The organism is Pseudomonas sp. MYb541 (genome assembly GCF_037479595.1).
GTDB classification, from domain to species: Bacteria; Pseudomonadota; Gammaproteobacteria; order Pseudomonadales; family Pseudomonadaceae; genus Aquipseudomonas; species Aquipseudomonas canadensis.
This window is the reverse complement of sequence record NZ_JBBGYS010000052.1, coordinates 1-45,152: the sequence shown is the minus strand read 5'-3', so window position 1 is coordinate 45,152 and position 45,152 is coordinate 1. Positions and strand designations below refer to the sequence as shown.

The window sequence follows — 45,152 nt, the reverse complement described above, 5'->3', positions numbered from 1 at the left end:
GGATTTTAGAGTGAGTTCACGGTTACCCAGCGTTCTTCTCTGGCCGCCACGCGAATCGCCGTCGCCAACCGCTCCACTTCCCACGCTGCCTCAAAGTCGGTGCCATCTGTACCTTGACCGGCCAGCGCCAGAATCAACTCCTGAACTTCCAGCGTCTTCAACTCGTTGTAGCCCAACTGATGCCCCGCCGCCGGGCTGAACGCCGCATAACCGGGCAGGGCAGGGCCTGCGAGCAAACGCTGGAAACCGTCCTGGCCGACGCGACACACCTGTAATTCATTCAAGCGCTCTTGATCGAATGCCAAGGTGCCATGGGTCCCGCTGATTTCGAAACTCAGGTGGTTTTTGTACCCCTGCTTGAGCCAACTGCTGCTCACCGTTCCACGCGCGCCATTGGCGAAGCGCAGCAGGGCGTGCACCTGGTCATCCACCGCGATGGGTTTCAACTCCGCACTGCCTTTGACGACAGGTCGTCGGGCGTGGACGGTCTGGGTGTCGGCACACACACTCACCACGTCGCCTACCAGATAACGCGCCATCGACAGCAAGTGACTGCCCAGGTCCGCCAGGGCGCCGCCGGCATGCTCGACTTCGCAGCGCCATGACCATGGTGAGGCCGGGTCGGCCATGAAATCTTCGCTGAACTCGCCCTGGAAGCTGATGATCTCGCCCAACTCGCCGCTGGCAATCATCTGCCGCGCCAGCGTGATCATCGGGTTGTGCTGGTAGTTGTAGCCCACCCGCGTCACCACGCCCGCGGTACTGGCGGCGCGGCGCATGGCATCGGCTTGTTCCAGGCTCACGGCCAGGGGTTTTTCGCAGTACACCGCCTTGCCCGCCGCGATGGCCGCCATGGCCATGGGGTAGTGCAAATGGTTGGGTGTGGTGATGGCCACTACGTCGACGTTGGGGTCATTGATCAGCGCCTGCCAATCGCCATGGGCCTGGGCAAATCCCCAGTCCTTGGCGCAGCGTTGCGCGCGCTCGGTGTCGGCGTCGGCCAGTGCTGCCAGCTTGAGGTGTACCGGCAGCTCGAATACCGCGCGGGCGTTATTGAAGGCCAGGGCGTGGGCGCGCCCCATAAAGCCTGTGCCGATCAAGCCGATTCCGAGTTCACGCATCGCCGTGGTCCTTTGGATTATTGTTTTCAGGAGGACTATTAATGGAATAAATATTCCCATATTTCAATAGATAGAATAAAAATTCATTGACGCTGCGGCGATCAGCCCTGCGAATGCAGCTATATTCAGGCGCTGACGAAAGGGGCTCAGTTAACAAAAGATAACGTAGCGCCGATTGTCAGACGATTCGAAAGCCCGATAGGATGGCCCCTGCTTCCTCCAGGCGCTCTAGATTGCAGGTTTCAAGGCCCCGGAAGGCAGCGATAACAATAATAAATGGGAGAAAGGTCTATGAGTGAGCCTGTCATGGGTTGGGTTGTCTGCCGCCCACGCGCCGCACGCAGGGTTGCGATGCTGGCCGCAGCGCTCTCGCTGTTTGGCGCTGTCGTGTTACCGCCAGCCGTCCAGGCCGCCAGCGATACCTCGTTTGCGATTGAATCCCCCAAGGCCGCCAAAGGCCTGATGATCGATGTGGTCCACGCGGGCAAGCGCCTGGTGGCGGTCGGTGATCGCGGGCACATCCTCTATTCCGATGACCAGGGCAGCACCTGGACCCAAGCCAAAGTCCCCACCCGACAGTTGCTCACGGCAGTGTTTTTCGTCGATGACAAGCAGGGCTGGGCGGTGGGCCACGATGCGCAGATTCTTGCCAGTTCCGACGGCGGCGCCACCTGGACCCAGCAGTACCAGGATCTTAAACGCGAAGCCCCGCTGCTCGACGTGTGGTTCAACGATGCCAATCACGGCCTGGCGGTCGGCGCCTACGGTGCGTTGATCGAAACCACCGACGGCGGCAAGACCTGGGAAGACGTCAGCGACCGCCTCGACAACGAAGACCAGTACCACCTCAACGCCATCGCCCACATCAAGGACGCCGGGCTGTTCATCGTCGGCGAGCAGGGCAGCATGTTCCGCTCCAGCGACGACGGCCAGACCTGGGAGAAACTCGAAGGCCCCTACGAGGGCTCGCTGTTCGGCGTGATCGGCACCGCCCAGCCGCAAACCCTGCTGGCCTATGGCTTGCGCGGCAACCTGTACCGTTCCACGGATTTCGGCAGCACCTGGGAGCCCGTCGAACTGAACGCTGCGCGGGGAGCGCTGGAGTTTGGTTTGTCCGGCGCGACCTTGCTGGAGGACGGCTCGATTGTCGTGGTCGGCAACGGCGGCAGCGTGGTGGTCAGCCATGACGACGGCGTGACCTTCAGCGTGTTCAACCGTCCGGATCGGATTTCCCTGTCGTCCGTCACGGCGGCGGGTAATGGCAACTTGATTCTGGCCGGGCAGGGGGGCGTTCGCGTCGCTAAAGCCGATGGCGCCGAACCTACAAAACAATAAGAAGGCGGGGAAAGAATGAGCAGTCATCACAACGATAAAGCGACCTTTCTTGAGCGCCTGATCTTCAACAACCGCCCGGCAGTGATCGTGATCTGCCTGCTGGTGAGTATTTTCCTGTTCTGGCAGGCGACCTTGATTCGCCCGTCCACCAGCTTTGAAAAAATGATTCCGCTCAAGCACCCCTTCATCGAGAAGATGATGGAACATCGCAATGACCTGGCGAATCTGGGCAACACGGTGCGCATCTCGGTGGAGGCCAAGGACGGTGACATCTTCACGAAGGAGTACATGGAGACCCTGCGTCAGATCAACGACGAAGTGTTCTACATCTCCGGCGTCGACCGCTCGGGCCTCAAGTCGCTGTGGAGCCCCAGCGTACGCTGGACCGAAGTGACCGAAGAGGGCTTTGCCGGCGGTGAAGTGATCCCGCAAAGCTACAACGGTTCGCCGGAAAGCCTCGATCAGTTGCGCAACAACGTGCTCAAGTCGGGCCAGGTCGGGCGCCTGGTGGCCAACGATTTCAAATCGAGCATCGTCGACATCCCGCTGCTGGAGTCCTACCCGGACCCGCAGGATCAAGGCAAGTTGCTGGCCCTCGACTACCGCAAGTTCTCCCATGAACTCGAAGACAAAATCCGCACCAAATTTCAGGAGCAGAACCCCAACGTCCAGATCCACATCGTCGGCTTCGCCAAGAAAGTCGGTGACCTGATCGATGGCCTGATCATGGTGGTGCTGTTCTTCGGTGTGGCGTTCGGTATTACCCTGGTCCTGCTGCTGTGGTTCACCAACTGCCTGCGCAGCACCATTGCGGTGTTGAGCACCACCCTGGTGGCGGTGGTCTGGCAACTGGGCCTGATGCATGCCGCTGGTTTCGGGCTGGATCCCTACTCGATGCTGGTGCCGTTCCTGATCTTCGCCATTGGTATTTCCCACGGCGTGCAGAAGATCAACGGTATCGCCCTGCAATCCAGCGAGGCGGACAACGCGCTGACCGCTGCACGCCGCACCTTCCGCCAACTGTTCCTGCCGGGAATGATCGCGATCCTCGCTGACGCGGTGGGCTTCATCACACTGCTGATCATCGACATCGGCGTGATCCGTGAACTGGCCATCGGCGCCTCTATCGGCGTGGCGGTGATCGTGTTCACTAACCTGATCCTGCTGCCGGTGGCGATTTCCTACGTCGGCATCAGCAAGCGCGCCATCGCCAAGAGCAAGAAAGACGCAAACCGCGAACACCCGTTCTGGCGCCTGCTGTCGAAATTCGCCAGCCCGAAAGTCGCACCGGTCTCGATCTTCCTGGCCCTGATCGCCTTTGGGGGTGGTCTCTGGTACAGCCAGAACCTCAAGATCGGCGACCTCGACCAAGGCGCGCCGGAACTGCGCCCGGACTCGCGCTACAACAAAGACAACAACTTCATCATCAGCAACTACTCCACCAGTTCCGACGTGCTGGTGGTGATGGTCAAGACCAAGGCCGAAGGCTGCTCGCGCTATGAAGCCATGGCGCCCATCGACCAGTTGATGTGGAAGATGCAGAACACCGAGGGCGTGCAGTCGGCAATTTCGCTGGTGACCGTGTCCAAGCAAATGATCAAGGGCATGAACGAGGGCAACCTGAAATGGGAAACCCTGTCGCGTAACCCGGATGTGCTGAACAACTCCATCGCCCGTGCCGATGGCTTGTACAACAACAACTGCTCCCTGGCGCCGGTGCTGGTGTTCCTCAACGACCACAAGGCCGAAACCCTCGACCGCGCGGTGCATGCCGTGCAGGACTTCGCCAAGGAGAACAACAAGGACGGCCTGGAGTTCATCCTCGCCGCCGGTAACGCCGGGATCGAGGCGGCCACCAACGAGGTGATCAAGGAGTCAGAACTGACCATCCTGATCCTGGTGTACCTGTGCGTGGCGACCATGTGCATGATCACCTTCCGCTCCTGGGCGGCGACCCTGTGCATCGTGCTGCCACTGGTGCTGACCTCGGTGCTGGGCAACGCGCTGATGGCGTTCATGGGCATCGGCGTCAAGGTGGCGACCTTGCCGGTGGTGGCGCTGGGCGTGGGCATTGGCGTGGACTACGGCATCTACATCTACAGCCGCCTGGAAAGCTTCCTGCGCGCCGGCTTGCCGCTGCAAGAGGCGTACTACCAGACGCTCAAGTCCACCGGCAAGGCCGTGCTGTTTACTGGCCTGTGCCTGGCAATCGGCGTGTGCACCTGGATCTTCTCAGCCATCAAGTTCCAGGCCGACATGGGCCTGATGCTCACCTTCATGCTGCTGTGGAACATGTTCGGTGCGCTGTGGCTGTTGCCGGCACTGGCGCGGTTCCTGATCAAACCCGAGAAGCTCGCGGGGCAGAAGGGCAACTCGCTGTTTGCCCACTGATCCATGAGGCAAGCAGACCTGTCGTGGCGAGCGGGCTCGCCACAGGTTACTTTTCGCCTGCTATCAGGGCTGACTGGCGCGCGGTGTCTGCGCGATAGCCAGGAATATCTTGTCCAAAGGCGGGGTGATCAACACATACAGGATCCGGTTGAGCGGTTCGGCGCTCGGCTCCAACTGCTGGCGTAAATAGGCCTGCACGTGTTCCTTGAGCAAATCCTTCTGCGTGTATTTACGTTGCTCCGGCAATTTCAGATGCGCCCGGGTGTACCGGGCGGGTGGCGCGTCGGCGCTGGCGTAATGGAAGTGGGCATACCACAACACGGTTGGCGGTTTCCTGGCCTTGTCATACACCGCATATTCAGTGAAGAAATCGCCACTGAGCGTCGGGCGTTGCGGGTCGGCCAGGCTTGTCAGGTTGATATCGATTTGTTTGTGCGCCCACAGGTACGTCAGGCTTTCCTGGGTCGGCCATTGGCGCTTGTATGCGTCGCTGCAAAGGCGCTCCGCCAGCCTTGTCATGTCCTTGGCCTGTGCCAGGTATTCATCGATCAGGCCCTGGGCCGAGGGTTTATCGAGGTGGTCGCGCTTGATTTCATCGGCAAGCGCCGTGAGCTTATGGGCGTGCCGGGTGAGCAGTTCATCCCAGTCGCCGGGGCGGGCGTGTTGGCGGGTGAGCGACGAGTCGAGTTTTTTCTGGTCCGCCGTGATGGCTTGCTCAATGCCTTTGCGCTGGTCGATGAGTGCCTGGGCCAGGCCTTTGAGCGTTCTCAGGGATCGGTCCAGCGGTATGGAATCCGACGGCGCGGTGGGCTTTTCGGCAGTCGTTTCCCAGCCATCTTCATGCTGGCTGAACGAGGCAATGTTTTCGCCGGTCAGCGTGTCGGTGAGGGTGATTTGTTCTTCGGCCCCCGGCTTGAACGCGCCGATGAGGTAGGCCTTTTTTCGGGTTTTGAATACACGCTTGGCCGGGTCCTTGGGGCGCAGGGTTTTTGCCAGGGGCAGTTCGACGTCCAGCGCCTCCTGTTTGCGCACCACTGCCTCCAACTCGTTCTGCGCCAAAGCCTGGGCGTACTCAAGCCCCTTCAGCAGACGCTCGGCCTCGGGTCGCAGGCGTTGTGGATTGATGGCTTTCAGGGCACGAATCGCATCCTCATAACGCCGGTACTGGGTAAGGACCGTCTCGTAGACATTACGCTGTTCGACCAGCGGGTATTCAGTGCCGCTACGCACTTCGATGTGGGACACCAGGGCTTCAAAAAAATCGGTCTGCTCCAGACGCTTGATGTAAAAATCTTCCTGAGGCGGCAGCCGTCGATCAACCCCCGCCACGCTGGCGGCAGCGAGATAATTCAGCGCGTTGAGTTTGAGGTTGTCGGCAAAGAAGTTCTGCGGGGACTGGATTTGCGCCAGCCGCTCCTGACGTATCGCACGTCCCGCCACCGAGTCTTGCGCTAGCTGTTCAAGAGTGGCCTCCATGGCAACGGAAATATCGGCCATGTGCAGGCGGATGTTCGCCGATTCAACACTGTTGCGGATGTATTCGTCGTAGACCGACGGGTCGTCAAGCACGTTACTGATAAACATCCTGCTTGCCATTTCTGACATTGGCTCGCCCGCGCTGGAAAAGCGAATGGCGTTCAACCGGGCCAATACCAGTGTGTGAATGTAGAGTTGCTGATCCCAAATGGTTCCCAGGATTTTTGCGCGGTCATGCACATGCACGGCGGCGCCGCCGACTTTCTCCAGTTCCTGGCCCAGCTTGACCATCTCCAGGCGAGGCGGTACTGATTGGGCAAATTGTGCCTCAAGGTTATGCAGCAGAATTTGAAACTCGGTGCGCACCTCCTGGTGCCTGAGTGTTTCCTTGCGATGGCGTATTTCCAGGGCCGGCCGTTGTGCATCCGTGGCGCTTTTCAGGAGGTTCCACACCAACTGCACGGTTTTAAGTTGGTTTTTCAAGGCATCCAGCGCGGGTGACATGCGGTCCATTGACGCCCGGAACGGCGCCATCAACTGGGTTATTTCTGCATACAGTAGGGGCATGCGTTCGAGCACCTCAGCCTTCCTGCGCTGGTTCTCCCCGCGCAAGGCCGCCATCCGTTTGGGCCCGCCGCCGACCAGCTTCAGGCCACGGTCCAGCGTCCAATGGCCTTGGCCGTCGGTTTTCAGCTTGATGCCGGGGTGGTTGGGTTTCTGTGGGTGGATCAGGTAAACGTCGCCGAAGCCCTGAACGATATTGACCCTGAAGAGCAAACCCGCGACCGAGGCGTGCCAGCGGCCATTGATGCTGTACAACCCTTGGTGCACCCCGGTACTGACCGGTGCGGGTGCCGGTGTCGGCCAAACCACACTCACGGCCCGCAGTTTTTCCAACAGTCTTGCCGAGGCGCTGTCGCTGGCCAGGGAGAGATCAAAGTCCAGCAACGTATGACCACCGCCCGGTGGTTCGGCGGGCAGGCCAATGGTACCGCGCGCCACAACGGCCAATGGGTTGGCGGGCGGACGCCTTAAAGGTTGGCGTTCGGGCGCTGCGACGAGCGGTCCCTGATGCACCAGCAGCATGCCGATATTAAGCAGCAAGTCGATCCAGGCCAGCTCCCGTGTCGTGGCGTCTGTGTTTTCCAGCGCCGGCAGGTCATGGCTGAGGCCTTGGGTCAGTTGCAGCAACCAGCCGACCGCCGCCAGTGGCCCGCGCACGGCCATCAACAGTGTGTTGAACCCCAGTTGCATGCCTTCCAGGATCAGCGCCCAGCGGCTTTCGCGGTTGGAGGTGGATTCGCGTTCGGCCTGGTCGAGCAGTTGGCGGGCTTCGCAGCCGAACAGGTATTCCATTAGGCTGCCGTTGCCAAGCGCTTGCAGGACTTCATCAGCGCTTTCGTCGTTGGCCTTCGCCAACTCAGCAGGTTTGGGCACGCTGGGCAATGCGTCGAACTCCGAGCCCATGCCTATGCGTACGTAATGCGGCTGGACAAATCCGCCATTGCTGTAGATCGCTCGAGCACCGTCCGCCAACCAGACCAGCACACTGTCTTGCAGGGCGCCCGGTTGCACAATGGCGGCCAGCAGGTGTTCGCGACTGGCAAACTCCAGCAATGAGTCGCGGTAGGCCGGGCGATAAAGCAGGTGCGGCCCCCGCTGCGTATCGCGTGGTTCGATGATGAACATGTTTTGCACCACATCCGCGGTGGCGCCGGTTTGGCGCACCAAGGCAAGCGGGCGAATGACAACTTCGTCGCCCTCGACGCGGCGCTCCATCGGGTCCGGATTGACCAGCGCATTCACGCAACGAAAGCCACGCGGAGTCAGGCCTGCTTCGCCTTTGATGGCATGCTCCAGCGCCTGGGTTTTCAGGTGAACGGGCCGCTGCTGCTGGAACAGCCGCTGGCGTTTTCGTGCCGTCGCGGTGTCACTCATCAGCTCCCGGCGCAAATAGGCGGGGTAGTTTTTGCCAATGTCGACACGCTGGACCAGTTGTCTGATGTAGTCGGCCGTTAGCCAGGTTTCGAGCGAACGGCCCGTCCGATGGCTGAGAGTCATGCTGCCTCGGGGCGCGCCCGAGAGGTTTTTCAGGGCCAGGTCGACCAGGCTCATGGTGACCGGTTCGATATACCCGCTCTCCAGGGTGCCCACCGCGACATGAAAGGTCAGCAGCAAGTCTTCGGCGCTGTAGGCTGCAGACAGCGCAGCGTCGTTGCATTGACGTTCGTTGCGCAGGGCCGTCGCGCGATCCAGACACAGTTGGTTGTTCAAGTGCTGGGTCGTGTAGCTGTGCAGTGTTTCCAGGCCGTCGAAGTCCGAGTCACCGAGTGCAAGGCGGCTGCTACTGGCCTGTTCGAGCAGGCATTCGCGATAAGTGAGGCGATCGGCTGCGTTGGCACGTCGAAGCCAGTCAGGCAGGGCCGCCTGGATTGGCGTCAGGATGGCCAGGGGAGCAGTGGACGTCTGCTTGAACAAGCGCGCCGGATTCGTGGCAACGGCAAACTGATGCTCCATCGTCGGCACTGTCCACAGGGCCGGGAGGCGAATGGCGGCCAGGTCATCCAGTTGCTGGTTGAAGAGCAGCGCGGCCTGTACCTCAAAGATGTTGCCGTCAGGCTCGTACTGCTGCCAGGTGATCCTGTCGGCATTGAAACCCTCGGCCCATGCGTTGCCGAAGGCATCCAGGTCGGGATAGGACTCGATCCGGCCGTCAAGGCGGCACAACAACACCTGCTCGCGGCAGACCACCAGGAGGTCGTAGGCTTGCACGGTCAGTCGGCTGCTTGCGCGGGTCAAGCGGGTTTGCAGGGTGTAGGCGTGTATCGCGTTTTCGGGCCCGGGGCGCTGGGCGCGGGTTACCCGGTCGGGGTAGCGAGCCAGCGTACCGAGTGTTTTCAACGTGGCGGGTTGGCGAATCGCTGAGTTCAGCAGTTCACCTTGCAGCACCCGGGCCAGCCATTGCCAGCGACTGCCACCGGCGTCGCTGTCCTCGCTCCAATAGGCTGCCAATGCCTCTTGAAAAGCGATAAAAACCAGCGAGGGCAACTCTCGCAGGACAGCTTCGATGATCCGTAGGTCGTAGTCGCGGTGCCCGTTGACCTGATAGATGAGACGGGTGCCGGTGGCGTCGCTCAAGTAGGCGTCCAGGCCATAGCGCATCGAGAGATCGGGAAAGCTGCCGTCGGCCATAAGGCTCAGCGCAACCTCGAATACGGGGAGCAGGTCGCGGCCGCCGCCTTCACGGGGGACGGCCAATCGCAGATCCTGGAGCGGGTAGGTCAGGGGCGGGTATTTTTCCTTGAGGTTATTGGCCAGCAGCTCGGCAGTGACGGTGCGCAGAGTTGGGCGGGTGGCAAACCGGGCCTCTACCGCTTGTCGAGTCGGCTGGGCAGCGGCGGGCGTATTCGGGTCTGGCATAGGTATTCCTTTACGTTGGATAAAGACACGCCCGATCAAGGTAATGCGCTAAGTCGCGGCGATGCGGTAGCCGGTTATGGGTTTAGGCCCTGGCGGCAAACTGGCCTATGATTAGCCCTTTGAAACTGATGAAAGACTGTGATGACTGAGAAATTGCCTGCCGTCCTTGAAACCTCTGACATGCTTGAAATCGACGGGCTGCATGCCTTCGACTTCGTACTCGATGAAGAGGCGCTGCTTATCACTTCCATGGACGGCCGTGTGGAAAAACGCTGGCGCTTCAGCCTGGAGCAAGTGCAGTCCGCCACCTTTGATGAGACCTTGCAAAGCTGGACCCTTACCGGTGATTCGGGCGAGCACCGCCTGATCTGTCTGAGCGCGTTCACCGGCAACAATAACGACGAGGATGAAGCGGATGATGATGCGTAAATTCTGGCCCCTGCTGATGGCGGGCAGTGTTGGTGCGATGTCGGTACAGGCCGCGCCGGCCGACACCTATGAGCTGTTGGTCGGCAGCTACACCGCCGGCAGCAGCGAAGGCATTTATCGCCTGCAATTCGACAGCCGTACCGGCAAGTTCCAAGGCCAGCCGGTGTTGGCGGCCAAGGCGGCCAATCCGTCGTGGCTGACGATCTCCAAGGACCAGAAGCACCTGTTTGTGGTCAACGAGAACGGTCCAGGCCAGAAAGACCCGGTCGGGCGAGTGAGCAGCTACAGCATCGATCCGCAGAATCATCAGCTGACGTTGATCAACCAGGTGCAGAGCCTGGGCAATGAGCCGACCCATTCCAGCGTGGCTGCCGATGGACGCTACCTGTTCGTCGCCAACTATTCGGTGCTGGAAGATCCGGGCGGAAGCCTGGCGGTGCTGCCGGTGGATGCCACGGGCAAGCTGTCGGCTCCGGCGCAACTGAGCGGGCACCCGGCCAGTCGCGTCAACCCTGAGCGCCAGGCGTCCAACCACGTGCATTCGGTGGTGTCGTCGCCGGATGGCAAATACGTGTTTGTGCAGGACCTGGGTGCGGACAAGGTGTTTGCCTACCACTACGACCCTAAGGCCAACCATGAGCTGCCGTTGACCCCGGCCAACCCGGCCTCGGTGCAATTGCCGCCCGGCAGCGGTCCGCGCCACCTGCTGTTCAGTGCGGATGGCAAGCATGCCTGGCTGACCACCGAGATGAGCGCGCAGGTGGCGGTGTTCGATTACAAGGACGGCCAACTGACCCAGACGCAGTTGGTGGACTTCGCCGCCGGGCAACCGGTGGCCGATAAGGCCGGCGCCGCGTTGCATGCCTCCAGCGATGGCAAATTCCTGTACCTGAGCAACCGTGGCACGGCCAATCAACTGCTGGTGTTCAGCATCGACCCGGCCACCGCGCACCTCAAGGAACTGCAACGCCGTTCCGTGGAAGGTGACCATCCGCGCGAGTTCAGCCTGGACCCGAGCGGCAAGTTCTTGCTGATCGCCAACCAGAAAAGCAACGAAATCGTGGTGGTCGAACGCGACCCCAAAACCGGCCTGCTGGGTAAAACCGTGCAGAAATTGCCGATTGATGCGCCCAGCGACCTCAAGTTCCTGGTGCGTCAATAAGCCACAGGCCCCGCCATGCGGGGCCTGAGCCTTTCTATTAATTCCATTAATAGCGGCTACTGTTTCAAAGCATTTCTAAGGCTTAGCCCTCGGGCGTAAGTTTGGTTCCAAGGCCTTCCCCGGCCACTCAACCAAACGAACACAAGGGTTACCGACATGAATCTGAATCTCTTCTCCATCATCGCCGCTTCCGCTGTTTCCGCCACTGTTGCCCTGCCAGCCGCGGCCAGCGTGGAAGTCTCCGGCAAAAAATCCAGCACCAGCGCCTACACCCAGAAATACCTGCAACAAAGCGCCAACTTCTACGCCGCACTGGATCACAAAACCCAGCAATGAGCCTGCAGTGAGCCACGGTCAAATGTGGGAGCTGGCTTGCCTGCGATGAATTCAACTCGGTGTGTCAGTGATACCGAGGTGATGCTATCGCAGGCAAGCCAGCTCCCACATTTGTTTGTGCTGGGCTTAGGCTTTCGCCATTACCGAGATGAATAGCGGTGATTCCAGGAAACGCTGCAGCCAAGCCTGCAACTGGGTATATGGCGATGCGGCAAACCACTCCCGATCCACATGGGCAAACTGTCGCACAAAGGGCGCCAGGGCCATGTCCGCCAGGCTCGGATGATCCGCCAGCAAATAGGCGCGGTCCGCCAGTAAATCTTCCAGCTTCTGCAAGAACACCTCACCGTCGGCCCGATACTGTTCCATTGAGTGTTCCGGGTAGCGTTCGGCGTACTTGTATCGATTCAAGTGATACTTGAAGTCCTGGTCGTTCTCGGCAATCAACGCGAATACGGCCGGGTCGCCTTGCAGCAACCAGTTATCCGGATCGTTCTGCGCCAAGGCCCACTGCATGATCTCCAGGCTTTCTTCAATCACCTGCCCGTCAACGTTCAGCACTGGCACCGTGCCCTTGGGCGACAGCGCCAGCATTTCTGCGGGCTTGGCCTTGAGGCTCACCTCGACGATGCGCACCGGTACGCCCGAGTAGCGCAGGGCCAGCCGCGCCCGCATCGCATAGGGGCAGCGCCGGAACGAATACAGCAGCGCCTCGCTCACTTGACCTCCAACGTGCTCAAGCCATTGCCCTGGCGCTTGACCTGGATCTGCACCGGAATGCGTTCGTGCATTTCCTGCACGTGGGAAATCACCGCAACCTTACGGCCCTGGGCCTGCAAGCCATCCAGCGCGTCCATTGCCAATTGCAGGGATTCCGGGTCGAGGCTGCCGAAGCCCTCATCGATAAACAGTGATTCGATTTTCAATGTGCTGGAGGCCATCGACGCCAGGCCCAGGGCCAGCGCGAGTGAGACCAGGAAGGTTTCGCCGCCGGACAATGAATGCACCGAGCGCAGCTCGTCGCCCATTTCCGTGTCCATCACCAACAGGCCGAGCATGCTGCCGCCGCGCTTGAGGCGATAACGCCGTACCAGTTGGCGCAGTTGCACGTTGGCGTGGTGCACCAGCAGGTCGAGGTTGTAGGCCTGGGCGATCTTGCGGAAAGTATCGCCGGTGGCCGAGCCGATGAGCGCGTTCAGGCGTGCCCAGCGTTGCCACTCGTCATAGGCCTTGGCGATCTGCTCGGCAAAGGCCTGGTTGGCGTCCTGGCGGCGCTGGTCTTCGGACTGGCGCGCGCGCAATTCGGCGCAGTGTTTCTCGCTCTCGGCCAGTTGTTGATTGAGCGTGGCCAAGGTGCTGTCCAGCTCCTCGGCTGCAAGGTTGCCATTGTGCAGGGCCTGATGGTCGGCGAGGCGCTGTTCGCGCTCTTGCAACAACACCTTGGCCTGTTCGACGGCTTTTTCGCTGTGCTGCAACTGTTGGCGCAATTGGCTGACCTGAGCGTCATCGTAGGCCAGCAAGCGGGTGAGGCCAGCGTCGTCGAGTTCCGGATGCAAGGCGCGCCATTCGCTGATACGCGTGACGAGGGCCTGTTGTTCGGCCTGCAACGCCTGTTCACGCTCCTGCTGGGCCTTGAGGTCGGCGGCCAGTTGAATCAGGGCGTTGTGGATTTCTTGCAGGTGTTTGTTGGCGTCGGTTTCGCTTTGGCGTGACTGGGTCACGGCCTGATCCAACTGTTGCTGCCAGTGTTCGGCACTGGTGTGTTCACCGAGCAGCGCGCTGAGTTTTTCCTGGGCCGTCTGTTGGTGGGCAGTCAGTTCGGTGACCTGCTGAATCAGCGCATCAAGCTGATGCTGACGATGTTGCTGGTGGGTCTGTTCCTTCTCGATCGCCTGTTGGCGTTCTTGTTGCTCGGCCAGCTCATCGCGTTGATGGCCCAGTTGCTCCAGGCGCTGGCTGACTTGCTGGTCCAGTTGCATGAAGGTAGCAGCCGGCTCGGCGCGCAGACCATCCAGGATTTCTGCGGGCAACAGGCTGGCGAAGGCGCTCAGTTCCTGGTCGAGGCGTTCACGGTCGCTGGTCAGCTCGCGTTGCTGATCGACCAGCAATTGACGGGCCTGCTGGCTGGCTTCCTGGGCCGCTTGCAGTTGCTGCTGCAAGCGCCCGGCGTTTTGTTGCAGGTTGAGCAGGGCGCTTTGGCGTTGTTCGTCCTGAGTGATGCTTTGGCTCAGTTGGCCCAATTGCTGCTCAAGCCAGGCGCTGCGTTTGGCGGCTTCCTGGGTGAGCAACGACGCGGCCAGCGGGTGCGCATCCAGGCTTGGCTGGAGTGCTTGTTGTTGCGTCGCCAGGTGTTCCTGCTGTTGCAGGTATTCCTTTTGCTGGGCGATCAAACCGCCCACTTCGCCGCGCAACTCGGTGAGTTTTTCCTTGAGGCTGTCCACGGCTTTCTGCGCGGTGGCTTCTTCGTTTTCGTCATGACGACCGAGGCTTTGCAGCAACGCTTCGGGTTGGTGGTACGGGTGTTCGTGGCTGCCGCACACCGGGCAGGGTTGGTCGTCCTGCAACTGCTCGCGCAACTCCTCGACGCTGGCGCTGCGGGCCAGGCGCTGGCGTTCCAGCAGTTGTTTGGTCACGTTCAGTGTCTGTTCGGCAACGGTCAGCTCGGCCTTGGTTTGCAGGCCGGTCTGGTTCAACTGTTCGCGTTGCTGTTGGGCATCGGTGAGCTTTTGCGTCAGGCTGGCGGCGTGTTGGTCCAGCTGTTGCTGGTTGTCCCACAGGCGCGTCAGGTCTTCGAAGGCGCGTTGTTGTTTGCGATTGTCTTGCAGCAGGCTCGCCAGCAATTGGATCTGCTCGGCCACGGCATGAGGTTCGGCACCGGCTTCCTGATACAGCAGGTCCAGGGCTTCGCGTTGCTGAGTGAACTGTTCGGCGGCGCTGGTCGCGCGTTGTTCCAATTGCGGCAGTTCGGCCTGGCCCTTATTCAGGCGATTGCCGATCAGCGTCAGCTGTTGCAGACGGTCGCGGTAGGCGCTCCAGGCATCGCTCAGTGGCGCGAGGACGGCGCTGTGCTCAAGCTCGGTCGCCAGGCGTTGCAGGCGTTCAGCGACATGGCTCTGTTTTTCCAGCAGCCCGGTGAGTTGGGCCTGACCTTCGGTGCAGGCGCTTTCGTGCTGCTGTTTGTCCTCGGTGCGCTTGGCCAGCTCTTTGGTCAAGTGGGCGAGGGTGCTTTGCTCTTCAAACGCCTGTCGCAGCAATGGCACGGCATCAGTTTGGTTTTTCAGGGCCTCAGCCAACGCAGTTTGCGCGCTGGCTTGTTGCTGCTGGGCCTGCTCCTGGCGGGTGTGCAATTGGGCTTGTTGTTGGATATGCGACTGAATCTGCGCGGCCAACGGAGCAAGCACGCTGCCGACTTCTGCCTGACGCGCAAACTGATGACGTTGTGGCGCCAATTGGTCCAGGCGGCCCAGGTCTTCACGTTGCTGGCGCTGGTTATCCCATTCGGCCTGTGCACGCTGCAGTTGTTCGGTGGCGGCGAGTTGGCGTTCCTGCCATTCGCGCAGCTCCTTGAGCCAGGTGTGCTGAAGTTCAAGTTGCTTGAGTTGGGCTTGCTGGGTCTTGAGTTGCTGTTGTGCAGCATCGAACTGCTGATCCAGCTCCACACGTGCCTCGGGGGCCAAAGGCACCACGCCGGTGGCCTGGTCCTGCAACTGCTTGTGCGCATCCCGGGCCTCTTTGGCCTTGTCGAACGCGCGCCGGCCGAGTTGGGTGTACAGGGCCGTGTCGGTGAGCTTTTCCAGTAGTTCGCTGCGCTCGTTGTCGTTGGCCTTGAGGAAGGCGCTGAACTCACTTTGCGCGAGCAATACGGCGCGGGTGAACTGTTCGAAGTTCAGGCCCAGGGCCAGTTCCAGCTGGGTTTTGTACTCGGTTTTCTGGCTGGCCAGTAGTTGGTCGCTGTCCAGGTCAATCAGGCTCTGGCGGCTGTTCTGCAACTTGCCGCTGGCCTTGTCGCGGGCGCGATTGGCTTCCCAGCGCGCGCGATAACGCCGGCCACTCACGCCGACGAAATCCACTTCGGCATAACCGCCGCCGGTGCCACGTCGCAGCAGGGTGCGCGGGTCGCCGATGGAAATGTCGCTGTCGGCATCCGGCATCTTCGCCTGGCCGGTGTCGCCCAGGCGCGGCACGGCGCCAAACAACGCCAGGCACAAGGCATCGAGCAGGGTACTTTTACCGGCGCCGGTCGGCCCGGTAATCGCGAACAATCCGGCACTGGCCAGGGGCTCGGCGGTAAAGTCGATTTCAAACGGGCCAGCCAATGAAGCCAGGTTTTTCAAGCGGATAGCGAGGATCTTCATGGCTGTTCATCCTCCTGTTGCACTTCCTGGAGCAGCACGGCGAAGTCCTTCAAGGTCTGTTCATCCACTTCACTGCCATAATTGTCCTGCCAGGCGCGGCTGAACAGTTCCTGGGGCGTGAGCTGGTCGAGTTCGATCAGGCGGTCGTCGCCTTCGTCTTCACGGCTGCCTTTACCTGCGTATTCAGCGGCGATGCGCACCAGGCGCACGGCCTTGCCTTGCAGGGCGCTTTCGATCTGCTGGCGCAGGTCGGGTTGCGGTTCGTCGAGGCGTACGCGTACTTCCAGCCAAGGGTGGCGCTGGGTTTCGGCCAGCAGGTCGACGTCGGGCAATTCGGCCAGGGCCTTGAGGATATCGGCCAGCGGCGCGGCTTCCAGGCGTTGCAGGTCGACCGAGCGCGGAATCAGCAGCGGTTCGACACTTACCAGGCACTGGCCTTGGAAGGTGACGTCGAGGATCTGGTGCTTGTAGCCGATTTCGGAAAACGACAGCGGAATCGGCGAACCGCTATAGCGAATTCGTTCCTCACCATTGACCTTCTGCGGTTTGTGCAAATGGCCGAGGGCAACGTAAGCGACACTTCGATCAAACAGACTGGCCGGCAGCGCCTCGGCATTGCCGATGATCAGGCTGCGCTCGGAGTCTTCCGACACTGAACCACCGGCCATGTGCGCATGGCTGATAGCAATCAGCGCCTGGCCTTTTTTGCGCTTGGCGTTAGCGGCGGCGATCAACCATTCATGCACCTGGCCGATACCGCGCAGGTAGTCGTCACCCAAGTGCGCACCGGTCACTTCTGCCGGGCGCAGGAACGGCAACGCGAGGCACCAGGCGGCGATCTTGCCTTTGGCGTCCGGCAGGGGGATCAGCAGGCGTTCGGCGTCGAGTTGGCCGTCATCCAGCCACAACACGCGGCCGAGCGCATGAGTGCGCAGGCGGCGCATCAGTGGCGCGGGTAATTCGATACGCGAGCCGGAATCGTGGTTGCCGGCGATCATCACAATGGTCAGCTTGGGGTTCTGTTCGTGGGCGCTGATGATGAAGTCATACAGACGCTCCTGGGCCTTGAGCGGTGGGTTGACCGTGTCGAAGATATCCCCGGCGATGAGCAGTACATCCGGCAGATGGGCTTTCAGTTGGCCCAGCAGCCACTCGAGGAAACAGGCGTGTTCGAAGTCGCGTTCCTGGCCGTGGAGGTTTTGGCCCAGGTGCCAGTCGGAGGTGTGAAACAGACGCAAGGCGAACTCCGTTGAAGAGATGAAAAGGAGGGGAGTTTACCTGTGTGGGAGCTGGCTTGCCTGCGATGGTGGTGTGTCATTCGAAAAATCTGCTGGATGACCCACCGCTATCGCAGGCAAGCCAGCTCCCACAGGGGCTATGCGCTATGCAGGCAGTCCAGCGCACGGTCGGCGAGTGTTTTGGCGCTGTTGATCAAGTGCTGATCACTGCTCATCCCTTGGATGGTGCCCGCTGCGGTCGCGGTCGCGGCTGCGCAGCGACGGAGCGACGGAGCGACACTTTGCCAGTGGAGTAAGCAGGCGCAAGGGCGGTTGATGTTGTACAGTTACTCACTATGATTAACTTTGATTAAGATTGCTGCGTCGTGGCGCATACTTAAAGCCACCAGAGAACTCTACCAATCAGGAGTCGTCCCACATGGCCACCCCCTCTAAAACCAGATCTGTCACCGCGCACGTGCCCGAGCAACTGGCCCAAAAGGTCGATTTGATGGCAGAGCGTCTGGAACGCTCCAGAAACTGGATCGTCAAGCAGGCGCTGTCTGCCTGGATTGACCAGGAAGAAGAGCGTAGTCGTCTGACCCGCGAGGCCTTGGCCGATGTTGACGCTGGCCGCGTGATTGACCACCAGGCAGTCCAGGCCTGGGCTGATAGCCTCAGCGGCGATGCGCCATTGCCGGTGCCGCGCTGATGGAGTTGAAGTGGACGGCCAAAGCGCTTTCCGACCTCGCCCGACTGTATGAGTTTCTAGCATTGGTCAATCAACCCGCCGCTGCGCGAACGGTGCAGCAACTTACCGCTGCGCCCATGACGCTGCTCGCTAACCCTCGTATCGGCGAACGCCTGGAAGAGTTCGAGCCCAGGGATGTGCGCAGGATTCAGATCGGTCATTACGAAATGCGTTACGAGATAGTGGGTTCCACTGTCTATCTGTTGCGCCTGTGGCATACCCGAGAGGATCGGTAGCTTATCGATCAAACGCTGAAGGTCCCCTGTGGGAGCAGGCAAGCCAGCTCCCACAGGGTTTTGTGGTGTTGGTTGGATCCGCGTTACTTGGGATAGAGCGGCGGCAAGCTGGTGGTATCCGCCGCAGGATCGAGCTCACGCTCAGCCATCGGAATCGCCTTCACCGCACGCCACAGGTCTTCACCCAGCCAGAAATGCCCACTCTCGCTGTACAGCGCGCCGTTCAACCCATCCAACGCATCCGACAACGGCACAAACCGCGCCGCCATATCCGCGAGCGTTTCCGGCTGCTGCCGCGCCCAGGCGTCGAGGGCCTGGCGTGTAGCATGCGGGTCGTTGGCCTGGGTGGCGCGCTTGAGGTCGTCGAGCAGCGTGCGCGGGCTCGGGCCGGTTTGTGCGGCGCGCAACACGGCCGGTTGCCGGCGGGCACGCCACCACAAGCCAAAACCCAGCAGGGTCGTGCAGGTAAGGACCAATGTGCTCAGCTGCCACAGCCACAGGCGTTCATCGTCCGGCGCGGTGATGACTGTGGGGGTGGCGGGCGTGTCCACTGCCAGGCTAGGGTTGATCGCAACCTGCACGGTGCGCGCCGGCAGGCTGGTGCGCTCCAAGTGATCTTCATGGGTGTTCCACCACACCACGTCCACGGCGGGCAGTTCCAGGCTGCCGGCGCGGGTGGGCACCAGGGCTTCGCGGTCTTCGCGGCTGCCGATCAGGCCACGGTCGTTGGTCTGGTTGCCGAGTAACGGTTGGTCCGGGTAGCGGCGCAGGCCGTTGATCTCGGTGCTGGGCAGCGCAGGCAGCTGCGCGCTGGACAGGCCTTCGGCCTTGACTGTGAGGCTGCGGGTCAGGGAGTCGCCGACCTGCACATGCTCAGGCTCTGGGTTCCAGTTTTCGCTGAGGGTCAGGCTGCGTGCCGGCAGCCATGGCGTATCGGCGGGGTACAGCGCGGGCTTGGGTTTGACCACCAGCGGCAACTGCGCAGAACTGACGTGGATCAGCTTGCCGGGCTTGGTGCCTTGCAGGGTGTTTTCCTGGGGCGGGCGCGACTCCACCAGTGTCGCGCTGAAGGTCTGCGCCGGGATCGCCAGGGTGCCGCTGTGCTGCGGATAGATCGCGTAGCGGGTTTCGATCACCCCGTGGCGGATGCTGTTGATGACCTTTTCGTAGGTACGCGACTCGCCCAACTGCTCCACGCGCGCATCGGCAATTTGCAAGGGTGTGAGACTGCTGTCGTCATACAGCGACACTGAGTGGTAGACGCGCACGGTCAACAGCGCCTGAGCCTGGACGTAGACGCTGGTCTGGTCGAGGTTGGCCTCGACAAACACCGGCGCGAGCTCGGCGGCGGTGTTCTGGCTGGCGGTTTCGACCACTTGCAGGCTGATCGGCTGGGTCTGGTATTCGCCCACTTGCAGGGGCGGGATGACCACTGTGCCGTTTTCCTTGGGCAACAGGGTGATGATCCAGCGTGTGGTGGCGTGGTTATCGCCGCCCAGGGTGGTGAGTTGGTTGATCTGGCGCGTGCCGCTGACTTCGAACTGCGCATCCAGCGGCGACAGGTCGGGCTTGCCGAACTGCGTGACGTCGCTGGATTCCACCGTCAGTTCCACCGTTTCCCCGGAGTTGACGCGGCTGCGGTCGACGCTGGCGGACAGGTTCGCCGCCTGGGCGTGGCCTGCCGAGAGGGCGAGCAGGAGCAGTAGGGTGGTGCGGCGGCTCATCGAGTCTTGTCCTGATGTTGTTGCTGTTCGTACCAGAATTTGCGGCGCAGCAGTTCGCCGGGGTTGTCCGGGATTTCCTGCAGCCATTGCTCCAGGGCCTGGCGGTGTTCACCGTCGAGACTGGCGTCATTGGGGCGTAGCGGCGGGGTGGTGGTCTGTTCGTCACCCAGTTCGCTGCCCGGCACTTCGTTACCCGTGGTTTGCGGTGTGTTGCCGGGCTGGGTGTCGTCAGTGCCGGCTCCCTGACCTTGGGACGGCGGCTCGCCCCCCGTAGCGTTTTGCCCACTGGCACCCGGTTGCGCAGTTTGGCCGGGTTGGGTGGTTTCGTCATCCTCGTTTTTTGCAGGCTCGGTGGGCTCCGGTTCGGCCTGTTCCTGCATCAGGGCTTCCACCAACGCCTTGTTTTTCAGGGCCGGTTGCAGGTCGGGCTGGGCTTCGAGGGCTTGTTCGTAGGCGTCGATGGCGGCTTCCAACTCACCGGACTTGGCCAGGGCGTTACCTCGATTGTAGTGGGAGTAGGCGTCATTGCCTTCGGCAAACAGCTTGATCGCCTCGGCATAGTTGCCTGCCTCGTAAAGCGCCACGCCTTTCCACTGCGGGTCCTGGAAGTGTTCGGCGGCTTCGGCGGGGCGTTTTTTCTTCAGCAGGTATTGGCCTTGCTGGTCGGGGCGCAACCACAAGTCCTGCAAGCCGAACGCGTAGCTGGGCTGCGGCGCGCTCAACAGCAGCAGCGGCAGGCAGAACAACCAGCCACGCCGCCCGGCGCAGGCGGCGAGCAGCAGCAGGGGCAGGAGCAGCCAGTAACCCTGGTCGGCCCAGGTGTCGAGGTGCAGCAGTTGGCCGTCGTTGCGCAGGGTTTGTGGCGGGTCGAGCACGCCGAGTTGACGCAGGTCCTTGTCGTCCAGGCGCGCAGCGCGGTAGCGGCCGCCCATTTCACTGGCGAAGGCCTTGAGTGTCGGGCTATCGAGGCGTGGGACGAGGATCGCGCCTTGTTCGTCCTTGAGGAATTCGCCGCTCTCCTGGGTCACAGGGGTGCCTTCACGGCTGCCGATGCCCAGAATCGACAGGGTGGGAGCCTGGGCGCTTTGCAGCAACAGGCGGATGCCCTGGCGTTCCTGTTTGGACAGCGAGGAGCCAATCAGCAGCAGGCGACCCTGGCCGAGGCCACCTTGCTTGAGCAGGCCGAGGGCTTTCTCGACGGCCAGGTCGGCGCGATGGCCCGGCTCAGGCATGATCGACGGGCGCAGGGCTTCCAGCAGGTTGCGGCTGGTGGCCAGGTCGTCCGAGAGTGGCACTAGGGTGTGTGCGCTGCCGGCATACACAACGATGGCGGTTTGCGCATCGGTGCGCGCCTGCAACAAGTCGTACAGCTTGCGGCGTGCCTGCTCCAGGCGGTTGGGCGGGCTGTCGGTGGCGAGCATTTCCGGGGTCAGCTCCAGCAACACCACCAACGGGTCGGAAGGCTTCTGGCTGGACTGCTCCACACGCTGCCAGCTCGGGCCGAGCAATGCCAGCACGGCCAGCAGCCAGGCAATGCCCAGCACTATCCACGGTGATTTGCTCTCGCGGCCGTTGCCACCACTGAGCAACACGGCATGGAAGGCCGGCGGCAGGATCATCTGCCAACGCCCGGCGCGTTTTTGCCGGTGCCACAGGTGCCACAGCAGCCAGCCAAGCAACGGCAGCAGCAACAACCACCACGGACGAAACCAGTGCGGCCACAGGTCGATCATCGACGTCTCCGCAAACGCAGGCGCTTGAGGCGCTGACGCCACTCAGGGTGTTGTTGCAGGAATATCCCCTTGCTCGACAGTTTGTTGAACAGCCGTTGCAACGCGTTGTTCGGCCAGCGTTCTTGAATCACCAGCAACATGCTCAGCACCAAGGCCAGGGCCAGTGGCGCGCTGTACAGCGCCAGCGCCGGGCGTGCTTGGGTGGGTTGCTGTTCGACCGGCTCCAGTTGGTCAAGCGTCTCTTTGATCGCTTGCAGCTCTTCACCATCGCGAGCGCGGAAATATTGGCCGCCGGTGGCTTCGGCGATGGCCTTGAGCGCCGGTTCGTCGAGGTCCAGGCTCGGGTTGATGCCCAGAATACCCAAGGAACCGGTTTGCTCCGGGTCGGCACCGATGCCGATTGGATAGATTTTTACGCCTTCTTCAGCCGCCAGGCGCGCGGCGGTCAGCGGGTCGATCTGCCCGGCGTTGTTGGCGCCGTCAGTGACCAGGATCAGCACGCGGCTCTGCGCCGGGCGCAGGCGCAGGCGCTTGAGGGCCAAGCCGATGGCGTCGCCAATCGCGGTGTTCTTGCCGGCAATGCCGATGCGCGCTTCGTCCAGCCAGGTGCGCACGGTGCGACGGTCAAAAGTCAACGGGGCTTGCAGATACGCCTGGCTGCCAAACAGGATCAGGCCGACGCGATCACCTTCGCGCCCCTCAAGGAAATCGCCGAGCAGGTGCTTGACCAGGCTCAAGCGACTCACGTCCTCGTCCTGCCAATTCATATCCGGGAAATCCATGGACCCCGAAACGTCCACTGCCACCAACAGATCACGGCCACTGGCAGCGATTGGCAGCGGTTCGCCGAGCCATTCCGGGCGCGCGGCAGCGGTGAGCAGTAGCAACCACAGCACCACGAACGGTGCTTGCTGGCGCCAGCCAGGCAGGTTGACGCGGGCGCGGCGACGGGCCAGGCCTTCGAGGTCGCTGAGGTAGCTGACTTTCAACGCGGGCTCGCCACTGTCGGCGGCCGGCAGCACGAGGCGCATCAACCACGGCAAGGGCAACAGGGCAAAGATCCACGGCCAGGCGAACTCAAACATGTTTGCGAATCCAGGTGTCGACGGCTTGGGTCAGGCCGGCGATGGCCTTGTCGTCGAGTTTGCATTCGGGTTTATAGGCACCTTCTACCAATACCATCCAGCGCGTGAGGCCGGCAGCGGGGCAGCGGTTGTCGAGGAATGCCAGCCATTTGCGGCCGTTGAGGGTGTGGCTCTGGCTGTAGGGGTAGTCGTTGCGGCACAAGCGCTTGAGCAGGCCATTGAGCTGTTGCAACCAGGCACCGGCGGGCGCGCCATCGTAAGGCTTGGGCATTAACGCAAGCTCTGCCAGGGCGGCGATGCGCAGCGGGTCCAGCGGTTGTTCGGCACGGGCGATGGGGCGGCGGGTCGGCAGAAAGCGGCGCAGTGACCACAGGCCCCAGCCGAGCAGCGGAATCACCAGCAGCAACAGCCACCAACCCGGCGCGGGCGGCCAGAAGCCGATGGCGGGTGGGGCGATCAGCGGTTGCAGTTGGTCAAGGCTGCTCATTGTTTTTTAACCGGGCGTTGCGGGTTGAGGTATTCGCGCAGTTGCTCGACCATTTCGCTCTGGGTGCTCAGGGGCATCAACAGCACGCGCAGTTTCTGCGCGAGCAGCTCCCAGCGCGCAATGCGCGCTTCGGCCTGGGCCTTGTAGGCCTGGCGCAGGTCGAAATTCAGTGTGTCCAGTTCCAGCTGGGCGCCGCGCTCGGCAAAACGCAGCAGCCCGGCGGCAGGCAGGGCGTGGTCGAGTGGATCGGAAATCGGTAGCAGCAACAAATCGCAATGTCTCGACAGCAAGCTCAGCTGTTGCTCGGCGCCTTCGGTCAGCGCACGTTCGTCGCAGATCACAATCACCAGGCTGCCAGGGCGCAACACCTCGCGGCCACGGCGCAGGGCCATGCCGAGGGCGTCGGCTTCGGGGCGGCTTTCGGTGCTCAGGCTCTGGTTGACGCGCACCAAGCGGTTGAGCAGTTGCAGCAGGCTTTGCTTGCTGCGGCGCGGCTTGATTTCATAATGCTCGTTGTCGCCAAACACTAGCCCGCCCACACGGTCGTTATGCCCCAGCGCGGCCCAACCGATCAGGCTGGCGGCCTGGGCGGCCAGCACCGACTTGAACATCTGCCCCGAGCCGAAAAACAGCCGGCAGCTTTGCTCCACCATGATGAAGATCGGCCGCTCGCGTTCTTCATGGAACAGCTTGGTGTGCGGCTCCTGAGTGCGTGCGGTGACGCGCCAGTCGATGGTGCGCACATCGTCGCCGGCCTGGTACACGCGCACCTGGTCGAAGTCCACGCCACGCCCGCGCAGCTTGGAGTGGTGCAGGCCGATCAATGGGCTGCGCTGGCTCGGCGTGGAAAACAGCTGCACTTCGCGCACGCGATGGCGCATCTCGATCAATTCGCTGAGCGTGGCGCGGATCCCATCACCGGCGTTCATGGGTTTCAAGCGACGGCAACGACGTCGAGAATGCGCTGCACCACACGGTCCTGGTCAATGCCAGCGGCTTCGGCCTCGAACGACAGGATGATGCGATGGCGCAGCACGTCGAACAGTACCGCCTGGATATCTTCCGGGCTGACGAAGTCGCGACCGGCCAGCCAGGCATGGGCGCGGGCACAGCGGTCAAGGGCGATGGAGCCGCGTGGGCTGGCGCCGTAGGCGATCCACTCGGCCATTTCCGGATCGAACTTGGCCGGGGTGCGCGTGGCCATCACCAGTTGCACCAGGTATTCCTCCACGGCGTCGGCCATGTACAGGCCGAGGATTTCCTTGCGCGCGGCGAAGATCGCCTGCTGGCTGACACGCCGCTCTGGCTTGGTTTCGCCGTTGAGCGCTTCGCCACGGGCTTGTTGCAGGATGCGTCGCTCGACGGCGGCGTCCGGGAAGCCGATTTTCACATGCATCAGGAAACGGTCGAGCTGGGCTTCGGGCAGCGGGTAGGTGCCTTCCTGCTCGATGGGGTTTTGCGTGGCCATCACCAGGAACAGCGGCGACAGGTCGTAAGTGCTGCGACCGACGCTGACCTGACGCTCGGCCATGGCCTCCAGCAAGGCTGACTGCACCTTGGCCGGGGCGCGGTTGATTTCATCCGCCAACACCAGGTTGTGGAAGATCGGCCCTTGCTGGAACACGAAACTGCCGGTTTCCGGGCGATAGATCTCGGTGCCGGTGATGTCGGCGGGCAGCAGGTCGGGGGTGAACTGGATGCGATGGAACTGCGCTTCGATGCCTTCGGCCAACTCTTTGATGGCCTTGGTCTTGGCCAGGCCTGGCGCACCTTCCACCAGCATATGGCCGTCGGCGAGCAAGGCGATCAGCAAGCGATCGATGAGTTTTTCCTGGCCGAGAATCTGCGTAGAAAGAAAGGTTCGCAGCGCAAGCAGCGCTTCACGATGTTCCATCGATGACGGTTCCTGGAGAGATGAGTCGGGGCATCGTGAAAAATGCCAAGGCCTGGGGCGTCTACTTTAATGCATCGAGGGGGGCGGCGACTAACGGAGTAACGGGTATTTTTGGCAATACTTGTAGGATTTTCGTGTGTAACGCACAAACAGAGGCACGCGTACTTTCTGTTGCGAACACCGTTACTGTGGGAGATGGCTTGCCTGCGATGGCATCGCCCTGGTCTGACTGATAGACCGAGTCGCCCGCATCGCAGGCAAGCCAGCTCCCACATTTGATCGTTGGTGCGGTTTAAATCCGGGTGAAGGTGCCGGTACCGTTGAGAATGTTCTGCAAGGTCTCTTCAACCTCGTCCAGGTCGGAGGCGGCTGTGGCGTGGGTGATCTCCAGCTGGTCCTTGCCGCCCAGGGCATCGGCATCACCTGCGGACAGTTCAACCAGCAGGGTCGTGGCGCCCAGGGTGACTTTCAGCCCGTCGAGGGTCGACGGTTCGTAATCCCAGGTCAGTTCCACTTCGTCCTCATCAGGGTAGCGGGTCAGCATGAACATCTCGCCGTTCTTGCCGTGGCAGCAGAGCATCGCCATGTTGTCTTCTTCGTCATCGCACGGGGTGACCATCAGGGCGTCGGTTTTCAGCTGCAGCATGGGGAATCCTGTCTGGGGTAGGGCGTAATGCGGGCAATTGTGCCATTGCGGCGAATTTTGTGCTGCATCCTGTGTCAGACCCAGTGCATGACCTGACGGGCACTATCAGTCACTTCTGGTACTCGCAGGCCGTTCAAAAGCCAGTTTTTTGGCCGGAAAATGCGGGTTGCCCAAGTCGCAACCCCACGCCTGCTTACCGATGACCGAATATGTCGCAGCGTCGCAAGCAGCGGGCTTCCCACACTCGTTAAGCTGCGCAACGGATGTGCCCTGTGCCGGGAACCTGACCTGCCCGTCGTACCGTCGCCTGGCAAGGCGTATGTCCAATGGAAGTTGTATGTGACCTGACTGTCTTGTCCAGCTTCACTCACCTGTCACCCTGATTCGCTAGTGTGCTTATATCAGTACCAGCGAACAGCGCTGACGGTCTCCCCGCAAGGGGATAACACGCGACGCTTCCATCAATAACAAGCCCAAGCGGAGTACCACAGATGGCGTTCTTCACCGCAGCCAGCAAGGCCGACTTCCAGCATCAACTGCAAGCGGCACTGGCGCAGCACATCAGTGAACAGGCACTGCCACAAGTGGCGCTGTTCGCTGAACAATTTTTCGGCATCATTTCCCTGGACGAACTGACCCAGCGTCGCCTTTCCGACCTGGCCGGTTGCACTCTTTCTGCGTGGCGCCTGCTTGAGCGCTTTGACCATACCCAACCGCAAGTGCGGGTCTACAACCCCGATTACGAACGTCATGGCTGGCAGTCGACCCACACTGCGGTCGAAGTGCTGCACCATGACCTGCCATTCCTGGTGGACTCGGTCCGTACCGAGCTGAACCGCCGCGGCTACAGCATCCACACCTTGCAGACCACCGTGCTCAGCGTACGCCGTGGCGCCAAGGGCGAGCTGCTAGAAATCCTGCCAAAAGGCACCCAGGGCGAAGGCATCCTGCAAGAATCGCTGATGTACCTGGAAATCGACCGCTGCGCCAACGCCGCCGAACTGAACGTGCTGAGCAAAGAGCTGGAGCAGGTGCTGGGCGAAGTACGCGTGGCCGTGGCTGATTTCGAACCGATGAAAGCCAAGGTCCAGGACCTGCTGGCCGGTATCGACGCCAGCCAGTTCAGCATCGACGGCGAAGAGAAGGCCGAGATCAAGAACTTCCTGGAATGGCTGGTGGGCAACCACTTCACCTTCCTCGGCTATGAAGAATTCGTGGTACGTGACGAGGCAGATGGCGGTCATATCGAATATGACGCCGATTCGTTCCTCGGCCTGACCAAACTGCTGCGCGCCGGCCTCACCGCCGACGACCTGCGCATCGAAGACTACGCCGTGGCCTACCTGCGTGAGCCGACCGTGCTGTCGTTCGCCAAGGCCGCGCACCCGAGCCGCGTGCACCGCCCGGCGTATCCGGACTACGTGTCGATCCGTGAGATCAGCGCCGACGGCACAGTGATCAAGGAACACCGCTTCATGGGCCTGTACACCTCCTCGGTGTATGGCGAAAGCGTGCGGGTCATTCCGTACATCCGTCGCAAGGTCGCGGAAATCGAACGCCGCTCCGGTTTCCAGCCCAAGGCTCACCTGGGCAAGGAGCTTGCCCAGGTCGTCGAAGTGCTGCCCCGTGATGATCTGTTCCAGACCCCGGTCGACGAACTGTTCAGCACCGTGATGTCGATCGTGCAGATCCAGGAACGCAACAAGATCCGCGTGTTCCTGCGCAAAGACCCGTACGGTCGTTTCTGCTACTGCCTGGCCTACGTGCCACGCGACATCTATTCCACCGAAGTGCGCCAGAAGATCCAGCAAGTGCTGATGGATCGCCTGAAGGCTTCGGACTGCGAGTTCTGGACCTTCTTCTCCGAGTCCGTGCTGGCCCGTGTGCAGTTGATCCTGCGCGTCGACCCGAAGAACCGCCTGGACATCGACCCGCTGCAACTGGAAAAAGAAGTGGTACAGGCTTGCCGCAGCTGGCAGGACGATTATTCCAGCCTGGTGGTGGAAAGCTTCGGCGAGGCCCACGGCACCAATGTGCTGGCGGATTTCCCGAAAGGTTTCCCGGCCGGTTACCGCGAGCGTTTCGCTGCGCATTCGGCCGTAGTCGACATGCAGCACCTGCTCAGCCTGACCGAAGCCAACCCGTTGGTAATGAGCTTCTACCAGCCGCTGGGCCAGGTTTCCGGCCAGCGCGAGCTGCATTGCAAGCTCTACCACGCCGACACCCCGCTGGCGCTGTCCGACGTGTTGCCGATCCTGGAAAACCTCGGCCTGCGTGTGCTGGGTGAATTCCCGTACCGTCTGCGCCATGCCAATGGCCGAGAGTTCTGGATCCATGACTTCGCGTTCATTGCCGCCGAAGGCGTGAACCTGGACATCCAGCAGCTCAACGACACCCTGCAGGACGCGTTTGTGCACATCGTGCATGGCGACGCCGAAAACGATGCGTTCAACCGCCTGGTACTGACCGCCGGCCTGCCATGGCGCGACGTGGCGCTGCTGCGTGCCTACGCCCGTTACCTGAAGCAGATCCGCCTGGGCTTCGACCTGGGTTACATCGCCAGCACCCTGAACAACCACACCGACATCGCCCGCGAATTGACCCGGTTGTTCAAGACCCGCTTCTACCTGGCGCGCAAGCTCACCGCCGAAGACCTGGAAGACAAGCAACAGCGCCTGGAGCAAGCGATCCTCACCGCCCTGGACGACGTCCAAGTGCTCAACGAGGACCGCATCCTGCGTCGCTACCTGGACCTGATCAAGGCCACCCTGCGCACCAACTTCTACCAGACCGACGCCAACGGCCAGAACAAGTCGTACTTCAGCTTCAAGTTCAACCCGCACGCGATCCCTGAATTGCCTAAGCCAGTGCCGAAGTTTGAAATCTTCGTGTACTCGCCACGGGTTGAGGGTGTGCACCTGCGCTTCGGCAACGTCGCGCGCGGCGGCCTGCGCTGGTCCGACCGTGAAGAAGACTTCCGTACCGAAGTGCTTGGCCTGGTAAAAGCCCAGCAAGTGAAAAACTCGGTCATCGTGCCCGTGGGTGCGAAGGGCGGCTTCCTGCCGCGTCGCCTGCCATTGGGCGGCAGCCGGGACGAGATCGCGGCCGAGGGCATCGCCTGCTACCGCATCTTCATTTCCGGCCTGCTGGATATCACCGACAACCTGAAAGACGGCGCCCTGGTGCCGCCGGCCAACGTCGTGCGCCATGACGACGATGACCCGTACCTGGTCGTCGCAGCGGACAAGGGCACTGCGACCTTCTCCGACATCGCCAACGGCATTGCCATCGACTACGGCTTCTGGCTGGGCGATGCGTTCGCTTCCGGTGGTTCCGCCGGTTACGACCACAAGAAGATGGGCATCACCGCCAAGGGCGCGTGGGTCGGTGTGCAGCGTCACTTCCGTGAGCGCGGTATCAACGTGCAGGAAGACAGCATCACCGTGGTGGGCGTCGGCGACATGGCCGGTGACGTGTTCGGTAACGGCCTGTTGATGTCCGACAAGCTGCAACTGGTCGCAGCGTTCAACCACCTGCATATCTTCATCGATCCAAACCCGAACCCGGCCACCAGCTTCGTCGAGCGCCAGCGCATGTTCGAGCTGCCACGTTCGGCCTGGACCGACTACGACACCAGCATCATGTCCGAAGGCGGCGGTATCTTCTCGCGTAGCGCGAAGAGCATTGCCATCTCGCCACAGATGAAAGAACGCTTCGACATCTCGGCCGACAAACTGACCCCGACCGAACTGCTGAACGCCTTGCTCAAGGCGCCGGTGGACCTGTTGTGGAACGGCGGCATCGGTACCTACGTCAAGGCCAGCACCGAAAGCCATGCCGACGTGGGCGACAAGGCCAACGACGCGCTGCGCGTCAATGGCAACGAGCTGCGCTGCAAGGTGGTAGGCGAGGGCGGCAACCTCGGCATGACCCAGCTGGGTCGTGTGGAATTCGGCCTCAATGGCGGCGGTTCCAACACCGACTTCATCGACAACGCCGGTGGTGTGGACTGCTCCGACCATGAAGTGAACATCAAGATCCTGCTCAACGAAGTGGTGCAGGCCGGTGACATGACCGACAAGCAACGCAACCAGTTGCTGGCGAGCATGACCGACGAAGTCGGCAACCTGGTGTTGGGCAACAACTACAAGCAGACCCAGGCCCTGTCCCTGGCTGCGCGCCGTGCCTACGAGCGTGCCGCCGAGTACAAGCGCCTGATGAGCGACCTGGAAGGCCGTGGCAAGCTGGACCGCGCGATCGAGTACCTGCCGACCGAGGAGCAGCTCACCGAGCGCGCCGCGAATGGCAAGGGCCTGACCCGTCCGGAGCTGTCGGTGCTGATCTCCTACAGCAAGATCGACCTCAAGGAAGCGCTGCTCAAGTCCCTGGTGCCGGATGATGACTACCTGACCCGTGACATGGAGACCGCGTTCCCACCGAGCCTGGTCGCCAAGTTCTCCGAGGCCATGCGTCGCCACCGCCTGAAGCGTGAGATCGTCAGCACCCAGATCGCCAACGACCTGGTCAACCACATGGGCATCACCTTCGTTCAACGACTCAAGGAGTCAACGGGCATGAGTCCGGCGAACGTTGCTGGCGCTTATGTGATCGTGCGTGACATCTTCCACCTCCCGCACTGGTTCCGTCAGATTGAAGCCCTGGACCACCAGGTTTCCGCTGACGTGCAACTGGAGTTGATGGACGAACTGATGCGCCTGGGCCGCCGCGCGACGCGCTGGTTCCTGCGCAGCCGTCGCAACGAGCAGGACGCTGGGCGTGACACCGCGCACTTCGGTCCGCACCTGGCGGCGTTGGGCCTCAAGCTCGACGAACTGCTGGAAGGCCCGACCCGCGAAGGCTGGCAGAACCGTTACGGCAAGTACACCGAAGCCGGTGTGCCGGAGTTGTTGGCACGCATGGTTGCAGGCACTACTCACCTGTACACCTTGCTGCCGATCATCGAAGCCGCCGACGTGACCGGGCATGACGCCGCCGAAGTGGCCAAGGCCTACTTCGCCGTCGGCAGCGCCCTGGACCTGCCGTGGTACCTGCAGCAGATCAGCGATCTGCCGGTGGCCAACAACTGGCAGGCCCAGGCCCGTGAAGCCTTCCGCGATGACGTGGACTGGCAGCAACGCGCGATCACCATCTCCGTGCTGCAAATGGCCGACGCGCCACAAGACATGGAAGCCCGCGTGGCCCTGTGGCTTGAGCAGCACAAGGACATGGCAGAGCGTTGGGTGGCGATGATGGTGGAAATCCGTGCCGCTGTGGGTACGGACTACGCCATGTACGCGGTGGCCAACCGTGAGTTGCTGGACCTGGCGTTGAGCGGTCAGTCGGTGCTGCAACCGGCTTGATTCAGCTGTAAGACAAAAAGCCCCGTATCCTGAGATACGGGGCTTTTTTTTCGGTTAAAAACTGGCATTGGCCAGGCACGGCTGGATGACTCTTTTCAAGCCGTTGTTGTTTGTAGGCAACAAGAACGTTGCGGTCAGCGGTTTGCCACCCTTTTTGGCGGGCGCTATTGAGAGTTTTAGTGTCTGGCCGCGTGAGGCATCGCTGGCCCAATAGGCTAATTCGTCGTGCGGAACAGTAGCACTGAGCGCAAATATCGTACCGATCTGGAATGCACCGCCGTAAGTCCAGACGCCGTTTACCGAGTGATCGATGGCCGTGCGTGTTGCAGTAGTGATGCGCAATGGCCCATTTGCGCTGGCGTCTGGTCCTTCGAATGGCGCGATGTCAAAGCCCAGTGATTCCGGTGTGATTTGCAGTGCAATGCTGGCGGTCGGGCTCTTTGGGAAACAGCTGATCTCAAGGCTGGCCTTGACGTGGTAGTCGCCGTAAGCGCTGCCACCGAAGGTGCGGGCGGTCAGCATCGGGCTGTCCGCGTAGGGTTGTTCAACCAACCACACGGGGGTTGCCGGGGTGATGATGTCAGTCCCGGCAGTTAACGCGTCGCCGGCCCGTAGATCGGCACTGAACTGCGTAATGACCAGGCCAGTGACCAGTGCGAAAGTGAGGGGGTGCATAGTGCTATTCATCCGTGTTCAAGGCTTTAGGAATGAACGCAGTTTTGCAGTTCTATAACCGTCCGTGCTGTCGGTGATTTCGTAAATCAGCGGTGTAATTGTAGTCAGTCAGGGTGGGCCATCTGGTCCTAGTGGCTGAGCAATTTGGCTTCCAGGTGATCCAGATGTTGGGTCATCAGGTTTTTTGCGCTGTTCACATCGCGTTGTTCTACGGCATTCACAATCGCTTCATGCTCTTGCCACGCGCAATAGGTGCACGCCTTCGCTTCGTACTGGGCAATGATCAAGGAGGTCAACGGCACCAGGCTGTTGAGAAATTGCGCCAAGGGCGCGTTACGCGCCATCGCTGCGAGTTGCAGGTGGAATTCTCCGGAGAGGCGAATGGCTGGCCCGCGTTGGTCCCGTTCAATATGCTCGCGTTCCTGAGCAATCAGTTCGCGTAGATGCCGGATTTGCGTCGACGTGGCCTGCGCACAGGCCAATTGCACCACGGTGATCTCCGTCAGCCGCCGCGCTTCCAGGATTTCCCGGGCTTGCTGCGCATCCGGCGCAGCCACCTGGGCGCGCTGGTTGGGACGCAGAATGATCACTTGCTGATGGGACAGCTTTGCCAATACGCGACGAATCACGCTGCGGCTCACCCCGAAGATCTCGCCCAGGCCTTCTTCGGTAAAGCGGCTGGCCGGGGCGATACGCTGTTCAAGAATGGCGTCGAACAGGCGCGGGTAGATGTCATCGACCGAAGGCTTTTTACCGGCGACCAGGCGCAGGGTCGGGAGGATAGGTTCGTAGTGCAAGGCGTGGGCGGTCATGGCCTGTCTCCAAAAAATCAGCTACCCAGATGGTCGTCCGGGATGTTCAAGCGAATGCCCATGCGCAAGCCTTCCTGAAGGATGTGCCGACGCATCTCGGCGCTGGCCAGGGCGCTGTTCTTGTTGCGGATGGCGCGCACCACGGCTTCGTTTTCCTGCAGGCGCTCTGCCAGGTGTTCTGGCGAGTTGCGCAGTACCTGGGCGCTTTGCTTGAGGGCGTTGCTGGTCTGTTGCACCACGTTCTGGAAGATCGGGTTGGAGGTGAGGGCGAACAGTTCTTCGTGAAAACCTATGTAGGCATTCATTCCGGCCTCTGCGTCACCCGCGTCGAGGGCTTCGCGCATGTCCATCAGGGTCAGGCGCAGTTGGCCGACTTCCTTGCTGCTGATGGACTGGGCCACCAGGCCGACGATGAAGGGTTCGAGGGTGTAGCGCAGTTGCAGGATGTCTTCCAGGCTGGCGTCGGCCACGGCGTCGCTGGATTGCGGCTCGCTGACGCTGGTTTCCAGCACCACCACGCCTTTGCCGGGCATGGAGCGCACCAGCCCGAGGGTTTCCAGTACGATCACCGCTTCACGCAGGCTGGGGCGGCTGATGCCCATCTGTTCGGCCAGTTCGCGCTGGCCGGGGAGCATTTCACCCCGGCGCCACTGGCCACGCGCCAGGGCGGCGCGGAGTTTTTCTACCACTGAATTGACGACGGTTGAGGTGCTGATCACGTCTACCTCTCCTTTATGTTGCGAATACATTAGCGAGCATGGCGACTCTTAACTGTGGGAGCGGGCTTGCTCGCGAATGCGGTCATTCAGTCAATCCATCTGTGACTGACCCAGCGCTTTCGCGAGCAAGCCCGCTCCCACATTTGAACGGTGTCGCTCATGAAATCGGTCAGAACTCTTGGTGCGCGGGCAGTACCGGTTTCTTGGCCTGGAAGGCATACCCTTGCTGGCCGTCGAGCACCTTGTTGGCGCGCTGGATGTCGATGTCTTTTTCCCAGCGGGCGATGGCCACGGTGGCGACGCAATTGCCGATCAGGTTAGTCAATGCGCGACCGATGCCCATGAACCAATCCACCGCCAACACCAGCACCAGGCCCACCACCGGGATCGCCGGAATTGCCGTGAGCGTCGCCGCCAGGATCACCAGCGCTGACCCGGGGATCCCGTGGGCGCCTTTGGAGGTGATCAGCGATACCAGCAGGATGGTCATCAGATCAGTCATCGACAGCGGCGTGCCGGTGGCGTTGGCGATAAACACGATGGCCAGGGTCAGGTAGATGGAGAACCCGTCGAGGTTGAACGAATACCCGGTCGGAATCACCAGGCCCACGGTGGAGCTGCCGATGCCCAGATGTTCAAGTTTACGCATGATCTGTGGCAGCACGGCGTCGGAGGAGGCGGTGCCCATCACGATCAGCAGCTCTTCACGCAGGTATTTGAGCAAAGGCAGCATGCGCAGGCCCGACAGACGCATTACCAGGCCGAGGATCAGCCCGACGAAGGCAAAGCAGGTCAGGTAGAACAATCCCACCAGGCTGCCCAGGTGTTGCAGGGAATCCAGGCCGTAGGTGCTGGTGGTAAAGGCAATCGCGCCGAACACACCGATGGGCGCGAGGCGCACGATCATGCCCATGATGCGGAAGATCACATGGCTCAGTTCATTGATCAGCCGCGAGATGCCCGAGGCGGCTTCGCCCACCAGGTTCAACGCACTGCCGAACAGCACCGAGAACAGCAACACCTGCAACACGTTATTGTCGGCAAAGGCGCCGATCACCGAGTTGGGGATCAAGTCCATGAGGAACTGGCTAGTGCCGCGGATGTGCTGGCCCTTGTCGGCCAGTTCATTGAGGCCGGCGGACGACAACTGCTCCAGGTGGATATTGGCGCCTTGGCCGATACCGGTGCTGAAAGCCATCACCAGGCCGATCACCAGGGCGACGGTGGTCAGTATTTCAAAGTAGATCACCGACTTGAGGCCGATGCGTCCGACTTTCTTCAGGTCGCCCGCGCCGGAAATGCCGCTGACCACCACGCAGAACACGATCAGGCCGATCAGCATCTTGATCAGCTTGATAAAGCCGTCACCCAGGGGTTTGAGTTGCGAGGAGAATTCGGGAAGGGCCAGACCGCAGAGGATGCCGAGCATCAGGCCAATCACGACTTGCAGGAAAATCGAACGCGAGCACCATCTGAGCATGGGAGGGATCTCTATTCGGTGCCCTGGTGGTTCCAGGGCTTAATTGTTGTGGTCTTACCGGTAAGTCCAGTGCGCGGCCAGTCTACGCCCGGTATTTTTGAAATCACAAGCAATTATTTGGCGGTTGACAGGTCCCGGTCTGACCAGTTGGTCGGTAAGGGTGATGCTTGAGCGGTTGGCGCGAGGGAAATTTTTTCGCTTATCATCCGCCGCTCGGCACATGAGGTGATGGATGGACGCACCAGGACTGACCACCGACGAAACCGGGCAGACCTACTGCACCTGGCGCACGGCCGCGCCGGAATACCCGCGTTACCACGACCAGGAGTGGGGCGTGCCGGTTGCGGATGATATCCAGCTGTACGAGAAGATCTGCCTGGAAGGCTTCCAGGCGGGCATGGCGTGGATCACCATCCTGCGCAAGCGTGAGCAGTTTCGAGCGGCGTTCGAGGGTTTTGATTTTCGCCGGGTCGCGCAGTATGGCGAGGCGGAAATTGCGCGGTTGATGCAGGACCCGGGCATCGTGCGTAATCGGGCCAAGATAGTGTCCACCATCAACAATGCGCGCCGGGCCTGTGAGCTGGTGGACGAGTCGGGTTCGTTGGCACGCTGGTTGTGGGCGTTTGAGCCCAATGAAGATGAGCGCCCGACACGGGTGGATATGGCTTATTGGACGGGCAACCCCACATCACCGGCTTCGGTACGTTTATCGAAAGCCTTGAAGAAGCGTGGTTGGACCTATGTGGGGCCGACCACGATGTACGCGTTGATGCAGGCGATGGGGATGGTCAATGATCATTTAGAAGGCTGTGTCTGCCGGCCACAGATCGAAGACCTGCGCCGCCAGTTCAAACGCCCCTAATACCTGACGAAACACAGTTCAAACTGTGGGAGCTGGCTTGCCTGCGATAGCGGTGGGTCAGCCGAAACATCTGTCACTGATACACCGCTATCGCAGGCAAGCCAGCTCCCACATTTTTACTGCGGTGTGGCGGATTATTGTGGCAAGGGGGTAAGCACCTCAGCCTTGTCATCCAGCACCATCACTACCAGCAACTTGGCCGGTTTTGTCTGGCTGGCATTACTCGATTCAAAGTGCCGCGAACCAGCAGGTTCGTAGAACGATTCGCCGACCTGGTAGGTCTTCGCTTTCTCATCATTCACCCGCGACGTAATCGCGCCTTCCAGCACATAGGCCACGGCCGTGCCCGTGTGGCTGTGGGGCACGGTGGCCTGGCCGGGGGCGTAGTCCACGGTGAGCATGATGGTTTTCTTGCCGGGTACATTGGTCAAAGCGTGTTCTTGCAAGACCTTGATCGACTCCTGGTTGTACACCGGTTCGTGGGCAAAGGCGCTGAGCGAGGCGAGCATCAGGGAGGCGGCGAGCAGTCGTTTCATGGCGAAGTTTCCGAGTAGTTCGAGACTTCTTTACCCTACGCCGCAAGGCCTGGGTGACCAATGACCAATCCTGGCTAAGACCAGGAGACCAATGCTTCAGTGGTCGAAATCCAGGCGACGGGCCAGGTGTTCACGGGTCAATTCGATAAAGCCTTGCAGGGCCGGCAATGCGAAGTGTGCGCTGAGCTGCTCGGCACAGGCCCAATGACCCGTGACGGTCCACAGATCGCGGTCTATCGGGTCGCGGTGCACCCTGTAATCCAGGCAGCCGGGGGCGGTGCGCACGGCGTCGGCTATCTGCTGCAGGCGCTTGCCCAGTTCCGCTGAGCGCCCGGCTGTCGCACGGACATGGACAGTGTTGAAGGCACAGGCTGGCATGGCGATGGTCTCCGAGGTCGGGTCAGTGCACAGGCTAGAGCCTGACTGAGCCAGGACCAATGACCAATCCGGCGGAAAATCCACTAGCCAATCTGCTGAAGAATGTCTCGCACCTTGTCCAGCGCCGGGTCGATGTCCAGGGTTTCGATGGCGCCGAAGCCGATGATCAGCCCCGGGCGGACCGGCGCATCGTGGAAAAATACATCCAAGGGGTACAAACCCACTTCTACCCGGCGCGCCAGTTCCATCAGCAACGGGATGTTCACCGGCACCTTGCACAGCGCCGCCATGTGGAACCCGGCCACGGTAGGTACCGCCTCGAACCACGGCGACAAATCACCTGCCAGGCGTTGCAGGATGCGTTCACGGCGCCCGGCGTAAACCGTGTGGCAACGACGGATATGCTTGAGCAGGTAGCCTTCACTGATGAACTTGGCCAGGGCCCATTGCGGCAGTGTGGAACTGTGCTGGTCGGTCAGCTGCTTGGCCTTGAGGACTGCGCCATAAATCGCGGGTGGCAGCACCGCGTAACCGAGGCGCAGCTCCGGCAGCAAGGTTTTCGAGAAGGTGCCGACGTAGGTCACCACGCCACGGGTGTCCATGCTTTGCAGGGAGTCGGTAGGTCGCCCTTCGTAGCGGAACTCGCTGTCGTAGTCGTCCTCGATAATGATCGCGCCCAGTTCGAACGCCCGCGCCAGCAAGGCTTCACGGCGCGGCAGGCTCATCGGCATGCCGAGCGGGAACTGGTGGGATGGCGTCACGTAGATCAGGCGTGTGCCGTCGGGAATCTGGTCGACGCGGATACCCTGTTCGTCCACCGGCACGCTGGCGACACGGGCGCCCATGGCCATGAACATTTGGCGCGCAGGGCTGTAGCCGGGGTCTTCCATGGCGACAATGCTGCCCGGTTCCAGTACCACACGGGCGATCAGGTCCAGCGCCTGCTGCGCGCCGTTGGTGACCACGATGTCGCTGTCACGGCAGTTGACCCCGCGTGAAAACGCGATATGCCCGGCAATGGCACTGCGCAGCGCCGGCAAGCCTTCGGGCTGGCTGTAGAAACCGCTGTTTTGGGCGATGCGGCGTAGAGCGTCCTGTGTGCAGCGCCGCCATTCATCCTGGGGGAACTGGTTGCGGCTGGTGGCGCCGCCGATAAATTCATAGCGCAGCGTGCTGTCGCGGGTGGGGTGGCGCATGGGCGAGGGCAGTGATTGCCACTTCGCCAGGTTGGCGGCGCAGGCCAGGTCGGTGGCGGTTTGCAGGCGTTCGGTCTGTGGCGCACGGGCGTTGACGAAGGTGCCGCGACCGGTCTTGCCGATCAGCAATCCCTCGTAGGTCAGGGTGGCATAGGTGTCCGACACGGTCTTGCGTGACACACCCAACTGCTCGGCGAGCAAGCGGCTGGGCGGCAGCTGCGCGCCGGCCGCCAGGCGCCCGGAGCCAATGGCTTCACGCAACTGTTGGTACAACTGTTCGGCCAGATCCTTACGGCCGTTGATCACAACGTGCAGTTCCATGTCTTATTCCGGGCATTTACTTTGCGCCAAGCGTACGCGGGTGCGCGGCAGGCTCAAAATGGTCTCTGCATAAACCGGCCGATTGGCTATAGGGCTTATGCCCTGTGGGTTCTAGGCTGGACGGTCATTGAACCTACCGCCAGAGAGCAATCCCCATGGAACCCCGCCTGGATTACTACACCGCCTCACCGCAGGCGCTCAAAGGCATGCTGATGCTGGAGGCGACGACCTTCGGCTTGTCCATCGAAAAGCCTTTGCTGGAACTGATCAAGATCCGTGTCTCGCAGCTCAACCACTGTGGTTTCTGTACCGACATGCACTCGATGGCGGCACGTCAGCGCGGCGAGACCGAGCGACGTTTGTTCGCGTTATGCGTCTGGCGGGATTCGCCGTTCTTCACGGCGCGGGAAAAGGCCGCGTTGGCCTGGAGCGAATCGGTCGCGACACTGCCGACCTCGGTGGTATCGGATGAACTGTTCGCCGCCGTGCGGGTGGAGTTCAGCGAGCAGGAACTGGTAGACCTGACCATGGCGGTGTCCAGCATCAGTGGCTGGAACCGCCTGGCGGTCAGTTTTCGACAGCAGCCGCCGAATGCCTGATCAGGACAGGAAACCACCGTCCACGTTCAGCGACACACCGGTGGTGTAGCTCGATGCATCGCTGGCCAGGAACAGCACCGCGCCAGCCATTTCGCTCGGGTCGGCCACGCGCTTGAGCGGGATCTGCGCCAGCGCCATTTTCAGGATCGCGTCGTTCTTCACCAGCGCCGAGGCGAACTTGGTGTCGGTCAGGCCCGGCAGCAGGGCATTGCAGCGAATGCCGAACGCTGCGCACTCCTTGGCGAACACCTTGGTCATGTTGATCACGGCGGCCTTGGTCACCGAGTAGATGCCCTGGAATACACCGGGGGAAATCCCGTTGATCGACGCGACGTTGATGATGCTGCCGCCGCCGTTCTCGCGCATCAGCTTGCCGGCTTCCACGGACATGAAGAAGTAGCCACGGATGTTCACGTCAACGGTCTTTTGGAACGCACCGAGGTCGGTGTCCAGCACGTTGCAGAACTGTGGGTTGGTCGCGGCGTTGTTGACCAGGATATCCAGGCGCCCGAACTGTTCGCGGATACCGGCGAACACTTGGGTGATCTGTTCCATTTCACCGATATGGCAGGCCACGGCCGTGGCTTTGCCGCCATCGGCGATGATTGCGTCGGCCACGTGCTGGCAGCCTTCCAGCTTGCGGCTGGATACGATTACATGGGCGCCTTGCTGGGCCAGCAACTTGGCGATGGCCTCGCCGATGCCACGGCTGGCGCCGGAAACGAATGCGATCTTGCCGTCGAGGTCGAACAGGTGGGTCTTGGACATAGCGGTTCCTTAAAGGGACGATTTGCTGATGACGTTCAGGCTCATCTGCTCCAGCAGCGTGTTCATGTGAATGAACTGCGCAAAGCGTTTGTCCTGGGTCTGGCCATGGAAGAAGCGGTAGTAGATCTGCTGCACGATGCCGGCCAGGCGGAACAGGCCGTAGGTGTAGTAGAAGTCGAAGTTGTCGATCTGGATGCCCGAGCGTTCAGCGTAGTAGTCGACGAATTCACGGCGGGTGAGCATGCCCGGCGCGTTGCTCGGCTGGCGGCGCATCAGTTGCACCGGCGCCGGGTCGGCCGCTTCGATCCAATAGGCGAGGGTGTTGCCCAGGTCCATCAGCGGGTCGCCGAGGGTGGTCAGCTCCCAGTCCAGCACGCCGATGATTTGCATCGGGTTGTGCGGGTCGAGGATCACGTTATCGAAGCGATAGTCGTTGTGCACGATGCTGGAGGTCGGGTGGTCGGCGGGCATCTTGTCGTTGAGCCAGGCGCGTACCGCTTCCCAGCGCGGCGCGTCGGGGGTCAGGGCTTTTTCGTAGCGATCGCTCCAGCCACGGATCTGGCGCTCTACATAGCCTTGCGGCTTGCCCAGGTCGGCCAGGCCGCAGGCGCTGTAGTCCACCTGGTGCAGTTCGACGAACTTGTCGATGAAGCTTTTGCACAGCGCTTCGGTCTTGGCCGCGTCCAGGCCCAGTTCAGGCGGCAGGTCGGAGCGCAGGATGATGCCGCTGACCCGCTCCATCACATAGAACTCGGCGCCGATCACTGACTCATCGGTGCAATGCACGTAGGCCTTGGGGCAATAGGGGAAGCCATCTTTGAGCTGGTTGAGAATGCGGTACTCGCGGCCCATGTCGTGGGCGGACTTGGCCTTGTGGCCAAAGGGCGGGCGACGCAGCACGAATTCCTGGCCAGGGTATTCCAGCAGGTAGGTCAGGTTGGACGCGCCACCGGGAAACTGGCTGATGGTGGGCGTGCCGCTCAGGCCGGGGATATGGGCCTTGAGGTAGGGATCGATCAGGCTGGCATCAAGTTCTTCGCCTGGGCGAATCTGGGTCGATTGGTCGTTCAGCGCCATGCTTATCCCTTCTGCTTATTCTAAAGGCCTTGGACTATTTCCTAATCTAATGCGCACAACCGCCCAGCGACAAGGTCGGGGCGGCTTAATAGGTTAGCGTGTTGGACGATGATCAGCGTGCCTGATCGGTCATTTAGTGGGCGAGGGCAGGGCAACCGGCGTGAGCACCGGGCGACCGGCAAAGTATTCCACCAGGTTGTCGGCCACGCGCTGCACGGTGTCATGGGCCGCTTCGGGCGACAGGCCCGCGACGTGGGAGGTGAGCACGGTATTGCTGAGTTTCTTGAGGGCGTCGGGCACTTGGGGTTCGTCGTCGAATACATCCAATGCGGCGCCACCGATGCGGCGTTGCTCCAGGGCGGCGACCAGGTCGGCGGTGACTACCACGCTGCCACGGCCAATATTGACCAGGTACCCATTCGGGCCCAAGGCATCCAGGGCGTGGCGATCGATCAAGTGGCGGGTGCTGGAGCCGCCGGGCGTGGCCAGGATCAGGAAGTCCGAGGTGCGCGCCAGTTCCACCGCAGTGGCGCAGTAGGTGTAGTCCACATCATCGCGTGGCTGGCGGTTGTGGTAACTCACCTCCATGCCAAAGCCCAGGGACGCGCGCTTGGCGATTTCCAGGCCCACCGCACCCAGCCCGAGGATGCCCAGTTGCTTGCCGCCCAGGGACGGGCGCATCACTTTCGGCCATTCGCTGCGGCGTACGGCGGCGTCGGTCTGCGGGATGCCGCGCACCAGCGACAGCAGCAGTGCCATGGCGTGATCGGCCACCGACGGCGCATTCACCCCGGCGCCATTGGTCACGACGATCCCGCGATTGCTGGCGGCTTGCAGGTCTACGTGCTCGTAGCCGGCACCGATCACACAGATGATTTCCAGCAGGGGCAGGGCGGCGATTTCCTCGGCGTACAAGCCCAGCGGGCCACGGGTCAGCACGGCCCTGATCTGGCTGCCATGGGCCTTGATGGCTTCGGCGCGTTCGGCGGGTGTCGGTGCCAGGATCACATGAAAGTCATTGCCCTCGATGATGGGCAGGTATTCGTTGATGGTTTCAACCAGGACCAAAACAGTAGCGGTCATCGGAAGGCTCTTCCTGAAGGGTTTGAGGGGAGGAGTATGCCGTATTTGTGCGGTCAGAAGCGGACCTCGGCCGCGCATGTACGCTTCACGAACGCCCCGGCAAGGGTCGCATTGTGATGCTCGATAATCGCTTCGGCCTTGAGTGCCGGTGTGTCCATGCAGGTATGGCCGTCTTCCGGTAGCACCACCGAAAACCCTAATTCCACGGCTACCCGGCAAGTGGTGTCGATGCAGAACTGGGTTTTCATACCGGCGATCACCAGGTCTTTGACCTGCGCTGCTCTCAGTTGCTGTTCTAGATTTGTGCCCAGGAAGCAGCTGGGGCGGGTCTTGTTGAACAGGTGATCGCGGGACTCATCCACCTCAAGCTCATGCCACAACTGCCAGAGCGGGCTCCCGGCTTCAATCGGTGAACCTGCCGGGCCGGTGTGACGGGCGAAGAAGATCGGGGCGCCAGCATGGCGTGCACGCTGAATCAGCAGGTTGAGGGTGGCGAGCACGCGTTCGCGCTCGAAGGGTTTTTCCGGGCCATCGTATAAGCCGGTTTGCAGGTCGATGATCAGCAGGGCGTCAGCCATGGTGTTGCTCCTTGTGATAGCCATATGGACGGAGCAATAAAAAGGCCCCGTCCATCGCTGGCGGGGCCTTGGGTTGAATCTGTGAAGTGTCTAGCTCAGGCACTCACAGCCACCGCGCGACCCGCCGTAAGCGGTCGTGGTGGTGGTGCGGGTGAGGAAGCGCTGGAAAATGTTCATGGCCTGATCATGCCGGGACGGAGGAAGGGCTGTCAACGGCCAGTAGGGCATTTCGTGCAGCAACCAGGAACTCATCCGACAGACCAATGCCACGTGTTGCACGCGCCAGGGTCACTGCGCCAATCATCATCGCGTAGTTGGCCAGCATTGCCTGGCGATCTCCATCCTGTAGCTGCGCAAAGACCTCCAGCGACTTCTCGACGCCCTCAATAAAGGCGTGCTGCAAGGCGGTGTCGGCGGGTTCATGGCACATGTCCGGGGCGAAGGCCGACACAGGGCAGCCATCGCCAGGGTTGTCGCGATGGGTGGCTGTCAGATAAGGCCCCATCACGGCCTCGCGGGCAGCCTGTTGATCTTCGCTGTGATCGATTTTTGCCTGCCAGCCCTGGTTCGCTTGCTCGAATGCCTGCTGGCAGGCTTCGGTGGCGAGGGCTTCCTTGGAGGCGAAGTGCCCGTAGAAACCGCCGTGGGTCAAGCCAGCGGCGGCCATGACGTCTGACAGACTAATGCCGTGCAAGCCGCGTTCGCGAAACAGATGCGTGGCAGCCTCGACGATGATTTCGCGATTGAGTTCGGCTTGTTTGCGGGAAACGCGAGGCATGGCAGGGCTCTCTGGATAAACGGCGGATGCTGGATGAAAACTACAGGATCACGTGCGATTCTAAAATAGATTTGTGCGGGAATGTATATTCCACATTCAGCCGCACGCCCCGAATACCGCCGTATACAGGTGCCCCTGCGGGCCTGCACCGCACCACCGTTCCTCAGCTAAGTCTTTGCTTATTCACAAGAATCCCGGACAATCCGGCCCCTTCTATGGTCGGGGCGCTGCCTGTCAGGTTTTTCTGACTCGTCCCGGCCGTGTAAATGCGGAGATCCGACCGGATGAATGATCAGGCCAATAGCGTCGACGAACGCTATGCAACGACACCTGCAACCCTCACAAGCTGGAGCCGCCAGGACACCACCTGGATGCTTGGCCTGTTCGGCACCGCCATTGGCGCCGGTACGCTGTTCTTGCCGATCAACGCGGGCCTGGGTGGCTTTTGGCCGCTGGTGATCCTCGCGCTGCTGGCGTTCCCGATGACCTTCTTCGCCCACCGTGGCCTGACCCGTTTCGTGCTGTCCGGCCGTGAAGGCTCCGACATCACCGACGTGGTTGAAGAGCACTTCGGCATCAAGGCCGGCGCGCTGATCACCTTGCTGTACTTCTTCGCCATTTTTCCGATCCTGCTGATCTACAGCGTGGCGTTGACCAACACCGTCGGCAGCTTCATGGAGCATCAACTGCACATCATGCCGCCACCACGGGCGCTCCTGTCGTTTGTGCTGATCCTCGGTCTGCTGGCCGTGGTGCGTTGCGGTGAGCAAGTGATCGTCAAGGCGATGAGCCTGATGGTGTATCCGTTTATCGTCGCGTTGCTGTTCCTGGCGGTGTACCTGATCCCGCACTGGAATGGCGGCATTCTCAGCACCGCCAGCGTGGTGCCTGCGCCGTCCGCATTGCTCAGTACCTTGTGGCTGGCGATTCCGGTGATGGTGTTCTCGTTTAACCATTCGCCGATCATTTCGGCCTTTGCGGTGGACCAGAAGCGCCAGTACGGCGTCCACGCTGATGAGCGCAGCTCGCAGATCCTGTCTCGCGCGCATCTGCTGATGGTGGTGATGGTGCTGTTCTTCGTGTTCAGCTGCGTGCTGACCCTGTCGCCGGCGCAGCTCGCCGAGGCGAAGGCACAGAATTTGTCGATCCTGTCGTATCTGGCCAACCACTTCAATAATCCGACCATCGAGTTTGCAGCGCCGTTGATCGCGTTTGTGGCGATTGCCAAGTCGTTCTTGGGGCATTACATCGGTGCGAGTGAAGGCCTCAAGGGGCTGGTGCTGAAGACCGGTCGTCGTCCTGAGGCCAAGCGTCTGGACCGGATGACGGCGGCGTTCATGTTGGTGGTGTGCTGGATCGTTGCGACGTTGAACCCAAGCATTCTCAGGATGATTGAGGCGCTGGGCGGTCCGATCATTGCTTCGATCCTGTTTCTGATGCCGATGTATGCCATCCGTAAGGTGCCGGCCATGGCCAAGTACCGTGGGCAGGCGTCCAATGTGTTTGTCACGGCGGTGGGGTTGGTGGCGATCAGTGCGGTGGTTTATTCGTTTTTTGCTTGAGGCTGGTGTGGTCTGTCTGACTGCACGTTACTTGCGATAGCGGTCTGTTGGTGTACATATCCGTTGCTGCGGTGATGGCTGATATTGGTTCCGCCCTTACGGCGGGTCACTTTCGAAAAGCGCGAAAGTAACCAAAGCGCTCTTGCCCCAACACTCGGCACCTCGCTTAGGCTCGGTGTGCCCTCACTCCGGCTTGAATCCGTGGGCCGCCGCGATGGGCCATCCTTGGCCCAGCGCGGCTAACCCGGCGTCCTGCCGGGTTACCCACGGATTCAAGCCTGCGTTCGGCCAGCGTGTTTGACGGGGCGCCTCAGATCAAGATCAAGAGCGACTTGCTTCGCATCGTAGATACGTTGGTGTGTATCCCGTTTTTTTGCATCATCGTTGACGACCATCGCGGGCAAGCCCGGCTCCCACAGGGCAATGCGCAGGCTTCAACGATTCGGTCGGCTACTAGGCCGCCGCGCTTTGCTTTTGATCGTGATCTTGATCTTAGGCGGCCCCCCAAATCACTGTCGGATTACGGGCACACCGAGCCTAGGCGAGGTGCCGAGTGTTGGGGCAAGAGCG

General features: G+C 61.3%; 35 protein-coding genes. 11 read left to right on the top strand and 24 right to left on the bottom strand.

The window, feature by feature from the left end; genetic code table 11:
* Positions 1-5: 5 nt before the first annotated feature.
* Positions 6-1,121 (bottom strand): Gfo/Idh/MocA family protein, encoded by a 1,116-nt coding sequence (locus WH299_RS25695; RefSeq protein ID WP_339551663.1) that lies wholly within the window; start codon positions 1,119-1,121, stop codon positions 6-8.
* A gap of 306 nt (positions 1,122-1,427) precedes the next feature.
* Between WH299_RS25695 and WH299_RS25690 the strand changes: the two genes are divergently transcribed.
* Positions 1,428-2,456 (top strand): WD40/YVTN/BNR-like repeat-containing protein, encoded by a 1,029-nt coding sequence (locus tag WH299_RS25690; RefSeq protein WP_323625158.1) that lies wholly within the window; start codon positions 1,428-1,430, stop codon positions 2,454-2,456.
* Positions 2,457-2,471: 15 nt separating this feature from the next.
* Positions 2,472-4,847: an efflux RND transporter permease subunit gene (locus WH299_RS25685; RefSeq protein WP_033902391.1), complete on the top strand. Its 2,376-nt coding sequence runs from the start codon at positions 2,472-2,474 to the stop codon at positions 4,845-4,847.
* Between the two features lie 63 nt (positions 4,848-4,910).
* Here the strand turns inward: WH299_RS25685 and WH299_RS25680 are convergent, their stop codons facing one another.
* Positions 4,911-9,743, bottom strand: a complete 4,833-nt coding sequence (locus tag WH299_RS25680) for a dermonecrotic toxin domain-containing protein (RefSeq protein ID WP_339551661.1) — start codon at positions 9,741-9,743, stop codon at positions 4,911-4,913.
* A gap of 141 nt (positions 9,744-9,884) precedes the next feature.
* On the opposite strand from WH299_RS25680, the gene WH299_RS25675 reads away from it, so the two are divergent.
* The 3 genes from WH299_RS25675 (at position 9,885) to WH299_RS25665 (ending at position 11,670) form a co-directional block, all read left to right on the top strand.
* Positions 9,885-10,172 carry a DUF5629 family protein gene (locus WH299_RS25675; protein WP_339551659.1) on the top strand — a complete coding sequence of 96 codons (288 nt, stop codon included), beginning with the start codon at positions 9,885-9,887 and terminating at the stop codon, positions 10,170-10,172.
* The gene (locus tag WH299_RS25670; protein WP_339551657.1) at positions 10,159-11,334 is read left to right on the top strand and encodes a lactonase family protein; all 1,176 of its coding nucleotides are present in this window, start codon (positions 10,159-10,161) and stop codon (positions 11,332-11,334) included. The genes WH299_RS25675 and WH299_RS25670 overlap by 14 nt, the downstream gene beginning before the upstream one ends.
* Positions 11,335-11,490: 156 nt before the next feature.
* A complete protein-coding gene (locus tag WH299_RS25665; protein ID WP_016980181.1) occupies positions 11,491-11,670 on the top strand; it encodes a hypothetical protein in 180 nt (59 codons plus the stop codon).
* A gap of 126 nt (positions 11,671-11,796) precedes the next feature.
* Here the strand turns inward: WH299_RS25665 and WH299_RS25660 are convergent, their stop codons facing one another.
* The 3 genes from WH299_RS25660 to WH299_RS25650 are packed head-to-tail and all read right to left on the bottom strand — an operon-like array spanning position 11,797 to position 17,263.
* Entirely contained in the window at positions 11,797-12,390 is a 594-nt protein-coding gene (locus WH299_RS25660; protein ID WP_323625139.1) for a glutathione S-transferase, read from the bottom strand.
* Positions 12,387-16,025, bottom strand: a complete 3,639-nt coding sequence (locus tag WH299_RS25655; protein ID WP_339551655.1) for an AAA family ATPase — start codon at positions 16,023-16,025, stop codon at positions 12,387-12,389. Before WH299_RS25655 ends, WH299_RS25660 begins: the two co-directional genes overlap by 4 nt.
* Positions 16,022-17,263: an exonuclease SbcCD subunit D C-terminal domain-containing protein gene (locus WH299_RS25650; RefSeq protein WP_339551653.1), complete on the bottom strand. Its 1,242-nt coding sequence runs from the start codon at positions 17,261-17,263 to the stop codon at positions 16,022-16,024. Before WH299_RS25650 ends, WH299_RS25655 begins: the two co-directional genes overlap by 4 nt.
* A 418-nt stretch (positions 17,264-17,681) precedes the next feature.
* Here WH299_RS25650 and WH299_RS25645 point away from each other — a divergent pair, with 418 nt between their 5' ends.
* Positions 17,682-17,954, top strand: coding sequence for a CopG family ribbon-helix-helix protein (locus WH299_RS25645; protein ID WP_122728231.1), 273 nt, complete (start codon positions 17,682-17,684; stop codon positions 17,952-17,954).
* Positions 17,954-18,229 carry a type II toxin-antitoxin system RelE/ParE family toxin gene (locus WH299_RS25640; RefSeq protein WP_122728229.1) on the top strand — a complete coding sequence of 92 codons (276 nt, stop codon included), beginning with the start codon at positions 17,954-17,956 and terminating at the stop codon, positions 18,227-18,229. The genes WH299_RS25645 and WH299_RS25640 overlap by 1 nt, the downstream gene beginning before the upstream one ends.
* A gap of 83 nt (positions 18,230-18,312) precedes the next feature.
* Here WH299_RS25640 and WH299_RS25635 read toward each other — a convergent pair whose 3' ends face one another.
* From WH299_RS25635 to WH299_RS25605, 7 genes are all read right to left on the bottom strand, one after another.
* On the bottom strand, positions 18,313-19,953 hold the full coding sequence (locus WH299_RS25635; protein WP_339496485.1) for a BatD family protein: 1,641 nt from the start codon (positions 19,951-19,953) through the stop codon (positions 18,313-18,315).
* Positions 19,950-21,686 carry a tetratricopeptide repeat protein gene (locus tag WH299_RS25630; protein WP_028616474.1) on the bottom strand — a complete coding sequence of 579 codons (1,737 nt, stop codon included), beginning with the start codon at positions 21,684-21,686 and terminating at the stop codon, positions 19,950-19,952. Before WH299_RS25630 ends, WH299_RS25635 begins: the two co-directional genes overlap by 4 nt.
* A complete protein-coding gene (locus WH299_RS25625) occupies positions 21,683-22,771 on the bottom strand; it encodes a vWA domain-containing protein (RefSeq protein ID WP_122728225.1) in 1,089 nt (362 codons plus the stop codon). The genes WH299_RS25630 and WH299_RS25625 overlap by 4 nt, the downstream gene beginning before the upstream one ends.
* Positions 22,764-23,258, bottom strand: a complete 495-nt coding sequence (locus WH299_RS25620; RefSeq protein WP_028616472.1) for a DUF4381 domain-containing protein — start codon at positions 23,256-23,258, stop codon at positions 22,764-22,766. The genes WH299_RS25625 and WH299_RS25620 overlap by 8 nt, the downstream gene beginning before the upstream one ends.
* Positions 23,255-24,187, bottom strand: coding sequence for a DUF58 domain-containing protein (locus tag WH299_RS25615; RefSeq protein WP_068935907.1), 933 nt, complete (start codon positions 24,185-24,187; stop codon positions 23,255-23,257). The genes WH299_RS25620 and WH299_RS25615 overlap by 4 nt, the downstream gene beginning before the upstream one ends.
* Positions 24,188-24,192: 5 nt before the next feature.
* Positions 24,193-25,152 carry an AAA family ATPase gene (locus WH299_RS25610; protein ID WP_003174327.1) on the bottom strand — a complete coding sequence of 320 codons (960 nt, stop codon included), beginning with the start codon at positions 25,150-25,152 and terminating at the stop codon, positions 24,193-24,195.
* 292 nt (positions 25,153-25,444) lie between these two features.
* On the bottom strand, positions 25,445-25,798 hold the full coding sequence (locus WH299_RS25605; protein WP_339551650.1) for a hypothetical protein: 354 nt from the start codon (positions 25,796-25,798) through the stop codon (positions 25,445-25,447).
* Positions 25,799-26,289: 491 nt separating this feature from the next.
* Here WH299_RS25605 and WH299_RS25600 point away from each other — a divergent pair, with 491 nt between their 5' ends.
* On the top strand, positions 26,290-31,158 hold the full coding sequence (locus WH299_RS25600; protein WP_339551648.1) for an NAD-glutamate dehydrogenase: 4,869 nt from the start codon (positions 26,290-26,292) through the stop codon (positions 31,156-31,158).
* A gap of 54 nt (positions 31,159-31,212) precedes the next feature.
* Here the strand turns inward: WH299_RS25600 and WH299_RS25595 are convergent, their stop codons facing one another.
* From WH299_RS25595 to WH299_RS25580, 4 genes are all read right to left on the bottom strand, one after another.
* Positions 31,213-31,833 carry a hypothetical protein gene (locus WH299_RS25595; protein WP_122684804.1) on the bottom strand — a complete coding sequence of 207 codons (621 nt, stop codon included), beginning with the start codon at positions 31,831-31,833 and terminating at the stop codon, positions 31,213-31,215.
* Between the two features lie 128 nt (positions 31,834-31,961).
* Complete coding sequence (locus WH299_RS25590; RefSeq protein ID WP_339551647.1) at positions 31,962-32,645, bottom strand: GntR family transcriptional regulator; 684 nt, start codon at positions 32,643-32,645, stop codon at positions 31,962-31,964.
* A 17-nt stretch (positions 32,646-32,662) separates the two neighbouring features.
* Entirely contained in the window at positions 32,663-33,364 is a 702-nt protein-coding gene (locus WH299_RS25585; RefSeq protein ID WP_012724653.1) for a FadR/GntR family transcriptional regulator, read from the bottom strand.
* A 169-nt stretch (positions 33,365-33,533) separates the two neighbouring features.
* Entirely contained in the window at positions 33,534-34,859 is a 1,326-nt protein-coding gene (locus WH299_RS25580; RefSeq protein WP_174890959.1) for a C4-dicarboxylate transporter DctA, read from the bottom strand.
* A 217-nt stretch (positions 34,860-35,076) separates the two neighbouring features.
* On the opposite strand from WH299_RS25580, the gene WH299_RS25575 reads away from it, so the two are divergent.
* Entirely contained in the window at positions 35,077-35,706 is a 630-nt protein-coding gene (locus tag WH299_RS25575) for a DNA-3-methyladenine glycosylase I (RefSeq protein WP_122728215.1), read from the top strand.
* A gap of 134 nt (positions 35,707-35,840) precedes the next feature.
* On the opposite strand, the gene WH299_RS25570 is transcribed toward WH299_RS25575, so the two are convergent.
* The 3 genes from WH299_RS25570 to pdxR form a co-directional block, all read right to left on the bottom strand.
* Positions 35,841-36,242, bottom strand: coding sequence for a cupin domain-containing protein (locus WH299_RS25570; RefSeq protein ID WP_123477791.1), 402 nt, complete (start codon positions 36,240-36,242; stop codon positions 35,841-35,843).
* Positions 36,243-36,338: 96 nt separating this feature from the next.
* Complete coding sequence (locus tag WH299_RS25565) at positions 36,339-36,620, bottom strand: putative quinol monooxygenase (RefSeq protein ID WP_122728211.1); 282 nt, start codon at positions 36,618-36,620, stop codon at positions 36,339-36,341.
* An 83-nt stretch (positions 36,621-36,703) separates the two neighbouring features.
* Positions 36,704-38,137: a MocR-like pyridoxine biosynthesis transcription factor PdxR gene (pdxR, locus tag WH299_RS25560; RefSeq protein WP_339551644.1), complete on the bottom strand. Its 1,434-nt coding sequence runs from the start codon at positions 38,135-38,137 to the stop codon at positions 36,704-36,706.
* A gap of 155 nt (positions 38,138-38,292) precedes the next feature.
* Between pdxR and WH299_RS25555 the strand changes: the two genes are divergently transcribed.
* On the top strand, positions 38,293-38,736 hold the full coding sequence (locus tag WH299_RS25555) for a carboxymuconolactone decarboxylase family protein (RefSeq protein WP_099491571.1): 444 nt from the start codon (positions 38,293-38,295) through the stop codon (positions 38,734-38,736).
* Here the strand turns inward: WH299_RS25555 and WH299_RS25550 are convergent, their stop codons facing one another.
* The 5 genes from WH299_RS25550 to WH299_RS25530 all read right to left on the bottom strand — a co-directional run bounded on the left by WH299_RS25550 (position 38,737) and on the right by WH299_RS25530 (position 43,020).
* Complete coding sequence (locus tag WH299_RS25550) at positions 38,737-39,504, bottom strand: SDR family oxidoreductase (RefSeq protein WP_010210056.1); 768 nt, start codon at positions 39,502-39,504, stop codon at positions 38,737-38,739. It abuts the gene before it with no gap.
* Positions 39,505-39,513: 9 nt separating this feature from the next.
* Positions 39,514-40,581: a phosphotransferase family protein gene (locus tag WH299_RS25545; protein WP_122728204.1), complete on the bottom strand. Its 1,068-nt coding sequence runs from the start codon at positions 40,579-40,581 to the stop codon at positions 39,514-39,516.
* Between the two features lie 129 nt (positions 40,582-40,710).
* Positions 40,711-41,664, bottom strand: a complete 954-nt coding sequence (locus tag WH299_RS25540; protein WP_122728202.1) for a 2-hydroxyacid dehydrogenase — start codon at positions 41,662-41,664, stop codon at positions 40,711-40,713.
* A gap of 53 nt (positions 41,665-41,717) precedes the next feature.
* On the bottom strand, positions 41,718-42,242 hold the full coding sequence (locus WH299_RS25535) for a cysteine hydrolase family protein (protein ID WP_123477784.1): 525 nt from the start codon (positions 42,240-42,242) through the stop codon (positions 41,718-41,720).
* A 184-nt stretch (positions 42,243-42,426) separates the two neighbouring features.
* Positions 42,427-43,020: a TetR/AcrR family transcriptional regulator gene (locus tag WH299_RS25530; protein WP_122728198.1), complete on the bottom strand. Its 594-nt coding sequence runs from the start codon at positions 43,018-43,020 to the stop codon at positions 42,427-42,429.
* 284 nt (positions 43,021-43,304) lie between these two features.
* Here WH299_RS25530 and WH299_RS25525 point away from each other — a divergent pair, with 284 nt between their 5' ends.
* A complete protein-coding gene (locus WH299_RS25525; protein WP_339551643.1) occupies positions 43,305-44,582 on the top strand; it encodes a serine/threonine transporter in 1,278 nt (425 codons plus the stop codon).
* Positions 44,583-45,152 lie beyond the last annotated feature (570 nt).

Coding starts and splice junctions, on each gene's coding strand:
- WH299_RS25695 (WP_339551663.1), bottom strand. CDS start 1,121: ATGCGTGAACTCGGAATCGGCTTGATCGGCACAGGCTTTATGGGGCGC.
- WH299_RS25690 (WP_323625158.1), top strand. CDS start 1,428: ATGGGTTGGGTTGTCTGCCGCCCACGCGCCGCACGCAGGGTTGCGATG.
- WH299_RS25685 (WP_033902391.1), top strand. CDS start 2,472: ATGAGCAGTCATCACAACGATAAAGCGACCTTTCTTGAGCGCCTGATC.
- WH299_RS25680 (WP_339551661.1), bottom strand. CDS start 9,743: ATGCCAGACCCGAATACGCCCGCCGCTGCCCAGCCGACTCGACAAGCG.
- WH299_RS25675 (WP_339551659.1), top strand. CDS start 9,885: ATGACTGAGAAATTGCCTGCCGTCCTTGAAACCTCTGACATGCTTGAA.
- WH299_RS25670 (WP_339551657.1), top strand. CDS start 10,159: ATGATGATGCGTAAATTCTGGCCCCTGCTGATGGCGGGCAGTGTTGGT.
- WH299_RS25665 (WP_016980181.1), top strand. CDS start 11,491: ATGAATCTGAATCTCTTCTCCATCATCGCCGCTTCCGCTGTTTCCGCC.
- WH299_RS25655 (WP_339551655.1), bottom strand. CDS start 16,025: ATGAAGATCCTCGCTATCCGCTTGAAAAACCTGGCTTCATTGGCTGGC.
- WH299_RS25645 (WP_122728231.1), top strand. CDS start 17,682: ATGGCCACCCCCTCTAAAACCAGATCTGTCACCGCGCACGTGCCCGAG.
- WH299_RS25640 (WP_122728229.1), top strand. CDS start 17,954: ATGGAGTTGAAGTGGACGGCCAAAGCGCTTTCCGACCTCGCCCGACTG.
- WH299_RS25635 (WP_339496485.1), bottom strand. CDS start 19,953: ATGAGCCGCCGCACCACCCTACTGCTCCTGCTCGCCCTCTCGGCAGGC.
- WH299_RS25630 (WP_028616474.1), bottom strand. CDS start 21,686: ATGATCGACCTGTGGCCGCACTGGTTTCGTCCGTGGTGGTTGTTGCTG.
- WH299_RS25625 (WP_122728225.1), bottom strand. CDS start 22,771: ATGTTTGAGTTCGCCTGGCCGTGGATCTTTGCCCTGTTGCCCTTGCCG.
- WH299_RS25620 (WP_028616472.1), bottom strand. CDS start 23,258: ATGAGCAGCCTTGACCAACTGCAACCGCTGATCGCCCCACCCGCCATC.
- WH299_RS25615 (WP_068935907.1), bottom strand. CDS start 24,187: ATGAACGCCGGTGATGGGATCCGCGCCACGCTCAGCGAATTGATCGAG.
- WH299_RS25610 (WP_003174327.1), bottom strand. CDS start 25,152: ATGGAACATCGTGAAGCGCTGCTTGCGCTGCGAACCTTTCTTTCTACG.
- WH299_RS25605 (WP_339551650.1), bottom strand. CDS start 25,798: ATGCTGCAGCTGAAAACCGACGCCCTGATGGTCACCCCGTGCGATGAC.
- WH299_RS25600 (WP_339551648.1), top strand. CDS start 26,290: ATGGCGTTCTTCACCGCAGCCAGCAAGGCCGACTTCCAGCATCAACTG.
- WH299_RS25595 (WP_122684804.1), bottom strand. CDS start 31,833: ATGCACCCCCTCACTTTCGCACTGGTCACTGGCCTGGTCATTACGCAG.
- WH299_RS25590 (WP_339551647.1), bottom strand. CDS start 32,645: ATGACCGCCCACGCCTTGCACTACGAACCTATCCTCCCGACCCTGCGC.
- WH299_RS25575 (WP_122728215.1), top strand. CDS start 35,077: ATGGACGCACCAGGACTGACCACCGACGAAACCGGGCAGACCTACTGC.
- WH299_RS25570 (WP_123477791.1), bottom strand. CDS start 36,242: ATGAAACGACTGCTCGCCGCCTCCCTGATGCTCGCCTCGCTCAGCGCC.
- WH299_RS25565 (WP_122728211.1), bottom strand. CDS start 36,620: ATGCCAGCCTGTGCCTTCAACACTGTCCATGTCCGTGCGACAGCCGGG.
- pdxR (WP_339551644.1), bottom strand. CDS start 38,137: ATGGAACTGCACGTTGTGATCAACGGCCGTAAGGATCTGGCCGAACAG.
- WH299_RS25555 (WP_099491571.1), top strand. CDS start 38,293: ATGGAACCCCGCCTGGATTACTACACCGCCTCACCGCAGGCGCTCAAA.
- WH299_RS25550 (WP_010210056.1), bottom strand. CDS start 39,504: ATGTCCAAGACCCACCTGTTCGACCTCGACGGCAAGATCGCATTCGTT.
- WH299_RS25545 (WP_122728204.1), bottom strand. CDS start 40,581: ATGGCGCTGAACGACCAATCGACCCAGATTCGCCCAGGCGAAGAACTT.
- WH299_RS25540 (WP_122728202.1), bottom strand. CDS start 41,664: ATGACCGCTACTGTTTTGGTCCTGGTTGAAACCATCAACGAATACCTG.
- WH299_RS25535 (WP_123477784.1), bottom strand. CDS start 42,242: ATGGCTGACGCCCTGCTGATCATCGACCTGCAAACCGGCTTATACGAT.
- WH299_RS25530 (WP_122728198.1), bottom strand. CDS start 43,020: ATGCCTCGCGTTTCCCGCAAACAAGCCGAACTCAATCGCGAAATCATC.
- WH299_RS25525 (WP_339551643.1), top strand. CDS start 43,305: ATGAATGATCAGGCCAATAGCGTCGACGAACGCTATGCAACGACACCT.